The organism is Alkalihalobacillus deserti (genome assembly GCF_020734105.1).
GTDB classification, from domain to species: domain Bacteria; phylum Bacillota; class Bacilli; order Bacillales; family Bacillaceae_D; genus Halalkalibacter; species Halalkalibacter deserti.
This window is the reverse complement of sequence record NZ_JAJAFR010000019.1, coordinates 1-57,671: the sequence shown is the minus strand read 5'-3', so window position 1 is coordinate 57,671 and position 57,671 is coordinate 1. Positions and strand designations below refer to the sequence as shown.

The window sequence follows — 57,671 nt, the reverse complement described above, 5'->3', positions numbered from 1 at the left end:
TATGGAGTTAGTCTACCTGTACAATCTATTATAGAGTATGCAAAGCAAAATCAGTTACTTATATTAGCAGATGAAGCACATGCTGCTCATTATTGCATAGGGACGCCGTTTCCACCATCAACGTTAGAACTAGGAGCGGACGTGGCTGTACAATCGGCTCATAAGATGTTACCTGCATTAACGATGAGCTCTTTTTTACATATAAGTCATAAACTAAATTACGATATGCGACATAGTATAAAAGAGGCTCTAGCCATGTTTCAGTCCAGTAGCGCTTCTTATTTATTAATGGCTTCTTTAGATGGAGCACGAGCTTATATTGAATCCTTGGATGAAATGAAAATAACAAATATTCTTGCAGGAGTTGAGCAAGTAAAAAAAGAATTAGCTACAATCAAACAAATTCAAATAGTCAATTGGCAAGAAAACTATCTTTCCGATCCATTAAAAGTTACAATAAGGACAACAACAAAGTTAACCGGATTTGAATTACAATCGCTCTTTTATCAACATCATCTTTATACGGAACTAGCAGATGAAAAGCATGTCTTACTTGTTTTCGGTTTAGGTGAAAATACACTCCCACAAAATGTGTTGTACGAGTTAGCAGAAACACTTAATCAGTTTGACGTTGTCGAGGAAATGACTAATGAGACTGTTGTAGTTGGTCATAGCCGGATTAAGAAACTTGGGCTCTCTGCGAAGCAAATACGTTCTTTACCTAAAAAGAAAGTAGCGTTACCTGCAGCGATTGGTATGATTGCTGCAGAACCAATTATTCCTTATCCACCAGGCATACCTATTGTGATACCAGGTGAAAAAGTAGATGCACAAACTATAGCAGAAATAGAAATGTTAAAGCAGGCTGGTGCAAAGTTTCAGTCTGAACACGAACTAAAAGATGTATGGGTTGTTAATTCGGAGGATGAACATGAGTAAAGGGTTTTTTATTACGGTAGAAGGTGGAGAAGGAGCAGGGAAAACTACTGTTCTTGATCAAATAGAAGCACAATTAAAGCAAGATGGTTATGACACTATTCGTACACGTGAACCTGGTGGTATACGAATAGCTGAACAAATTAGAACGGTTATTTTAGATGTAACTCATACAGAAATGGACAGTCGTACAGAAGCATTGCTTTACGCAGCAGCTAGAAGGCAACATCTTGTTGAAAAAGTGATTCCCGCATTAGAGCAGGGGAAGATTGTTCTATGCGACCGTTTTATTGATAGTAGTCTTGCTTATCAAGGATATGCGAGAGAAATTGGTTTTGACGAGGTAAAAGCGATTAATGAGTTTGCAATAGAAGGGTATTTACCCGATTTAACATTATTTTTTGACGTCGACCCAGAGCTTGGGATTCAGAGGATTCATCAAGATCAAAACCGTGAAATAAACAGACTTGATCAAGAGAAAATGCAATTTCATGAACGAGTTCGCGAAGGGTATAGCAAAGTAATGGATGCATATCCAGAGCGAATCAAAAGAATTGATGCGAATCAATCTATTAATGAAGTTTTTTTTGAAGCAATGAAAGAAATTAATCACTTTGTAAGGTAGCATACTTTACTAATAAAGGAGCTGTCAAAGATGAAATTAATAATGGCTGTCATTCAAGACAAGGATAGTAATAGACTTTCGGATGCTTTAGTCAAAAAGGATTATCGAGCTACAAAATTGGCAAGTACAGGTGGATTTTTAAAGGCAGGGAATACGACTTTTTTAATTGGAACAGAGGATGAAAAGGTAGAAGATGTGATGTCCATTATCAAAGAGAATTGCCAAAGTCGTGAGCAACTAGTTGCGCCGATCTCTCCAATGGGAGGCAATGCAGACTCTTATGTCCCTTATCCAGTTGAGGTGCAGGTAGGAGGAGCTACCGTATTTGTATTACCAGTTGAGCAGTTTGAGCAATTTTAAAGGTGTTGAAGGCGATGGAAACATGGACAGAATTGAGAGAAATACAACCAAGGATTATCAATCTACTTGTTCGAACTCTTGAAAAAGATCGTCTTGCCCATGCTTATTTATTTGAGGGTACTCGTGGAACAGGTAAGAAAAAAGTGGCTCTTCACCTTGCGAAGAGCTTCTTTTGTGGAGCTAGACAAGGGACAGATCCATGCATGGAATGTCCAGATTGTAAGCGGATTGAACACGGAAATCACCCGGATGTCCATATGATTGACCCAGATGGACAATCAATTAAAAAGCACCAAGTTGAGCATCTACAAAAAGAGTTTGCGTATCGCGGTGTTGAATCAGCTAAAAAGGTGTATATTGTTAACCATGCTGATCTGATGACTGTTGGTGCTGCAAACAGTATTTTAAAATTTTTAGAGGAACCAGCAGCTGAAACATTGGCTATATTACTTACAGAGCAAGGCAGTAAAGTATTACCAACGATCCATTCTAGAAGTCAAAACTTAGCATTCGCTCCATTATTAAGGGAGAGATTTCTTGAAAAATTAATAGAAGATGGTAATTCCAGTACAATATCCAGTTTATTGGCTAGTTTAACAACAAGTTATGAAGGTGCACAACAGATGTTAGAAGGAGATTGGATTGCACAAGCACGAAGCGTAGTGATACAATTGATGGAAGAGGTATATTCTAGACCTAGCCAAGTATTGTTTACATTGCAAGAGAAATGGTTACCTCTTTTCAAAGAGCGTAGCGAACAAGAAATAGGTTTAGATATGATTCTCCTATGGTTACGAGATCTGATGTATTCAAAGGTTGGGAAAGTTAATTCTCTCACCTATGTTGATCAACAAAATAAATTAGAGCAGCAAGCTTTGGGTAGTTCGCAGGATGTATTAGGCCGTAAAATGTCTGCTGTCCTTCAGGCAAAAAGACATTTAACAGCAAATGTGAATCCTCAGTTATTGATGGAGAAGCTGTTACTTAATATACAGGAGGGATAGAAGATTGCATCAAGTTGTAGGTGTGCGTTTTAAAAAGGCTGGTAAAATCTATTATTTCTCCCCCAGTACTTTTCAATTAGAGAAGGGAGAAACTGTTATTGTCGAGACTTCTAGAGGCATTGAGTTCGGACGGGTCGTCATTGGAGTCAAAACAGTCGGTGAGAACGATGTGGTTCTTCCACTAAAACAAGTCATACGTACTGCCACAGATAAGGACAAGTTGATTGTAAAAGAGAATTTAGAGGCAGCGAAAAAGGCTTTTGAAGTCTGTTCAGAAAAGATCACGCAGCACAATCTTGATATGAAGCTTGTCGACGTTGAATATACATTTGACCGCAATAAAGTCTTGTTTTATTTTACAGCAGATGGACGGATTGATTTTAGAGAACTCGTTAAAGATTTAGCAGCTGTTTTTCGTACAAGAATTGAACTTCGTCAGATCGGTGTTCGTGATGAAGCGAAAATGCTTGGAGGAATTGGTCCATGTGGACGAGTTTTATGTTGTTCCTCGTTTCTAGGTGACTTTGAACCTGTTTCAATTAAAATGGCAAAAGATCAGAGTTTATCTCTTAATCCAGCGAAAATTTCAGGTCTTTGTGGTCGTTTAATGTGTTGTTTAAAATATGAAAATGATATGTATGAATCCGCTAAACAAGAACTTCCTGACATCGGTAAAAGAATTAGAACACCTGAAGGAAAAGGGAAAGTGGTGGGTCTAAACCTTTTAGAACGATTAATACAAGTAGAACTAGCTGAAGGGGACCGCGTAGTGGAGTACACAATGGAAGAATTAATGAACAAAGAAGTTGTGTCGACCAAGGCTACAGAATAAAGAGGTGGGAGCATCGTGGACAAAAAGGCGATTTTTACACAGGTGAGCCAACTAGAAGAAAGATTAGGTGAATTGCATCATGAATTAAGAGGGCTAAAAGAACAATTAGCTTACTTAATTGAAGAGAATCACTACCTTCATATTGAGAATAAAAATCTACGTGAGAGATTAGAAGCTCAAGAGGAAGTTCAAGAAGAAGGTCAAAAAAATAAAACAAACGAAAATAAGTCATTTGTCGGAGAAGGCTATGATAATTTAGCAAGACTTTACCAAGAAGGTTTTCATGTGTGTAATACCCATTATGGGAGTATACGTTCTGATGGAGACGACTGCTTATTCTGTTTGTCATTTCTACACCAAAAATAAATGCAAAAGATCTTTCGTTAATAGAGCGAAGGATCTTTTTTTAGAGATTTTTAAAAAAGGTTGAACTTCACCTTTTTTAAATCTCTAAGCAACGAGCGGAACCGCTGCCGTCTTTTAAGCCTTTTATGAGCGCTCTTCTCATAAAAGGCGCGCTAGCCGAGTGAAGCCGTTGCCAAGGCCGAAGCGAGATACTATTAGCAAGGCACACGCTAGCCAAGCAGAGCCGTTGCCACTTCCATAGAGATATTTTACAATCGAGGGTGAATCTTTCAAAACACTTAACCACAAATTCCCGATCCCGGATAAGAAAATAAAGAATGTTGACAATAATCAATCGTTATACTTTAAACCTAACACTAGAAGGAGCCAAACAAACGTGGAATTATTAGAAGGAGAACGACTAGATTACATCGCAGGTACGCCACTAAAAGTGATTCAAAGTCCGCAGGTATTCTCTTTTTCAATTGATGCAGTGCTGCTTGGGAGATTTGTTCAAGTCCCTATACAAAAAGGAAATATACTCGACCTCTGTTCAGGTAATGGAGTGATTCCTTTGCTTCTCACAATGCGGTCGAGAGCGAATCTAACTGGAGTGGAAATTCAACCGAAACTAGTGAATATGGCAAAGAGGAATACGGTATTAAATCAGGTAGAAAACCAGATCAAGATGATAGAAGCAGACTTAAATGAAATTCCTCCTCATATAAAAAAGTCATTTTTTGATGTCGTTACATGCAACCCTCCTTATTTTGAAACGGTCACAGAGGAGGAACGAAATCGCAATGAACATTTAGCGATTGCGAGACATGAAATTTACTGTTCATTACAGGATGTGATACGTGTTAGTAGTCAATACGTCAAGCAAAAAGGAAAGGTGGCCATCGTTCATCGTCCGGAAAGACTTACCGATATTATGACATACATGCGCTCCCACCGAATTGAGCCAAAGCGAATTCAATTTATCCACCCAAAGAACGAAAAAGAGGCCAATATGGTTTTAGTGGAAGGAATTAAAGATGGAAAGTCAGGTGTAGTTTGTCTTCCCCCATTAGTCGTGTACAATGAGGTAGGAGAATACACGAAACCGTTTAGTGAAGTGTATGAAGGAAAATGACCATTTTGATGTAGGAAAGGAATAATCATGAACCAACAATCTAGTTTTATAGGTGAAGGTACAGAAGGTCTTCTTTATTTGGTGCCAACACCAATAGGAAATCTTGAGGATATGACGTTTCGCGCCGTTCGAATTTTAAAAGAAGTTGATATAATTGCAGCAGAAGATACAAGACAAACGATGAAGCTATGTCGACACTTTGACATTGAAACATCCTTAGTTAGTTACCATGAGCATAATAAAAGAAAAGCAGGAGAAGCACTGATTGAAAAAATAAAAGCAGGAAAAAACATCGCACTTGTTAGCGATGCAGGAATGCCAGCGATTTCAGATCCAGGACAAGACTTAGCTCAAGAATGCATCAAAGAAGGGATTAAAGTCATATCTTTACCAGGTGCTAATGCCGCTTTAACTAGTTTAATCGCTTCTGGTTTATCAACAGAGCGATTTGAATTTATTGGTTTTCTTCCTAGGCAAAACAAACAAAGACAAATCTTTTTAGAAGAAATAAAAGAAGATCTAGCAACTCTTATTTTTTATGAATCACCACACCGTTTAAAGGAATCGTTGACAGCGATGTACAAGGTGCTTGGAAACCGACATATTTCAATTAGCCGTGAGCTGACAAAAAAGTTTGAGGAATATCAACGTGGTACGTTGGAACAAGCTGTAAGTTGGTGTGAAACAGGAACAATTAAAGGAGAGTTTTGTATTGTTGTTGAAGGATGTTCCACACAAGAAGAAAAAGAACAATGGTGGGATACCATTTCTATTAACCAGCATGTTGAACATTATCTAGGGCTTGGGATGACATCAAAAGAAGCCATTAAACAGGTTGCTCTTGAACGTACTATGCAAAAGAGACTTGTTTACGCTGAGTATCATCAGGAATAAATGGTCCATTAGAATACGAAATTGAAGTTGCAGAAAAATATCGCTTAATGATAAGAGATCTTGAGGAAGATACTGATTGGCGAACGTAAAAAAGGCACCTCAACAAGAACATACGCAATACTTAAATGTATTGACGTAGAACTTGATTGAGGTACCCCTTTTATAAAAGAAGAACCATTAAGCTTGAGTTGAACGTGAAAGGTAGTCTTGAAGATCTTTGATGATTTCCTCAGCACCTTGTGGGCTAAGAATGATTTTTCCATTAGCAATAGAAAGGTTATCATCTGAAACTTCACCAGTCACTTGACAAGTCATGTTTGGCTTGTACTTCTTTAAAATAATACGATCATTATCAACATAAATTTCAAGCGCGTCCTTCTCAGCAATATCTAAAGTACGGCGAAGCTCTATAGGGATAACCACACGTCCTAATTCATCAACTTTACGAACGATACCTGTAGATTTCATTCTACTTTCTCCTCTCAAACTAAAACCATTTATTTTGTTGTCATTATTCGACATTTTTCTATCTGTTTTTAGAGTACCAGTGTTTCCAAATCAAGTCAATTATTTTTTATACCTTCAGAACAAGAAAATTTTTACTTTTTTTATAGAAGTGTTGATAAAATGCAAGTTACAGAGTGAGGTGGAAAAGTTTCATGTTACAAATTTATCCTGAACTAGTAAAAAAATTAAAAATAGTAAATGAAAATTTGCAAAATATTTACCAACATTCAGATAATGACAAAACGATTATTCGACAAAAACTCCTTCATTCCACAGCTGAAATTCGACAAATTCAACGCTTTTCGACAGAGGCATTACAAAATTGGTTGAAAGGAAGAAATGTAGCGGCTGTAGATGGGTCTGTTAACCAAACAAAGGGTGACCCTCCGCATATTCTCTATTTATTCCAGGCATTAGCTAAGACGACATCTGGCCATACTGCTCAAGCAGCAGACATCTATTCGCCCTTATTAGCTGATAATATAGATGAAGAAAATCAAAAGAATTGGCGGTCTCATCTATTAGCAAAATTGGAATTATTGGTCGCAATCCAATTAATAGAAGAAACATCATTAACAATCATGTTAATGGATGGTGCTTTGTACCATTACCGAATTGATGCTCCGGATGAATGGGAACAGTTGAAGAGAAAAGCGATTGAACAAAATGTTTTACTAGTAGGTGTATCAGAGGAGATTACAACAGAAAACTTAGTGAAGTTAGGTGCTTTTGCTGATTATGGTAAGCAACCTCATACCTATGATCGTGATTTACTCTTTGGTGTTTTGGAAAGAGAAGAGATGCTTTATATTGAATCGATTCAAAGTAAGGCTGGTTTACAATCAGTTTGGGTTAGATTGAGTTCTGATCCTGCTATTACAGGCTTTGATGTCCTTGAAGAGCAAGCTTCCAAGAAAGAAGAGATTGCTAGTCTGTTATTAACCTTAACGCCTCGAGATGGTCGAGGCATTCCGCTTTGGCTCGACCATGTTGACCTAGAGGTTCGAGTCACCGACAAGCTAGTTGAAGCATTAGTGGAACAATATATTGATCCAGAAATGAAAAAGAGGTTTTTTGAAAAGAAACGAGGAACAAGACCATTCTAAAAAGTAGAGATTATAAAGGCTACTAAAAAAGGTGAAAATCGTACCTTTTTCAGTGGCCTTGAGATTATTTTCTATTTCAAACTGATTAAAGAGTGTTTCAATAGCTCCTATGTTATTGAAGTAGCAGCTTGTCATAGTTATTTAAATAAACAGGGGGGACAACCATGCAAATTGTTGGTGTAACTACGCAGCATGAAGTGTATGTGGCTTCTAAGACTCATAAATTTAGAATGAATGAAATGCTTGTGATAGAAGATGAATCACTGTATTTACCAAAGGGTGAAGTGGTTGAAACATTCTCCTATAATCGTTATATCCCTATGGGGTTTGATAAAGGCATTGCTGATGACCAAGTATTAAAGACACTTGAGCAGATTGGCTATGATATTGGAGCAGATGACATTCATCTTGCTAAAGTTCGTCTTTTTGAAGAAGCGATTCAACCGATTCAAACAGGAGCAGATGTCCGTCATCCAGCGTTTGACGAAATTTCATCTTTATTAGTAAAGACATCACCTGAAGATGGGCTTTTGCTTGGAGAAGTCAAATCAACGGACTTCATCCAACCAACTCTACCTGATACATTAAAAGGATTGTTACATATTCAAGATCATGATCAAGTACGTGAGCAAAATGGTGTGCCCTTTATCTTTGATATTAGAGCGATGCAGCAATATCCTCATATTGGTGTTTTTGGTGGGTCGGGTTCGGGGAAATCATTTGGTTTACGTGTCATGCTTGAAGAGATTATGAAACTACAAATTCCATCACTAGTCTTTGATCCTCATTTTGAAATGAATTTTGCGACTCAGGCAAAAGAAGTATCTGATGCTCCTTCTTATAGAGATCGGTATATTGTCGTGCAAATTGGTCAAGATGTCGGTGTTGACTTTTCAGCGCTCTCAACTAGAGACGTGGAGCGCTTGCTGTCTGCAGCTGGTTCGCTAACAGAATCAATGATTAATGTCATCCAAACGGTTCATAAGCGCAAAGATAGTTATCAGTCCTTCAGTGATCGAGTGGCTAACTTAGCAGAAGCATTAGAGCTTGGTAAACAAAAAGTGGAGGCAATGCTCCATGATGCTGGAATGACAAGAGATGAAATCAACCGTTTTGATACATTTAAAAAATTATTAGACCAGTATGGAAGCTTACCATTAGCCTCGATTAAGGGGATACAGTGGCGTGTCAACCGTCTTTATCAAGCTGGTTTATTTCAGCAAAATATTCGTGCGATTGAGCAAGGCATTCATGCAGGAAAGCTCGTTGTTATCCAAGGAGCGGTGTGGCTTCTGCAAGTCTTCTCGAGCTATGTCATTGGCGCGTTATATGGAAAGCGGCGCTCGTATCGAGATGCCAAGTTGCAACAAAAGCAAGGAGAATTCTTTCCGCCTTTTATAGTCGTGACGGATGAAGCCCATAACTTTGCTCCAAAAGGTTTTGATGCACCGGCGAAATCCGTTTTAAAGGAAATTGCTCAAGAAGGAAGGAAATACGGGGTCTTTCTCATTTTTGCAACGCAGCGCCCTACCCTTCTAGATGAAACGATTACAGCTCAATTAAATTCGAAATTTGTTTTTCGAACCGTGAGAGGGACTGATATACAGACGATTAAAGAAGAAACGGATTTAACGCATGATGAAGGAAAGCGGTTACCCTATTTACGATCAGGAGATGTTTTTATTTCTTCTGCGATTATGGGCAGAACGATGGCCGTCCGAATCAGGTTTGCTCATTCAGCGAGTCCACACACGCTAAATCCATTTGATGAATTAAAGAAAATAAAGGAACAAGATTCAGAGCAACTTTTAAAAACTCTAGATTCCTATTTACCTTTAGCTGAAATGAGCATCATGAATCACTTAACGAACTTAAATCGGGAGGCAGAAAAAAGCTGGGACGTGCAAACGTGGAAGCAAGAACTTGAACGATTAAGTACCGAGGGTGTCATCAAAAAAGAAAAGACACCATTTGCTACTTTGTATACACGACCTTGACTAGTATGCATGGATTAGGTATATTTTGGGTAGAATCTTTATAGATGAATATGGTAACATCCGATGAAGGGATGAGTAAGATCGATTATCTATAGGTAGTGCTAGCTATGTAGAGAGCCGGGGTAGCTGAAAACCGGTATAGATGATGGTTTGAAGATGGTCCTGTGAGGAATTTACTCTCGAGTGTTTTACATACATAAGAGTGTGACGTAACTGGCGTTAACAGAGGAAGTCTTGTTGACTTCGTGAGCCTTTTTGTTGTGAGACAGAAAGGGAATTTGGGTGGTACCACGTGAGAGGAGCTCTCGTCCCTAGGATGAGGGCTTTTTGTATGCAGAAAATGAGGAGGAAAGATTGTGACTGAAAAAAAGACGTTCTATTTAACAACACCAATTTATTACCCGAGTGATAAGCTCCATATCGGCCATGCTTATACGACTGTGGCTGGGGATGCGATGGCTCGTTACAAACGTTTACGTGGCTATGAGGTCCGGTTTTTAACGGGAACGGATGAGCATGGACAAAAGATTGAAACAAAGGCAGCTGAAAAAGGACAAACCCCACAGGAGTTTACCGATCAGATCGTTGCTGGTATTCAAGAGCTCTGGAAGAAGTTAGATGTCTCGTATGACGATTTTATTCGTACGACAGAAGATCGTCACAAAAAAGTCGTTGAGCAAATCTTTGAGCATTTGCTTGAAAAGGGCGATATTTACTTGGATGAATACGAGGGTTGGTATTCGATACCTGATGAGACCTTCTATACAGAGCGTCAACTTGTCGATCCGACTAAAAATGAAGCTGGGGAAGTGATTGGTGGAAAAAGCCCAGATAGCGGACATCCAGTTGAAAAGGTACGTGAGCAATCCTACTTTTTCAAAATGAGCAACTATGCTGACCGCCTATTGAAGTTTTACGAAGAGAATCCAACATTTATTCAGCCTGAGTCTCGGAAAAATGAAATGATTAATAATTTTATTAAACCAGGTCTAGAGGACCTAGCTGTATCTCGTACTTCGTTTAAATGGGGCGTGCAAGTTCCAAGTAATCCTAAGCATGTTGTGTACGTTTGGATTGATGCGTTATCTAATTATATTACTGCGCTTGGGTATGGCAGCGAGAATGAAGAGCTTTATAATAAATATTGGCCAGCTGATGTTCACTTAGTAGGAAAAGAAATTGTTCGTTTCCATACGATTTATTGGCCAATAATGCTGATGGCACTTGACTTACCATTGCCGAAAAAAGTGTTTGGACATGGTTGGCTTCTAATGAAAGATGGAAAAATGTCAAAGTCAAAAGGCAATGTTGTAGATCCGGTGCCACTTATTGATCGTTACGGTTTAGATGCATTGCGTTATTATCTCCTTCGTGAAGTTCCTTTTGGTTCGGATGGCGTGTTTACACCAGAAGGTTTTGTTGAACGTGTGAATTACGATTTAGCTAACGATTTAGGCAATTTATTAAATCGCACAGTGGCGATGATTAATAAGTATTTTGATGGTGAAATTCCAGTTTATGTGAAGGATGCAACACCTTTTGATGCGGGCCTTGTTGATTTAGTTCAGTCAACGGTTGTCAAAGTAGAAAAAGCAATGGAAGAGATGGAATTCTCAGTTGCTTTAACGGCCATTTGGCAATTAATTAGTCGTACAAATAAATACATTGATGAAACACAGCCATGGGTTCTAGCTAAGGATGAGACGAAGAAGTCAGAACTTGGCTCCGTTATGTACCATTTAGCTGAATCATTGCGTCAAGTTTCGATTATGGTGCAACCATTTATGACGGCAACACCAAAGCGTATTTGGGCACAATTAGGTCTTAAAGCAGAGGTCACGACATGGTCGAGTCTCGCATCATTTGCGCAAATACCAGTTGGCACAAATGTCGAAAAAGGAGAGCCGATCTTCCCACGTCTAGATATGGAAGAAGAAGTTGCCCATATCGTTAGTCTGATGGGTGGTACAAAGACGGAAGCACCTACAAATCAAGAAGTACCTGAAGTAAATGAAAATGAAATTACCATTGAAGATTTTACGAAAGTAGAACTGCATGTAGCAGAAGTATTAAAAGCGGAACCAGTATCAGGAGCAGATCGTTTGCTAAAAATACAATTAGATCTTGGATTTGAGCAACGACAGGTTGTATCTGGTATAGCAAAATACTATTCTCCAGAGGATCTCGTTGGTAAAAAAGTAATCTGTGTGACGAACTTAAAGCCTGTCAAACTTCGCGGCGAACTGTCTCAAGGAATGATTTTAGCTGGGTCAAAAGGAAAGAAACTACAACTGGCTACAATTGATGGAAGTTTACCAAATGGAGCAAAAGTAAAATAATACAAGTGAAGGAGAGAGTAATTATTCTCTCCTTTATTATATTAGTAAAATAATAAAGGGGCTAAAACAATGTTATTTGATACACATGTACACTTAAATGCAGATCAATTTGATGAAGACCTAGAAGAAGTTATCACTCGTGCCAAAGAAGCAGGAGTTGAAACGATGGTTGTCGTTGGCTTTGATGAAAAAACAATTAATCGTGCGTTAAAATTGATCGATACATATGATTTTTTATATGCAGCAGTTGGTTGGCACCCAGTAGATGCAATCGATATGGAAGACAAGCATTTAGATTGGTTAGAGGAATTAAGCTCAAACCCTAAAGTGGTAGCATTAGGTGAAATGGGTCTTGATTATCACTGGGACAAATCACCAAAGGACATTCAAAAAGTCGTGTTTCGTAAACAAATTCGCTTAGCTAAAAAGGTCAAATTGCCAATTGTTATTCATAATCGGGATGCCGATCAAGATATTGTAAATATATTAAAAGAAGAAGAAGCCCATGAAGTGGGGGGCATCATGCACTGTTTTGGTGGCAGTGTTGAGATTGCACAGGAATGTTTGCGTATGAACTTTCATATATCTCTTGGGGGCCCGGTTACATTTAAAAATGCAAAACGTCCAAAACAAGTGGCCCAGGAAATTCCGTTAGACCGTTTACTTATTGAGACAGATTGTCCTTATTTAGCTCCCCATCCTTTTCGAGGAAAAAGAAATGAACCAGCGTTAGTAAAGCTTGTGGCAGAACAAATTGCAGAATTACGCGAAATGGAATATGAGCAAATCGCAGAGCAAACAACTGCCAATGCAAAAAAACTTTTTGGCCTATCTTGATAGCGAATGGTGAAGAGTAATGACGAGGCTTGTCTAAGTTTCGTCTGATTCGAACTAGTTCTACAAAGTAACTTGTCATCATACAGTGGACGTGTCGATAAGTTTTTGTTTTCTTTGCACTTGTTTTCATAGATAATGAGAACAATGCGGAATTCACTAAAATTAGAGCATTGACAAAAGGGGGAACAGTGTTTATAATTTTTGACGTTAGAAGGAGGAATGCTTTGAGATGGAAACAAACAGGAGCCAGTTCCTTTCCGCAATGAGTTTTGGAAGGAAGTTGGTAATCTCCGTTGTCAGTCTCATTCTCTTCGCAGGCGTGATTACTTACGCTGCATATGAGGCGACAAAGGCAACTGTAACAATCTCTATTGATGGAGAAGAAGTTAAGGTGCAAACGCATGCATCGACAGTTGCTGAGTTGATGAAGGAGCAGGAATGGAACGTCCAAGAATATGATCAAGTGGAGCCCGGGTTAGATGCTGAGATTTCGGGTAATATGAATATTGCCTGGGAGCAAGCAAAAGAAGTATTTGTCACGATGCATAATCATGAAGAACCGGTATGGACAACCGCAGATAATGTTGAAGAATTTATAAAAGAATTAAATATTGAAGTAAAAGAACATGATTTTATTGCACCAGCATTGAGTGAAGAAATAACTGATAGAATGAATCTAATCTATGAATCTGCCTTTCAAGTTGAGCTTACTAGTGACGGTGAACAACATGAATTATGGACAACTTCGACGACTGTCGCTGACTTTTTAGAGAGAGAAAGTGTTACATTAGGTGAGCTTGATCGTGTTGAGCCAGGTTTAGCAGCTAGGCTTAACCAGGAATCAGAGATTAAAGTAATACGTGTAGAAAAAGTCACCGATGTGGTGGAAGAGTCTGTTGCTTTTGGAACGGTTACTCGCAAAGATGAAAAATTGCGTAGTGGGAAAGAAAAGGTCGTTCAATCAGGAGAAAACGGAAAAGTTACTAAGCATTATGAAGTGGTTCTTGAAGATGGAAATGAAGTTTCAAGAAAGCTGTTAAAAACAGACACAGTAATAGAAAGCAAGGATCGTATTGTAGCGATTGGTACACAACCAGCACCGGCTGTATCACGTGGGTCGACTCCAAGCTCAAGTTCAAGTAATACAACATCAAGTAATGGTCGGACATTCACAGTAAAAGCTACAGCCTATACAGCTGGATGTAGTGGATGTAGCGGAATCACAGCAACGGGCATTAATTTGAATAAGAACCGTAATATGAAAGTGATTGCTGTAGATCCAAATGTCATTCCTCTTGGTTCACGTGTTCATGTAGAAGGATACGGCGAAGCGATTGCAGGAGATACAGGTGGAGCAATTAAAGGGAACAAGATTGATGTTCACGTCCCTACGAAGTCAGACGCTTACCGTTGGGGAACGCGTACAGTAAAGGTTACCATTATAAAATAACCTATATTCGGGCACAGAGTGGCTAACCACCCTGTGCTTTTCTTGTTGTTTAAACTGATTTCGCTTATATTTATGTAAACAGGTGGTAAAGGCTAAACTAAAAGAGAAGCCTATTTTGTTGTGGCTACTGAAGAAGGCTGATTTTATCTTTTTCAGTTGCTACATCTTGTTAGGGGTAAAAAGATGAAAATAAGAGAAGTGATTGTCGTTGAAGGCAAAGATGATACAGTGGCTGTAAAAAGAGCGGTAGAAGCAGATACGATTGAAACAAATGGCTCTGCTGTTAGTGAAAGTACACTTAAGCAAATTGAATTAGCACAAGAACGTCGCGGTGTGATCATTTTTACAGACCCTGATTATCCGGGCGATCGGATTCGGCATATCATTAGCAAACGCATCCCAGCATGCAAACATGCATTTTTGCCAAAGAAAGAAGCCATTTCTAAGAATCTTGACGATCTAGGTGTAGAAAATGCATCATCAAAAGCGATTCAAGAAGCGTTGCTGCATGCAAAAGAAGAAAATGAACAGTATCTGGAAGTGATTACGTGGCAAGATCTTCATGATGCGGGTCTAATTGCAGGACCTACCTCGAGAAAAAGACGTGAGCGAATAGGGGACTTGCTACGAATTGGCTATGCCAATGGAAAACAACTACATAAAAGACTACAAAAGTTTCGGATTACAGCTGCCGAGTTTTCACAAGCGATGGAGTGCGTGTTTGAGGAGGAAAAGGAATCATGATGAAAGACATTGCAACACCACAAAGAACAAAAGAAATTTTAAATAAATATGGGTTTAACTTTAAGAAAAGTTTAGGTCAAAACTTCTTAATTGATACGAATGTGCTTCGAAACATTGTTGCTGCGGCCAACATCACAGAAGCAACAGGTGTCATTGAGATAGGTCCTGGGATTGGTGCTTTAACAGAACAGTTAGCGAAGAAAGCTAAAAAGGTTGTTTCTTTTGAAATTGATCAAAGATTGTTACCAGTACTCGATGATACGTTGCAACCCTATGATAACGTTGAAATTATTCATTCAGATGTTTTGAAAGCAGATATAGAGGGAACTATTGAACAACAGTTTCAAGGTGTAGATGACTTAATGGTGGTCGCGAATCTACCCTACTATGTCACAACCCCTATTTTGATGAAGCTACTCGAGGAGCATTTGCCGATCCGTGGAGTCGTTGTGATGATTCAAGCTGAAGTAGCAGATCGAATAGCTGCAAAACCAGGAACGAAAGAATATGGAGCGCTATCGATTGCTGCTCAGTATTATGCAATAGCTGAAAAAGTTATGACTGTTCCAGCGACTGTATTTGTCCCACAACCACGAGTGGACTCAGCCGTTTTACGTTTGACGATCAGGGAAGAGCCGGCTGTAGCTGTACAAGATGAGGCTTATTTTTTCAAAGTGTTTCATGCTTGTTTTGCTAATAGACGTAAAACAATTCTTAATAACTTAGTTCATAACTTAGGAACAAAAGAGAAAAAAACGGCGATAGAAGAAGCACTAGAAGAAGCTGGAATTGACCCGAGAAGACGAGGAGAAACTCTTTCATTGGACGAGTTTGCTAAATTAAGCGACGCTCTTTTAAAAAGATTATAAGGTTCTTCGCACATTAGCCCGCCTCCCCACATATTTTAATTGGAGAGGAGGCGTGACAATGAAACTGAAAAAAGGGGATATCGTCGCTCGCCCTTCGTATCAGTGCGATCTGTTATTTAGGGTAATAGAGGTATATCCAGACTATGTGGTACTCGCTGGTGAGGATATGCGTCTACTTGCCGATGCCCCACTAGATGATGTCGTAATCGTTTCTGAAAAAGATCGATCTGAACACGAGAAAAAATTTAAGGAGATTGAAGAGCATTCATATCTGCTTTTTAGACAAGACGCAAAGCTCATGAAACAGCGAGGAGAGTATGAAGTAACATCTGGCTATCAAAGAGAACCAAATTATTTTGAGTTGCGAGGACGTGTCCTGCATATAGATGGAGATCCTTTGTATTTACGTAAATGTACAGATCTTTACAATAAGTTAGGTGTACCTGTTTATGGTGTTCATCTTCATGAAAAGGAAATGCCTGAACAAATTAGTTCTTTGCTTGAGATGGTTCAGCCAGATATTGTGGTTGTCACAGGACATGATGCTTATTTAAAGGGAAAAGGGTCTGAAGACGATTCTAGGTCCTATCGCCATACTAAGTATTTTGCTAAGTGTGTAAGAGCCGCCAGAAAGCATGCTAGGCATCGCGATGAACTGGTGGTTTTTGCTGGTGCCTGTCAGTCTCATTTTGAAACATTAATTAAAGCAGGCGCTAATTTTGCTAGCTCACCTGAGCGGATCAATATACACGCCCTAGATCCTGTTTATATTGCCGCAAGAGTTAGTCTTACGTCCTTTATGGACCGTATTAGTCTCACTGATGTATTGCGCAATACAATAAGTGGCGAACAAGGGCTAGGTGGGATAGAGACAAAGGGAGTTATGAGACGCGGGATGCCAATTAAATATGATTAAATTAAGATGACTCAGGAAGGTCTTTATTTACTGTTTTTGAAACTAGTCGTAATAAAGATCTCGAGTCATCTTTTTTCATAAATTAAACCAGTAGCATTTGACTGGAATAGTCTTCAAAGAAGTTTCACTTTTTTTCTATACATAAAATTTTTCCCTTTCTGCCATACTAATCTTGAATTAGTAGTAATACTTTTTATTTTTTATCGTCAAAATCATTGACAAAAATCTTGTTCACTTGTTATAATTTTAAATTTATTTGACGAAAAATGTAGATTGTGGTATACTACATATACAGTGAGGTGGGGTGTAGTAATGGCAAAAACGTTAATAGACATTAAGCGCGCATTAGATGCTAATGTTGGTAAGAGAATCACGATTAAAGCAAATGGTGGTCGTCGGAAAACGTCAGAACGTTCTGGTCTCCTTGAAGAAACTTACCCTTCTGTGTTTATCGTGAAATTGGATGAACAACAAAATGCGTTTGAACGAGTTTCTTACAGTTATGCAGATATCCTAACGGAAACTGTAGAATTAATGCTTTGTGAAGAAGGCATCGATTCAACTGTTATAAAAGCATAATGTATGACTAGATATACACACAAACATAACCCACTGAAGGTAAATTCTTCAGTGGGTTATATTTGTGTGATGACAAATACTAATACCGTCTCGGTACGAGCAACGTGCCAAGGCGCTAACACTTTTCTGATTAGCTGATAAAGGAGTTGTTGTGACATGAGTAGAAGAAGAGGAATCATGTCTGACCAATTCAAAGAAGAACTAGCGAAAGAGCTTGGCTTTTATGACACCGTTCAAAAAGAGGGGTGGGGAGGCATTCGCGCAAGGGATGCTGGTAACATGGTTAAAAGAGCCATAGAAATAGCTGAGCAACAGTTAGTAAATGAACAGAGCCAGAAAAGATAGTGATTTGATAACCAGGTGTAAAACCTGGTTTTTTTGATCTTTAAAATCATTTCATGTTTGTTTTATTTATAGTCGGTGAAACTGATGAAAGACTAATGAAATTCCGTTTTATAAAAAAATGACCTCATTTTATTACCGACATGATAGAAAAATGATCAGATTGTGGTATGTTAAGTGGACAAATGATAAAATAGCTTAAGCAAATGGATATAGAAGGTGACTAGTGTGAAATGTTCTGTGAAAGCACCGGCGAAAATTAATTTGTCGCTTGATGCGATAAATAAGCGAGATGATGGATTTCATGAAGTTGAAATGATTATGACAATGGTTGACTTAGCTGATCGAATTGATTTAACCGACACCGATGATGGGCTCATCACAGTCGATGTTTCCGAAGGGTTTGTTCCTAATGATCATCGGAATTTAGCTTATCAAGCTGCTTCTTTGTTGCGCAAACATTGCCAAATAAAAAGGGGAGTATCGATTTATATTACCAAAAGAATTCCAGTTGCTGCTGGTTTGGCAGGCGGCAGTAGTGATGCTGCAGCCACATTAAAAGGGTTAAATCAGTTGTGGAATTTAGGTTTAAGTTTGGACGAGCTTGCCGTGATGGGAGCAGAGATTGGTTCAGACGTATCATTTTGTGTGTATGGAGGGACGGCTTTGGCAACAGGGCGAGGGGAAATGATAAAAGCGATTCCTTCTCCACCACCATGTTGGGTGATTTTAGCCAAGCCACCAATTGGTGTGTCAACTGCCGAAGTATACAAACGTTTAAAGGTAAATGAGGTTGAGCATGCGAACACATCAGCTATGATTAAGGCAATTGAAGAGCAAAGTTTTTCTGGAATCTGCAACAACTTACATAATGTTCTTGAATCGGTTACATTGGATTTATACCCAGAAGTAAAAAACATAAAAGAACAAATGATTCGCTTTGGAGCGGATGGTGTTCTTATGAGTGGTAGCGGACCTACTGTATTTGGACTTGTTGAACATGAATCACGCTTGCACCGAGTTTACAATGGTTTGAGGGGGTTTTGTCAGGATGTCTTTGCCGTTCGGATCATACGTTCAACAGACTCTTGATAGAAACCGAACAAACGTGGTATATTAAATGAAAATATTCGGTTTTTGGAGGTAGCATGAAAAAGCTAAAACGTAGTGGTCGTCTTGTAGATATGACCCATTTTTTACTTCAGCATCCTCATGAAGTGATCTCACTTACTCGTTTTTCAGAACGTTACCAATCAGCAAAATCTTCTATTAGTGAGGATCTTGTAATTGTAAAAGAAATTTTTGAAGATGAAGGGTATGGTTCCCTTTTAACGATTTCCGGAGCAAGCGGTGGGGTTAAGTACATCCCGCGAATTCATCAAGAACAAGTTGAGGAATTTGTAAATGAAGTCATTGAGCAACTAGCTGTACCTGAACGTATTCTTCCTGGTGGTTACTTATATATGATGGATTTATTAGGGAATCCTAAATTCATTCAAAAACTCGGTCAAGTATTTGCCTCGGTTCTAGCAAATCAAAAAATTGACGCGGTTCTAACGGTTGCAACAAAAGGAATTCCGTTAGCATATGCAGTTGGCCAGTATTTAAATGTACCTGTCAGTATTGTGCGAAGAGACCATTTAGTTACAGAAGGCTCGATGGTGAGTATTAATTATGTGTCAGGGTCTTCTAAACGAATTCAAACGATGACATTAGCAAGAAGAAGTTTGGCTCCAGGTTCACGGGTTTTTATTATTGATGACTTTATGAAGGCCGGTGGAACGATTAGAGGAATGATGGACTTGCTTGAAGAATTTCAAGCAGAGTTAGTAGGAATTGGTGTACTAGTCGAGACAATTGGAGTAGAAGAGCGATTAATTGACGAGTATATGTCTATTACAAGGCTTACTGAAGTTGATGTAAGAAATAGAACCATTAAAGTAGAACCAGGAAATGTATTAGATTTATTAAAAACGATCGAATTGAGGGATGAAAAATGAAAACTGTTTACACTAAATTAGCACCAGACGCAATTGGACCTTATTCTCAAGGGATGATTGTTAATAACCTTTTTTATAGCTCTGGTCAGATTCCATTAACAGCTGAGGGCGATTTAGTACAAGGGACGGTAGAAGAACAAACACACCAAGTTTTTAAGAATCTTCAAGCTGTCTTGACGGAAGCCGGTGCGTCATTCGAGACCGTTATAAAAGCTACAGTTTTTATTAAAGACATGGATGACTTTCCACGAATTAATGAAGTCTATGGTCAATATTTCAGCGAGCACAAACCAGCGAGATCTTGTGTAGAGGTAGCGCGCTTACCTAAAGATGTTCAAATTGAAATTGAAGTTATTGCGTTAGTTAAATAAGTAGCCTTCTTTTCTTAGAAGCAATGAGCGTAACCGCTGCCTTCTTTAAATTTTAAAAAAGAGACTTTTAGCCTAGTTAATTCCAATTGGATTAGCATGGTTAAAGGTTTTTTTATTTTTTTCTAAATTTGGTAGATGTGCCAGCTTTTTTAGTGAAGTAGCTAATAAATACGATTTCACTAATAGATCTTAAAGTTCTTAATTAACGTATGAGAAAATTCATTTAAAAAAGTATAAAATATTTTTTGACTAAAGAAGGATTTATCAGTTTTGTAGAGAATTGATTAAGTATGACAAACACAAATATAGGTGGTGACCAGCATGCAGGTAACAGATGTGAGATTGCGTCGTGTTAATACAGAAGGAAGAATGAGAGCGATTGCTTCAATTACAATTGACCATGAATTTGTAGTGCATGATATTCGCGTAATCGATGGTAATAACGGTTTATTTGTTGCAATGCCAAGTAAAAGAACTCCAGATGGTGAATTCCGTGATATTGCTCATCCAATTTCTTCTTCAACTAGAGAAAAAATACAAAATGCGGTCTTAACGGAGTATGAGAAGGCAGGAGAATACGAAGAAGTTGAATTTGAAGAAGCTGGAGCTTCTTAAACGTTACTGAAGATGTTTCTCAAGGTGAATTTCTGACCTTTTGAGTCATCTTCTTTTTTTATTTACTGGTCTCTTATTGTTTAAAATGTTGTGTCAAAAATTTGTCAATGTAATAAGAAGCGATATTTCCTTGAAATACCTGCTGTTTTAAGATATATTCGTAAGGGAAAACGGAACAGCTGGAGGGGAAATATGAGCAATCGTTATGCGATCATACTAGCAGCAGGTCAAGGAACAAGAATGAAATCTAAATTATATAAAGTATTACACCCGGTTTGCGGAAAACCAATGGTTCAACATGTCGTGGATCAAGTTACTAGTTTAGGTTTTGAGGAAAAAGTAGCAGTCGTTGGCTTCGGGGCTGAAATCGTTCAAGAGCAGTTAGGGAATCAAGTTTCTTATGTCATTCAGAAAGAACAATTAGGTACGGGACACGCTGTTATGCAAGCCGCAGATATTTTACAAAATAAAAGTGGTACAACAGTCGTTCTTTGTGGAGACACTCCACTATTAACAGCCGAGACGATTGACCGTTTGCTTACTTGCCATGCCGAGGAAAAAGCTAAGGCAACAATTTTAACAGCAGTGGCTGAAGACCCAACAGGATATGGTAGAATTATTCGGGACAACGACGGACTTGTTGCACGAATTGTTGAACATAAAGACGCATCAGAAGAAGAGCGTAGCGTTCAAGAAATCAATACAGGAACATACTGCTTTGATAATGCTGCTTTATTTGCTGCTTTAGAGAAGGTTGGAAATAACAATGCTCAAGGTGAATATTATCTCCCAGATGTTATTGAAATTTTAAAAAATAATGGTGAGACAATTTCTGCTTATCAAACGCCATCATTTGATGAAACGATTGGTGTAAACGATCGCGTGGCACTAGCTGAAGCAGAAACGATCATGAAACGCCGGATTAATGAACATTGGATGAAACAAGGTGTCACCATTATCGACCCTGTTAATACTTATATTTCAACGGAAGCAGAAATTGGTCAGGATACGGTTATTATGCCTGGAACTGTGATTTTAGGAGCTACCACAATTGGAGCAGATTGTTTGGTGGGTCCTCATTCTGAAATAAAAGACAGTACCATTGGTGATAAAACGGTTATCAAACAATCAGTAGTGTATAATAGCATAGTTGGAGACAATGTAACTATTGGACCTTTTGCACATATTCGACCACAATCAGTCATTTCTGATGACGTGAGAATTGGTAATTTTGTCGAAACAAAGAAAGCTACATTAGGAAAAGGTAGCAAAGCATCTCATTTAAGCTATATTGGCGATGCTGAGATTGGTGAAAATGTAAACTTCAGTTGTGGTGCTGTGACAGTTAACTATGACGGTGAAAATAAGTTTAAAACGGTTATTGATGACGGTGCCTTTATTGGTTGTAATGCCAATTTAATAGCACCAGTAAAAGTTGGTAAAAACGCATTAGTAGCGGCAGGTTCAACAATTACTGATGATGTACCTGGTGAATCACTTTCGATTGCGCGTGCAAGACAAACAAATAAACCTGATTATTTAAAGAAGAAATAAAGAGCTAATTAGAATAGCGGAGGGAAAAAAGTGGCTAAATACGGCGATCCAAGTTTAAAGGTTTTTACACTGAATTCAAATAAAGGGCTAGCACAGGAAATTTCAGATCATATTGGAGTTACATTGGGTAAAAGCTCAGTTACTCGTTTTAGTGATGGCGAAGTACAAATTAATATTGAAGAAAGTATCCGGGGTTGTGATGTTTATTTAATTCAATCGACTTCTGCTCCTGCAAATGAGCATATCATGGAGCTTTTAATTATGATTGATGCCTTAAAACGTGCATCTGCTAGAACGATTAATGTTGTTATGCCTTACTATGGCTATGCGCGCCAAGATCGCAAAGCACGAGCTCGTGAGCCTATTACGGCTAAACTTGTTGCAAACTTAATTACAACAGCGGGTGCAACAAGAGTACTAACTCTTGATCTTCATGCAACGCAGATTCAAGGTTTCTTTGATATTCCAGTTGACCAATTAATGGGTGTGCCGATCTTAGCTGAATATTTCTCTCAAAAGGAATTAGACGATATTGTTATTGTATCTCCTGACCATGGTGGAGTTGTACGTGCGCGTAAAATGGCTGATCGATTAAAAGCTCCTATTGCCATCATTGATAAGCGCCGACCTAAGCCTAACGTTTCTGAAGTAATGAACATCGTTGGAAACATTGAAGGAAAAACAGCGATCATCATTGATGATATTATCGATACGGCTGGAACAATTACGTTAGCAGCTAATGCACTCGTTGAACATGGGGCAAAAGAAGTATATGCATGTTGTACGCATCCAGTATTATCTGGACCTGCAATGGAGCGCATTAACAATTCAAAAATAGAAGAACTTGTTGTAACCAATTCGATTGTCTTAGATGATGAAAAGAAAAGCGAAAAAGTAACAGAACTTTCAGTAGCATCACTCATGGGAGAAGCGATTATACGCGTACATGAGAATCAATCAGTAAGTACACTCTTTGATTGAGATTTAAAGCAAAAATCAGCGTGCGGAGCCATTGCATCTTCAAATCTGCTTAAGCTTCCTTGAAAATTTTAAAAAAGCGTTTAAAAATTTATAAACCATCTACTCGAGCAAGCTAAAAAACAAGCCTTACCCTTTTATTCACCCTAAAAAACGTTTAAATTTTCTCTAGAAGGGAACATATGTATAGAGAGAGTTTTAAAACTATTATGAGGTGATAAAGTCATGGCTACAGTTTTAAAAGCAAACCCTAGAGAAGATTTAAGAGGTTCAGCAACAAGGAAGATTCGAAAACAAGGGCTTGTTCCTGCAATCCTTTATGGAAATAAAATTGACAGTCAACCAGTGTCAGTTGAAGGCGTCGAGTTTCTCAAAACCGTGCGCTCTGTTGGAAAAAATGGATTATTCTCTCTTGATGTAGCAGGAAAGAAAAACCATCAGGTAATGATTCATGATATGCAAATCGATCCTTTAAAGAATGAATATACACATGTTGATTTTTTTGAAGTCGATATGACTTCAGAAATTGATGCGAGTGTTCCTGTTCGGTTAGAAGGGGAAGTACCTGGGGAAAAGGAAGGTGGTATGGTATCCCATCTTATGTATGAGGTTACGGTGAGATGTTTACCATCAGATATCCCAGAAGAGATTACAGTTGATGTCTCCAATTTAAATATCGGCGATTCGATTCAAGTAGCTGATATTCGTTCATCTGTTTCTGTTCCAATCACAAGTGCCGACGATGAAACAATTGTTACGGTACAGGTACAAGCAGCTGAGCAAGAGGACGGCCAAGCTGGTGATAAGGAAGTAAGCGGTACGGAAGAAGTAGAAGAAAAACCGGCAGAAGAATAGGTTTAAGAGAGGGTGACCCAGTCGCCCTCTCTTTAAAAGTGTGAGGAGAGGTTTAGTTGAAGCTAGTTGTCGGGCTTGGTAATCCAGGTCAAAAATATGCGGGTACGCGGCATAATGTCGGTTTTGATTGTATTGACTATTGCGCCGAAGAAATGCAAATTGAATTAAGTCAAACTAAATTTAAAGGATTATATGGGCAGGGAATGGTAAATGGGGAAAAGGTTTTTTTGTTGAAACCCCTTACATACATGAATTTATCAGGTGAATCGGTTCGGCCACTTGCGGACTATTTTAATATTGGGATTAAGGATATTGTTGTCATCTATGACGATATGGACTTACCAGTAGGAAAAATCAGACTAAGACAAAAGGGCAGTGCTGGAGGACATAACGGTATTAAGTCGTTGATTCAACATTTGGGTACAGCAGAGTTTAACCGAATTAGGATTGGAATTGACCGTCCTCAAAATGGAGAACCAATTGTAAATTATGTGCTTGGAACGTATCATCCTGATCAGCGCGGACCCGTCAAGGATTCCATTACTCAAGCTGCAAAAGCCGTTCGAGCATGGACGTCAAAGTCTTTTCTTGAAGTTATGAACGAATTTAATTAGAATCGTATAGAGAGCTTCTTTGCTGTTAAGAATAAGAGTAGTACTATCAGCAAAAAGGGGGCTTTATCTTGGCTATTCACTATCAATGTCGCCATTGTAAGGTTAAGTTAGGTGAGATCGAGCAACAGATCAATTCAGATACTTTAGGATTTAATCAGCTAACGAGTCAAGAACGAACGGATATGGTAAAATACCATTCAAGTGGGGATATTCATGTAGATACCATTTGTGAAGACTGTCATGAAGCCTTATTACGAAATCCAGACTTGTATGAATTAGATAACGTTATACAATAATTTCCACACTGAGGATTAGCTTTGGTTCATAACCAAAGCGTTTTTCTGTTCTAACTATCTTTGAATTAAAATCGTTAAGCTAAATCGGCAAGTAGGGAATCCATCTAGTGCTTTAAGGTTGTTCAAGAAGTTGATTATTTTCCCTTTTGGAATAACCCTTGAGCAGGATTCTAGTTCTTGAGCAAGAATAGAGAGAAGAGTGATTGAATAAATATAGGTGGCAAGAGGATGAACATACATAGATGGGTAGTGAAACCCATTGTAGGTAAAGAAATAACAGGGGGAACATCATGTTAGGATTGCAACAGTACTTACGATCAAACGAAGAGGTAAAAGCGGTTTCAGACGGTTTGGAAACCAATATGAAAGAACAACTTATTTCTGGGTTAACTGGATCTGCGAGGACATTATTTATATCTTCTTTATACCGTGAATCAAGAAGACCTATGCTTGTCATCACACATAATTTATATCAAGCACAAAAATTATACGATGACTTAGTTAGTTTCTTAAATGAAGAGAATGTTCTTTTATATCCTGTCAATGAATTGATCTCAGCTGAAATTGCGATTGCAAGTCCTGAGATGAAGGCACAAAGAATCGATGTTTTAAATAAATTAGTGCAATCATTTAAAGGAATTGTTATTGCGCCATTAGCAGGAGTAAGAAGGCAGCTTCCACCTGTTCAGGTTTGGAACGACTCTCAAATTACATTAGAAGTTGGAACTGATATTGGTGATATTAATACCTTGCTAGAAAAACTAATCATTATGGGCTTCCAACGCGTTGATATGGTGGCATCACCAGGGGAAGTAAGTGTTCGAGGAGGTATTATTGATCTCTATCCATTAACGGAAAAGAACCCAATTCGAATTGAACTGTTCGATACGGAAATTGATTCGATTCGTACATTTGAGGTAGACAACCAAAGGTCTAAAGAAGAACGAAAAACCGTTGTCATTGGTCCAGCTCAAGAGATCATTTTGCAAAAGAGCCACTATCATAGAGCATCACAATTGCTATCAGAGGGTTTGACCGTTTCCTTAAAAAAAATCAAAGCAAAGGAATCAAAAGAAAAACTATCTCAGCATATATCTTATGAAATTGGACAATTAAAACAACAATCGACCTTTCAAGGCATGTACAAATACATGTCACTTTATTATGAAGGCGACCATTGCCTTCTTTCGTATCTTCCCGAAGATACCGTAATTACAATCGATGAGATCTCACGGGTGAAAGAGATTTCAGATAACTTAGAAAAAGAAGAGGCGGAATGGAATACAGCGTTACTGGAACAAGGAGAAATCATTCATGATGTCACAATGTCTGTTCCAGTAATTGAGCAATTTAAAAAAATGCCTAATTCTATTCTTTATCTCTCTCTTTTCTTAAAACATGTTGCATCGACTAATCCAGAAAATGTAATAAGTGTAACCTGCAAATCAATGCAGCAATTTCACGGTCAAATGCAACTGCTTCAATCGGAAATCGAAAGATGGAAAAAGGCCAACCAAGCCGTTGTATTCATGGCTGAATCAATGGAGCGTGCTAAACGACTTTCTCTCAACTTAGAGGATGAAGGAATTGATACGAGAATTGTTGAACAAGCTACGGAATTAGTAACTGGACAGGTTCAAATTATGATTGGTGACATGCAATCAGGTTTTGAATTGCCAGCAAGTAAATTAGTTGTTGTGACAGAAGAGGAAGTGTTTGCTAAGAAAAAGGCGAAAAGACCTCAGCGAAAGCAAGCCATCTCAAATGCGGAGCGAATCAAAAGTTACTCCGAGCTTAAAGTTGGCGATTTAATTGTGCATACGAACCATGGTATTGGGAAATATTTAGGTGTTGAAACATTAGAGATTAATGGACTTCATAAAGATTATTTGCATTTACGTTATGCAGGTAATGATAAACTTTACGTCCCAGTTGAACAGATTGATCAAGTTCAAAAATATGTAGGGTCTGAAGAGAAGGATCCCAAAATATACGCACTTGGCGGTAATGATTGGAAGAAGGTTAAGAAGAAAGTTCAATCATCGGTTGAGGATATCGCTGATGATCTCATTAAACTTTATGCCGAGCGCGAAGCAAGTAAAGGGTATGCCTTTTCAAAAGATGGTTTGGAACAAGCAGGGTTTGAATCATCATTTCAGTACCAAGAAACAGAAGATCAAATTCGAACGGTTACAGAAATTAAAGCTGACATGGAAAATATTCGACCAATGGATCGACTTTTATGTGGAGATGTTGGCTATGGGAAAACCGAAGTAGCGATTCGAGCTGCTTTTAAAGCAATTATGGATGGAAAGCAAGTCGCTATTTTAGTTCCAACGACGATCTTAGCTCAACAGCACTATGAAACGATTAAAGAACGTTTTTCTGATTATCCGATTAATATAGGGGTTTTAAGTCGCTTTCGTTCAAGAAAAGAGCAAACGGAAACATTAAAAGGAGTAAAAGCAGGTTCAGTCGATCTTATCGTTGGTACACATCGACTTCTGTCAAAAGATGTTCTCTTTAAAGATTTAGGCTTACTTATTGTTGATGAAGAGCAGCGGTTTGGTGTGACACATAAAGAAAAAATCAAGCAACTCAAATCAAATATTGATGTTCTCACATTAACAGCTACGCCAATCCCAAGGACGTTGCACATGTCAATGCTTGGTGTTCGTGATCTATCGGTTATTGAGACTCCACCGGAAAATCGTTTTCCGGTTCAGACGTATGTGGTTGAGTATAATGCTGCTCTCGTCCGAGAAGCAATTGAGCGTGAAATGACTCGTGGTGGTCAAGTGTACTTCCTCTATAATCGAGTGGAAGATATTGAACGAATGACGGAACAACTGTCGATGCTTGTGCCTGACGCACGGATCAGTTATGCTCATGGACAGATGAATGAGCGTGAATTAGAAACAATTATGCTCGAATTCTTAGAAGGAAATAGCGATGTTCTAGTAACAACTACGATTATAGAGACGGGTGTTGATATCCCGAATGTAAACACGTTGATTATTTACAATGCGGACCGGATGGGGCTCTCCCAACTCTACCAAATTCGAGGACGTGTAGGCCGTTCAAACCGAGTTGCCTATGCCTATTTTACGTATCAACGTGATAAAGTCTTAACAGAGGTCGCAGAAAAACGGCTACAAGCCATTAAAGAGTTCACTGAGCTTGGATCTGGTTTTAAAATTGCGATGCGTGATTTGACCATTAGAGGTGCTGGTAATCTCTTAGGAGCACAGCAGCACGGCTTTATCGAGTCGGTCGGTTTTGATTTATATTCACAAATGTTGAAGGAAGCAATTGAGGAAAGAAAAGGCGATAAACCAAAGGAGCCTCCGTTCCTAGTGGAAATGGATGTGAAAATTGATGCCTATATTCCTGAGAGTTATATTCAAGATGCAAAACAAAAAATTGAAATGTATAAAAGGTTTAAGGGGGCAGAATCTGTAGAAGATATTACGGATCTAAAGGATGAAATGTTTGACCGATTTGGTGAATATCCAAAACAGGTTGATTTTCTCCTTCGCTTGACCCAAATTAAATTGTTTGCCAATCAAGAGCGAATTGAGCAAATAACGGAAGCGAAAGATCAAGTTGACATTCTCTTGTCAGCAGAATCCTCGAAGTTAATGGATGGATCGAAACTGTTTGAATTAACTCATGAAATGGGTCGAGAGGTTGCTTTAGGTACAGCAGGAGAAAAGATTAAATTTGTTATTAAAACAAAAACGTTGAGTGATGAACAAGTTTTATCTTTTATTGAAAAGATTGTTGAAGGGATTCTGAAGGGAAAAAAATAACAATATAAATTGAAAGTTCCTTGCCTTTTCTAAATGATGGGTTTCAAACAAATTCATGGATTGGTGAATAGTTCTTTTTTTAAGAAAGATACTATAGTTAAGAAAAGAAATGGTTATTTTCTTACCACTTACCATCAAGTGAATACATCATTAGAAAGTGAGGCAATACAGTATGAAAGCTACAGGAATCGTACGACGTATTGATGATTTAGGACGGGTTGTTATCCCGAAAGAAATCAGAAGAACACTTCGAATTCGTGAAGGAGATCCTCTTGAGATTTTTGTCGATCGTGATGGCGAAGTGATTTTAAAGAAATATTCGCCTATCTCTGAGTTAGGTGATTTTGCAAAAGAGTATGCGGAGGCACTTTATGATAGTTTAAATCACTATGTATTGATTGCTGACCGTGACACATTTATAGCTGTTGCTGGTGCACCAAAGAAGGAATTTGCTAATAAGGCTATCGGTGAAATTGTTGAAAAATGTATGGATGATCGTAAGACAATGGTGGAAACAAGTGCAGGTGAGCACAACCTTGTCGGTGACCATACAGATGAGTTAAAAGGCTATGTTATTACACCAATTATTGCGAATGGAGATCCAATTGGCGCTGTCGTCATTTTTAGTAAGGAAGTCGAGCTTTCTGGGATGGTTGAACAAAAGCTAGCGGAAACAGCAGCAAGCTTTTTAGCAAAGCAAATGGAGCAATAACAATACTTAATCAAAAAAAGCTTGTCTCTCATTATAGGAGGACGAGCTTTTTTGTAATGGGAAAAATGTCGATTATCCTTCAACTGTTTTACTTAAGTGAATCCCTGACCATCTGTTATAAATGGCATCATCTATGATAAGATGGTTCAAAGAAAGTTAAGGAGAAAAGGAAACGTGCAGGGAACTAATTCAAACAATAGAAGTGTTTTAAAAGGGATAGCCCTTTTATCTGGAGTTGCACTACTTGCAAAAATATTAAGTGCAGCTTACCGAATTCCCTATCAAAATTTATCAGGCGACCTCGGTTTTTATGTGTACCAACAAGTTTATCCTCTTTATGGAATCATCATGGTTCTAGCGATGTATGGGTTTCCAGTTGTTCTTTCAAAGCAACGTGCAGAATTGCTAGCAAGTGGGAAAGAAGAAGAAGCAAGAAAAATAATGAGTTTGTTCTTTTATGGGCTCCTATTGTTTTCGGCTGTGGCTTGGTTCAGTTTGTTCACATTTGCTAAGGGCATTGCTTTTATGATGGGTGACATCAGACTAGCTACCCCGATTCGAGCGATGAGTTATGTGGTGTTACTGCTCCCGTTTTTAAGTGTAGGAAGGGGTTTCCATCAAGGAGAAGGTGACTTAATTCCGACCGCGGTTTCACATATAGCGGAACAATTTATGCGTGTATTATTCATATTAGGTTTTACCTATGTGTTTGTGCAATTAAGATTTGATGCATATACAATTGGAACAGGAGCAGCTTATGGATCTGTCTTTGGGGGAATAGCAGGAGTTTTACTTTTACTTTTTCTGACAAAAGCACGCTGGGTGAGGCAATTGGTCCATCCTTTTGATCTGAACTTCCTAAGTATGATGAAGAGAAACTTTGCACTGATGAAGCAAAGTATATTTATTTGCATAACAGCGTTAATATTAGTCTTATTTCAACTGATCGATGCCTTTACCGTTGTCAGGTTGTTACAAAAGAGTAGCACTATAGAAATAATAGCTTTTGAAGCAAAAGGGGTGTTTGACCGGAGTCAACCCCTCCTTCAACTTGGTACGATTCTAACAACTACTTTGACATTGGCTTTAGTCCCGATGTTGTCAAAAGCGGTTATGGAAGGACATATGGCTCTAGCTCGAAAATATCAGAACCTGTCCTATCGTTTGACTATTTTAGTTGGGGGAGCTGCTACAGTTGGGTTATTTGTTATTATTGAACCGACTAATTATCTACTATTTACCGATACAACTGGTACAAATGTGTTAAGAGTAATGAGTCTAGCGATTTTATTTTCTTCGCTTTTTACTACGATTTCAGCTGTATTACAAGGGTATAACTATACATATTTACCAGCTATAGCTGTTGTACTTGGAGTTTTCATAAAATTCAGCAGTAATTTCATTCTCATTCCTATTTACGGTACATTAGGAGCAGCATGGTCTACCGTTTTAGCAGTAATTTTAATGGTTGCCTTTTTATTGCTAGCATTCAAAAAGAAAAAAAGTCTATATTTAGGCTTTTTCAGCTCTTATGTACCGATCATCTGCGTTTTAGGTGGAATGGGATTGTTGACGTTTCTTTGGAAAAATGGATTAACGTCGCTCTTTTCTGGTGATTCTAGAGAACTAAGTGCCATAATCGCGTTGTCATCGGCTGGATTTGGAGGAGCAATTGTAGCAATATGTTTGTTTACGATGCCGATTTTTACAGAGGAAGAATGGGGAAATATTCCGAAGTTAAATAAGGTAAGAGTGAGATTAAAGAAGTTGTTACACTGAAGAAAAATGGAGGATGAATATGAAAAAAATTACCGTTTTAGGATTAGGGGCAGGCGACTTGGAACAAATGCCACTCGGTATCTACCGCCATTTACTAAAACAAAAAAACGTATATATTCGAACAGAAGATCATCCAGCAGTCCAAGAATTAAAAGAAGAAGGCGTATCGTTTCGTTCCTTTGACTCTACCTATGAAGAGCATGATGAATTCGAATCTGTCTATCAGTCCATTGTTAATCAGTTGTTAGAAGAGGCAACGGAAAAAGACGTGACCTATGCTGTCCCAGGTCATCCCTTTGTGGCTGAACGAACGATTCAACTGTTAGTGGAGGCAAGTCAAAAAGATGAAGTACAATTGAATTTTTTAGGTGGACAAAGTTTTCTGGATGCGATGTACACCGCCCTTCGTATTGATCCGATCGAAGGCTGTCAAATTGTTGATGGCACGGCTTTTAGGAGAGACGAAATTGAACTAAAACACCATCTTATTATTGTCCAAGTGTATGATTCGATGATTGCTTCTGAAGTGAAATTAACGTTAATGGAACGTCTCCCTGATGATTATGAAGTAATCATTGCCACTGCAGTTGGTTCAAAAGAAGAGCAATTGACGAAAGTTCCTCTTTATGAACTCGATCGTGCGATCACTTTAAACAACTTAACAGCTGTTTATGTTCCACCTATTCGAGAAGATAAGCTTCTTTATGGTGAGTTTGACAAATTAAAAGAGGTCATCGCCATTCTCCGTGGGCCAAATGGCTGTCCTTGGGATCAAAAGCAAACCCACCAATCGTTAAAAAAGTATTTTATTGAAGAAGTCTATGAAGTTCTTGAAGCGATAGATGATGAAGATGATGAGCATTTAATTGAAGAACTAGGAGATGTTCTTCTGCAAATTATGTTACATGCCCAAATAGGAGAAGATGATGGATACTTTTCGATCCGTGATGTGATTCATGGGATTACAGAGAAAATGGTCAGGAGACACCCTCACGTATTTGGCGAAGTAACCGTCAACGATGCCGATGAAGTGGTATCAAACTGGGATGAGATTAAAAAACAAGAAAAAGGGCATACAGAAGAGGAATCGATCCTTGCTTCAATCCCAAAAGGGCTACCTGCATTAATCGAAGCCACTAAATTACAGCAGCAAGCGGCAAAAGTAGGATTTGACTGGGATGATGTTGCACCAATGTGGATGAAAATGCAGGAGGAGCTGGCTGAGTTTTTAGTAGAAGTTAAAGCAGGAAATAAGGCAAACATGCAGAAAGAACTAGGAGATATTCTGTTTGTGGTCGTCAATTTGGCTCGCTTCTATAAAGTCGATGCCGAAGAAGCCCTTTTAAGTACAAACCGTAAGTTTCAGAGACGCTTCCGTTTCATAGAAGATGCGGTAAGAAAAGAAGGAAATGTTATAACCGAGCTTACTCTTGAAGAGTTAGATCAAAAATGGGAAGAAGCAAAACGATTAGAAAAAGAAGAATGAGGTGTTCTTAGTGCGTTTAGATAAATTTTTAAAAGTATCTCGTTTAATTAAACGTCGTACTTTAGCTAAAGAAGTGTGTGACCAAGGTCGAATTAAGATTAATGGTCAAGTAGCAAAAGCCGGATCGGCGGTAAAAGCGGGCGATGAATTAGTCGTTCGCTTTGGACAAAAACTTGTGACTGTCAGAATTGATGCGATTCGGGAAATCGTTAGGAAAGATGAAGCGGGTACGATGTATACCATTATTAGTGAAACCCCTGTTTCGGAGTCTTAAATAATAGAGCTTGTTCTATTTTAAGTCTCAAACTCATACACTGCTATGAAAGCATATGGAGGAGGGACTTATGAATGGATCAGCATTATGAATTTGGAACACCCATGGGCCGAGATAGACCAACCAACGACCACGATGTGATTTTAAAAGCTAGAAGACAATTAGATATCACGGGTGTTAAACAAGTAGAGAGCTTTGATAATGAAGAATTTCTTTTAGAGACAGTCATGGGGTTTTTATCTGTACGCGGACAAAATCTGCATATGAAAAACTTGAATGTCGAGCAAGGAATTGTGTCAATTGAAGGTAAGGTGTATGACCTCATTTATCTTGATCAGAATCAACAAGATAAAACTAAAGGCTTCTTTGGGAAGTTATTTAAGTGACGTTAACAATCCAACTCTATACTATGTTATCAATGGCTGCAATGGGAATTTATATCGGTGCAGCTATTGATACGTATGGGCGATTCACTCGTAAGAGACCTTCATTCAATTGGCTCGTTGCATGCAATGATGTACTATTTTGGCTCGTACAGGCTCTGGTTGTTTTTTATGTGTTGCTACAAGCTAACAATGGTGAAATTCGTCTTTATATATTCTTAGCGCTAGTATGTGGGTTTGCTGCTTATCGGGGTCTGTTTCAAACTTTTTATCAAAATCTTTTAGAACGAGTGATCACGATAATCATACAAACGTATCGAATGACAATCAAGTTGATTACAATATTATTGATCAACCCGATTAAGTACTTATTGAAAGTCTTGTATTCCTTATGTATTATGGTATTAACAGCTTGTTTAACCGTTCTAGTATTCTTACTGAACCTCATTTGGAAACCGTTAAGATGGATGCTCCTTCTTTTATATAAATGGACAGGACTAAACAAGCAATTAAATAAATTTAAACCCATTTTACGGAAAATGAAGGAATTTATCCAATCGATGAGGAAAAAGAAAGAATAAGGGGTGATAACATGGTCTCAAATCAGACGTCTAGAGTAAGAGAAATGGATAAAGCTTATATTCAGCAGCGTGAACAAGAACTCGAGCTTGAAGAAAGAAAACGTCGAGGGCTTTTTCGTAGGTTAACTGCATTAGCAATTATTATCATTGCTCTAGGAACAGTGGGGTTTGTGACGATTTATGCCCAAGCTCATTCGCTTGAAGAAAAAAGGGAAGAAAAATTAGCTCTAGACCAGCGTTTAGAACAATTAAAAGCAGAAGAGCAACGTTTGAATCAAGACATTGCTAACTATAATGATCTTGATTATATTGCTGAAATTGCTAGAAGAGATTACTATTTATCTAAGCCAGGCGAAACTTTGTTTAAATTACCTGACTCCTCGTCAAATTGACACTTTTTTTTAGATTCAGGTATAATATAAAAAAAATGAACATTTTCAGATTTCTTAAGGAGGATCTATTTTTTCATGTCAATCGAAGTAGGCAGCAAGTTACAGGGTAAGGTTACAGGAATCACTCATTTTGGTGCATTTGTGGAGCTGCCGGGTGGTTCTACAGGCCTTGTACACATTAGTGAAGTCGCTGATAATTATGTTAAGGACATTAACGAAATCTTAAAAGTTGGGGACGAGGTGCTTGTAAAGGTAGTAAATGTTGAGACTGATGGAAAAATCGGACTTTCTATTCGTAAGGCAGTCGATCGTCCGGCTGCTCCTGAACGACCAGCACGTCCAAGCCGCCCAGATCGCCCATTCAACTCACAAGGCCCAAGCCGTCCGCAAGGTGGAGGTGGACGCCCGCAAGGTGGCCGTCCACAAGGCGGCGGTGGTCGTGGACCAAGGCCAAATCAAGCACGTCCGACAGTTACTTTCGAAGACAAAATGAGCCGTTTCTTAAAAGACAGTGAAGAGCGGATCTCTACATTGAAGCGTCAAACAGAATCTAAACGCGGGGGTCGAGGCGCCCGTCGAGGATAACTTGCTGCTCTAGTGCGAGGACATTTATTTGAGGAGTTAGGCAATGAAATTGCCTAACTCCTTTTTTTGAAAGATAGGAATTTATAAAATTTCTAATCAAAGCCTTTTTGGTTACTCAAGGAAGGGCAATGGCTCCACACGTTGTACGCCTTTTATGAGGGAGCATGCCTAAAAGGGTTAAAATATAGTAACGGCTCCGTTAAATGCTAATAAAAAAATACGGTTAACGTATTTTTTTGTTGACATTATGATCTGAAAATAGTATATTAATACATGTCGCAATTGTTGTTTTGGCGGTGTAGCTCAGCTGGCTAGAGCGTACGGTTCATACCCGTGAGGTCGTGGGTTCGACTCCCTCCGCCGCTACCAATACATAACTAATTTTCAAACCTGTATCCATTGGATGCAGGTTTTTTAATCTTGATTTCGTCATAATTCAAATCTTGCTCTTAAAAAACTCCTTTTCCCTCATCAAAATCCAAGTAAACGAACATCGTGAATTTTATTCGAACTTTCCTTCCTCAACTTTCACCATAGTCTGCAATAATCCCCTATAAAAATAACTATAATCTCTATTTATTTCTAAATTCTATAGCTATTGCTACCTATTTGAGACGAAACAAGTCGAACATTTCTTTTATGGCACTTTGTGATTTTGACAAAAACTGAACCCCAGCTCTGTTTATAATGAACATACGAATAAAACTAGGGTGGTGGATGTTGATGATTCAAAAGTTTGCAAAGGAATGGACGGAACCCGTTGAAGAAGGAACAGTGATTCAAAACAAATGGACAACCTTCACAAAAGGCGTAACTGAGAAAGTCTCAACATGGGTACGGGTTGCATTTATTCAGTACGGACTGATGATCGCCATCATTGGATTTTTGCTAGGAAGAGCAATGATCTTATCAGAACTGGCTCCTTTTGTGTTACCTTATTTGGCAGCTATTTATATGCTTAAGCGGGAGCGAGCAGGTTTAGCAGCTCTTTCCTTACTAGCAGGTGCTGCTACTGGCTTTCATGGCCAAGTCACTTTTGTGTTTTTAGCAATAATCGCTTATGTGCTCTTGCAAAAGGTCGTGACCAAGTTCGCAACTGATGCGACAAAAGCTTTACCATACACAGTCTTTGGAGCAAGCATTGTGACAAGATTAGCAGTGGTCTTTTTTACGGAAGGTATGCTCTCAAATTATGCATTAATGATGGCTTCGGTTGAAGCGGGATTAAGTTTTATTTTAACGATGATTTTTGTACAAAGTGTTCCTATTGTAACATCACGTAAATTAAAACAACCACTTCGGAATGAAGAAATCGTTTGTCTTATTATTCTACTCGCCTCGGTCATGACGGGAACAATTGGTTGGATGATCTATGATATGAACGTTGAGCATGTCCTAGCGCGCTACTTAGTGCTTACTTTTGCTTTTGTTGGTGGAGCAGCAATCGGGTCGACAGTTGGAGTTGTAACGGGTTTAATCTTAAGTTTAGCGAGTGTAGCAAGTCTTTATCAAATGAGTTTACTTGCTTTTGCTGGTCTTTTAGGTGGTCTTCTTAAAGAAGGGAAGAAAGTGGGAGTAGGTATTGGACTGCTCGTAGGAACACTTTTAATTGGTTTATATGGTGAAGGAGCTACAGAAGTATCTATTACATTAATGGAATCGATGTTAGCGATTTTAATTTTCTTCATCACCCCGAAGAATGTTTTTAGTAACCTTGCCAGATATATTCCAGGAACAGTAGAGCATTCAAAAGAGCAGCAACAGTACTTGAGAAAAATACGAGATTTAACAGCTGGTCGGGTAGAACAGTTCTCAACATTGTTTCAAACTTTATCAAATAGTTTTCAAACCATTCCGCAACCCGTAAATGCAGATGATGAAGAAAGGGAGGTTGATTATTTTTTAAGTAACGTCACAGAAAAAACATGTCAAACTTGTTTCAAAAAGGAACGTTGCTGGGTTCAAGACTTCTCTAAAACATATGATTCGATGCAACGGATTATGACTGAAACAGAGGAACATGGCGGAATAAAAGATCAAGTGTTACTAGCTGAGTGGAAAAAGCATTGCATCAAGCCAGAGAAAGTAATTAAAGCCATTGAATCTGAGCAGAATCAACATCAAGCCAATCAAAAATTAAAAAGGCAAGTCATTGAAAGTAGAAGGCTAGTAGCCGATCAATTGTTAGGTGTTTCACGTGTTATGGGTGATTTTGCTAAAGAAATCCAAAAAGAGAAAGAAGCCCATCATTACCAAGAGGAGCAAATGCTAGAAGCGTTGCGTGGTGCCGGTCTTGAAATAGGACATATAGATATATATAGTTTGGAAAAAGGAAACCTTGAGATCGAAATGAGCATTTCCTCTGACAATCAACATGGACAATCAGAAAAGATCATTGCACCGATGTTATCAGATTTGTTAAAAGAAACAGTAACTGTTAAAAAGGAGGAGAATGCCTTTTATCCAAACGGATTCAGTCATGTATCGTTTGGGTCGGCCAAACAGTTTGTCGTTGATACCGGTGTAGCTCATGTGGCAAAAGGTGGAGCTTATGTTTCTGGTGATTGCTACTCCACGATCGAGTTAGGGTCAGGGAAATTTGCAATTGCGATAAGTGATGGAATGGGAAATGGCGAGCGTGCTCATCTTGAAAGCAATGAGACGTTGCAGCTTTTACAAAAAGTATTGCAATCAGGAATAGAAGAGACAGTCGCCATTAAATCAGTTAATTCCGTTTTGTCCTTGAGAACGACTGATGAGATTTTCTCAACGCTTGATTTAGCAATGATTGATCTCCAAGATGCGACGACGAGATTCTTGAAAATTGGTTCAATCCCAAGCTTTATTAAAAGAGGCAATCAAGTAATAAAAATAGAAGCAAGTAATCTTCCAATGGGGATGATTCAAGAGTTTGATGTCGACGTTGTGAGTGAACAACTTAAAGCAGGCGATCTCCTCATTATGATGAGTGACGGAATTTATGATGCACCGAAGCATGTTGAAAATAAAGATGCGTGGATGAAGCGTTTGTTAAGCGAAATAGAAACAGATGATCCGCAAGAAGTTGCAGATGTCATTCTCGAAAAAATCATCAGGTCGGAACATGGGTCAATTGATGACGATATGACCGTTGTTGTTTCTAAAATAAAACGCAATACACCAAAGTGGTCAGCCATTCCACTTTATAATACTCCTAAAATGGTTAGGAAAAGAGCGAAGAAAAAAGTAAGTTCTTAAGAAGTTAGTTCTCCTAAACGTTTTTGAGTGAAATTGTTTTTAGCTGAGACGAAACGAAAAAGAACATTTCGTCTCGTCTTCTGTCAATTAAGCTAGCAAAGAAAGGGTCATCCTCTGTGAGTAGCGAGCTTTAGTTGGCGATCTTAGTATCGGGAGAGTTTAATTTTTCAGATACGTCTTGTGAGTCATTGATTTTTTTTAAAATCGTTCGACAAATCCCTTCATTACGTATAAAACCTCTGAGGCTAGTGAATGATGGTAACATTTAGACTACTTGGAGGGGACACGAGATGAGTAAAGGTACGTTAAAGCAAATTTTATTATTAACAGATGGGCATTCGAACCAAGGTGAAGACCCTATAGCAATTGCTGCTTTGGCTAGAGAGCAAGGGATTATTGTAAATGTAATTGGTGTTGTAGATGGTAATCATTTAAATGAACAAGGAATAGAAGAGGTTGAAGCTATTGCCATGGCAGGAGGAGGAGTGAGCCAAGTTGTTTATGCAAAGCAGCTAGCTCAAACCGTACAAATGGTCACAAGAAAGGCGATGACTCAAACGATTCATGGTGTTATAAACAAAGAATTAACACAAATTTTAGGCAAGCATCAAGAGATGGAAGATCTCTCGCCGGCCAAAAGAGGACAAGTGATGGAAGTCGTCGATGAGTTGGGTGAAACAATGAACTTAGATGTACTTATTCTCGTCGATACAAGTGCAAGTATGAGAAATAAATTGCCGATGGTTCAAGAAGCGTTAACCGATTTATCTATTAGTCTGACATCAAGAATGGGAGCCAATCGTTTCGCTCTTTATTCATTCCCAGGTAAGAAAAAAGATATTGATAAATTACTTGATTGGTCCCCCAAACTTAATTCGTTAACTGGCATTTTTCAGAAACTATCATCTGGTGGAATTACTCCGACGGGACCTGCCCTGCAAGTGGCCCTTCAGAAATTTTCGAAGTCTGGTTCAAGAAGGAGTTTGATGGCTGGTGATGAAGAACAGCTATTCGAAGATTCCGGTATGTAAGTTAGCATCAGGGAGTAAAATCCTTGGGAAATGGCATAACAAGCCTTATAAAATTGTAAGAATACTTGGTGCAGGGGCAACGGGAACGGTTTATTTAGCTGAGTCAGCAAGCGGTCTTGTTGCGTTAAAAGTAGGTTCAGATAGCATGTCTATTACGTCAGAAGTGAACGTTCTAAAGCATTTCTCTAAGGTTCAAGGACAAGTTCTTGGACCTTCTTTGCTAGATGTCGATGATTTGGTTTCATCAGAAGGAACATTCCCATTTTATGCGATGGAATATTTAAAAGGAGACCCACTGATCGATTACATGCAAAACCGCGGAATAGAGTGGTTAGGGATTTTGATGATTCAGCTTCTTGGAGACTTAAATCGGCTTCATTCAGCCGGTTGGGTATTTGGTGATTTAAAACCAGATAATGTGCTTGTTGTCGGTCCTCCAGCTAAAATTAGATGGATTGATGTTGGGGGAACAACGCTGATCGGGCGTTCAATCAAAGAATATACAGAGTTTTTTGATCGCGGATATTGGGGACTTGGATCCAGGAAAGCAGAACCTAGTTATGATTTGTTTGCTGTCGCTATGATTATGCTCAATTGTGCGTACCCTGAACGTTTTGATAAGCAAGGGGAAAAGCCTATTGTATTTCTTAAACAACAAATAGAGCAACAAAGACTTCTTTTGCCGTATCGAGACGTTTTGAGTCAAGCGTTACAGGGGAAATATGAGAATGCGCTTCAAATGAGGCAAGATATGATAAAGGCAGTATCAAAAAGCTCTACTTATAAGCATGTGCCAACAAAAGATAAGATAAGACAAGGCACAACGAAGAAGGTGAAAGCCAACAAAAAACAACAAGTGAAGAAAAGAGAAAAGAAATCTTCCTACTTTGTTGAAATCTTCCTTCTTTCCTCTTTTCTTCTACTAGCATATATCCTATACTTATTTGGAGAAATGATGTAGGCAGAATAGTTTTGGTTAAATGTATAAATGGGGTTGTTGGAATGAATGCAGATCGTATGATGGATATTTGCCTTCTTGCAGGCGAAATTATGCTGACATATGGGGCCGAGACATATCGTGTGGAAGAAACGTTAGAACGGATGGCAAAATCAGCTCAGTTTAAAAATGTACATAGTTTCGTAACGACTACAGGCATTTTCCTTTCATTTGAGGAAGAAGGTAAAGGCGATGTCATGCAAATGATCCGCGTTGATGATCGGTTGCAGGATCTTAATAAGGTTACGCTTGTGAACCAAGTATCAAGAGAGTTTGTAAGTGGTGAACTAGATGGTGCTCAAGCCTTTGAAAAACTCGAGGAAATTGCCAAAGCACCAGCGAACTATTCATCGCTTTTACTACACTTCTCCTCCGGCATTGCTGGAGGGGCCTTCTCTTATTTATTTGGTGGGAATATATACGACACGATACCCGCTTTTTTGGCTGGGTTTGTTGCAAGTTGGTGTATTGTTTTTCTTCAAGACTATACGAAAGTAAAATTTTTTGCAGAATTCATGTCAGCGTTCTTAGGTGGAACGGTTGCAATTGGACTCGTACTTTTAGGTCTTGGAGAAAATCTAGATCAAGTCATCATTGGAACCTTAATGCCCCTTGTACCTGGCATACCATTAACGAATGCTGTCCGTGATTTAATGTCCGGAGATTTAGTCGCCGGAGTAAGTAGAGGAGCCGAAGCTGTAATCACAGCCCTATCAATAGCAACTGGTATCGCCTTGGCAATAGCATTATTTTTATAGCGTTCTTTAAGAACGTGCTCTATTTGAACAGACTAAGAAGCAATAAGCGTAGTCGCTACATCTTTAAAAGTCTCACTATGAGTGGGTTTCTCATAGTAAGACGAGTAGCGAACGGAGCTATTGCAAGTCTTATAGAGTACCTTTTTGAACACGCTCTTAAAGGGGCTTTTATTTTTGCCGCTTTGTATAAATAAAGTTCAACGAATAAGAATAGTAGTTTTTATGTTTGAAGGGAAATAGTAAGAATGAGAATATCATTTTTTGATAACGTATAGGTATCGTTAATCTTTTTTAGTGCTAGGACATTTAATGGGATAATCAATTTTTAGATAGTGTTTGGTTACTTATTGTCATTTCAGTTATAATTATTTATTACATAGAGCAAAATAATGAAGCAAAGTTTATAAAGAACAAATAGAAAAGTATTTTATGGAAGAGATATGGACTATCGGCAATTTATAGATTTGGCCTTGGTTGATTAGCTGTTATGTTTTTGATATTTGTTTATGCGCTTAAAGTAGCAGGCTAGCTGAGCCATTGTCTCTTATTAGACAGAGACATTTAGGAGGATCTAGTATGATATTGGAGCTTATCTTTTGTTTTGCTGCAACGGTAGCATTTGGCGTTATATTTAATGTGCCAAACCGTGTGTTATGGATTGGCGGGGTTATTGGATCTCTTGCTTGGTTTATTTATTCCACTTTACCTACATATGGGATGTCTGATGTATTTGCAACAGCCGTTGCCTCACTCGTTTGTGCGACATTTTCGCATCTGCTTGCTAAAAAATACCGTGTTCCAGTTACGACGTTTAGTATTCCAGCAATCATTCCATTGGTGCCAGGTAGTAAAGCCTACTTTACGATGCTTGCCTTTGTTGAAGGTGATTACTTAAATGGAATTCAACTAGGAGTGGAGACGATGCTCCGTGCGGGTGCAATTGCAGCAGGACTTGTGTTTGCATTATCCATATTCTCAATTGGTAAAGGGGGGATTGGACAGCGCTATGAAAGCAGACGTACATAATTTCATTCAAAACCATCAGTTAATTGAAAAAGGAGATACTCTGTTTGTTGCTGTGTCAGGAGGACCTGACTCCATGGCCCTTCTTCATTATCTGTGGTCAAGAAAAGATCTAGATCAAATTGAGCTCGTTGCTTGTCATGTTCACCATCAACTAAGAGGGGAAGAGGCAGATACCGATGCTACCTATGTCAAGCAGTTTTGCCTGGATCACAAAATTCAATTTCTTGAAAAACGAGTTGATGTAAAAGGATATGCAAAGGATAAAAATATAGGAACTCAATTTGCAGCAAGAGAGCTACGCTACCTTTGGTTTGCTGAACTTCTTCAGTGTTCTAATAATAAGCTGGTGACAGGTCATCATGGTGATGATCAAATCGAAACAATGTTGATGAAAATGGTTCGAGGAACTGTGCCACTCCATACATTTGGAATTCCAGCTAAGCGTAAGTTAGGAAATGGATTTATAATTCGCCCGTTTTTAGGAATAACGAAAGAGAAAATAGAGCAATATTGTAGAGAAGCTTCTATAAGCCCACGACAAGATTTAAGCAATTATTCTTCTACGTATACAAGGAATCGCTTTCGTAAAGAGGTCTTGCCCTTCTTAAAGAAGGAAAACCCAAATATCCATCTTCACATGCAGAGGCAAAATGAATGGGCTAGTGATGACCACGACTACTTGATGGCAGAGGCTGAAAATAAAATACCTGCAATTATTATCCGAAAAAGTGAACGAAACGTTACAATTTCGCGTATAACCTTTCTACGTATAGGCGTCGCTTTACAAAGAAGAGTGATTCATCTAATATTAAGTTATCTTTACGGGAAAAATTCCCCATTTATTACGTCTATACATATTGAACAAGTGCTAAACGTGCTGCAACGCCAGAAAACAACAGCCGAGCTTCACTTGTCCAACACGTTATTAGTAAGAAGAGAATATGATCTTTGTCATTTTTCACTGGGTTTAATGAATAGGATGGAAGAACAAGCTCAAATTCTTACAATTCCAGGCAGGATAAAGCTGGCAAGATGGGAAATAGATACATATGTAACCGAAAACGTTCATTTAGTGGAAAGTCGTCATCAAATTGTTTTAGATTATAAAAAAATTGTTGAACCTCTTCTTGTTCGTTTTAAACAACCACAGGATCGAATGGCTTGTAGAGGAATGGAAGGAACAAAAAAAATAGGACGACTATTTATTGACCGCAAGATCTCTAAACAAGAACGTGAGTCTTGGCCTCTCCTTGTTGATAGCAAGGGAGAAGTGTTATGGGTACCTTTCTTACACAGATCGAAGCTCGCTAACATTGATCATCGCACGGAAAAAGTCTTAGTGATATCATGTGAACGTCGTGATGGTTGACCGAAAAAGTAGGAGGTTAATTTAATTGATAAAGGAAGAAATTAAAGAAGTACTTATTTCTGAAGAAGAAATTCAGGCTAAATGTAGAGAACTAGGAAAACAAATTACAAAAGAGTATGAAGGGAAGTTCCCTCTAATAATAGGTGTGCTAAAAGGTGCAATGCCTTTTATGGGCGATCTTATAAAACGCATTGATACGCATATTGAAATGGATTTTATGGATGTATCAAGCTATGGATCCGAAACGGTTTCTTCTGGAGAAGTTAAGATTGTAAAGGATTTAGATACATCCGTCGAAGGTAGAGATGTTGTCATCTTAGAGGATATAATTGATAGTGGTCTAACGCTTAGCTACCTCGTGAAACTTTTCCATTATCGTAAAGCGAAGTCTGTGAAGATTGTTACCCTCTTAGATAAACCTAAAGGTCGTAAAGTTGATTTAGTACCAGATATTACTGGTTTTACGGTACCAGATGCTTTTGTTGTAGGATATGGCTTAGACTATGCTGAACGATATCGCAATTTGCCTTACATTGGCATTTTAAAACCTGAGATCTATGAGAGTTAATATTTGTTAACAAAACAAAAGTTTGATACGATAAACAAAGCTGTATTGTCGTGGGAGGAGGTCAAGGATGAATCGTATATTCCGTAACACCATTTTTTATTTACTTATCTTTCTTGTAATTATTGGGATTGTAAATGTATTTAGTTCTGATCAAACTGAGACAGAAAGTGTGACGTATACACAACTGACAGAAAGACTTGAGCGTGGGGAGGTTCGTGAACTTGCCGTTAAACCAGACCGTCAAGTTTACTTAGTACGTGGACAATTTACTGACCAAGCTGAAGATGAGTTTTTTGAGACATATGTGTTAAGAAGTGAACAAACGGCTGATTTACTAGCTAATGCACAAGGACCAGATGGAGTGCCACTGGCTGTAGATGTTCAACCAGCTGACGAAACAAGTGGCTGGGTTACATTCTTTACATCTATTATACCTTTCATTATTATCTTTATTTTATTCTTCTTCTTGTTGAGTCAAGCTCAAGGCGGCGGTGGCCGTGTGATGAACTTTGGTAAAAGTAAAGCCAAGTTGGTGAGTGATGATAAGAAGAAAGCTAAGTTTAAAGATGTAGCTGGGGCCGATGAAGAGAAACAAGAGCTTGTTGAAGTAGTAGAATTTCTAAAAGATCCGCGAAAATTCTCTGCCATTGGTGCTCGTATTCCAAAGGGTGTTCTATTAGTAGGACCTCCTGGTACTGGTAAGACATTACTTGCACGTGCTGTTGCAGGTGAATCTGGAGTGCCGTTCTTCTCGATAAGTGGTTCAGATTTCGTTGAGATGTTTGTCGGTGTCGGGGCATCCCGTGTTCGTGATTTATTTGAAAATGCAAAGAAAAATGCACCATGTATCATATTCATTGATGAAATTGATGCCGTCGGCCGTCAACGTGGAGCAGGTCTTGGTGGTGGGCATGATGAACGTGAACAGACATTAAACCAGTTATTAGTTGAGATGGATGGTTTCAGTGCAAATGAAGGAATCATTATCATCGCTGCGACTAACCGTGCTGACGTTCTAGACCCAGCTCTTTTACGTCCAGGTCGTTTTGACCGTCAAATTCAAGTTAATCGTCCAGATGTGAATGGACGTGAAGATGTCTTAAAGGTACATGCTAGTAATAAACCACTAGACGAAGATGTAAATTTAAGAGCAATTGCAGAACGTACACCAGGCTTTTCAGGTGCCGACCTTGAGAATTTATTAAATGAAGCAGCTTTAATTGCAGCAAGAAACGATAAAACAAAAGTTAATATGATTCATGTTGAAGAAGCAATTGACCGTGTTATTGCCGGTCCTGCGAAAAAGAGCCGTGTTATATCTCCAAAAGAAAAGAAAATTGTGGCTTGGCATGAAGCTGGGCATACAGTTGTAGGTGTGAAACTCGAGAGTGCTGATATGGTGCATAAAGTAACGATTGTTCCAAGGGGAATGGCTGGTGGTTATGCCGTTATGCTACCTAAAGAAGATCGTTACTTTATGACCAAGCCTGAACTACTTGATAAAATTATTGGATTGCTTGGTGGTCGTGTAGCTGAGGAAGTCCAGTTCGGTGAAGTAAGTACAGGGGCTCACAATGACTTCCAACGTGCTACTAGTATCGCTCGTAAAATGGTAATGGAATATGGAATGAGTGATAAAATCGGCCCAATGCAGTTTGGCTCTGGAAATTCAGGCGGTCAAGTTTTCTTAGGTCGAGATATTCAAAATGAACAGAACTATAGTGAAGCGTTTGCTCATGAAATTGACTTAGAAGTACAACATATCATTAAAGAATGTTATGAGCGTTGTAAGCAAATTCTAATTGAGAACAAAGCAAGCTTAGATCTTGTTGCAGAGACGTTAATGAAGATTGAAACACTTGATGCTGAACAAATCAAGTCGTTAATCAATGAAGGAAAGCTTCCTGAAAATCATCACACAACCAAACACCACCTAGAAGGAAATAATTCAACTTCAGATGCAGATCTTAAGGTGAACATCCATTCTAAAAAGGATGATGTGAATGCTGATGATTCAACTGAAAAAAAGGATGAGCAACCTTCAACGGATGAAAAGAAAAAAGATGAATAATACCTATGGGGATGTCGTTTTTCGACATCCCTTTTGGTTGCAACAAAAAGCAAATATCAATCGTTTTTATTTGAGTTGATTTATAATGGAGAAGTAAAAAACCTTTGGAAGAAAAATAAAAAAGGTTTAAACCAACCTTTTTCATTTCCAATAGAGAGGGGGGGTTGCATATGATATTGGTAGTGGATGTAGGAAATTCAAACATTTCCTTAGGTGTATATGAAGAAAAAGAGTTGAAATATCACTGGAGAATGGCTACGAGCAGACAAAAAACCGAAGATGAATGGGCTATGTCGATCAAGAGTTTATTTGCATATGAGGATTTATCCTTTGATGCAATAGAAGGAATTATTATATCATCTGTTGTTCCGCCCATTATGTTTGTGTTAGAGCAAATGTGTAAAATATACTTTAATATAAAGCCGATGGTCATTGGTCCTGGTATAAAGACAGGGCTTAATGTGAAATATGATAATCCACGGGAAGTCGGAGCTGATCGTATTGTCAATGCAGTAGCGGCGATTCAACTCTACGGAGCGCCCCTCATTATCGTCGATTTTGGAACAGCCACGACTTACTGTTACGTAAACGAAAACAGACAATATATGGGTGGTGCTATTGCTCCAGGTATCTCAATTTCAACAGAAGCCTTGTACACAAAAGCATCGAAATTACCTAGGATTGAAATTGCTAAGCCGAAAAATATTTTGGGGACCAACACGGTTCATGCGATGCAAGCGGGCATTTATTACGGTTATGTTGGTCAAGTTGATGGAATCGTAAAACGAATGAAATCTCTATCCGATGAAAATCCTACCGTTATCGCAACAGGTGGACTTGCTACGTTAATTGCCTCTGAGTCAGAGACAATTGATGTCATTGAGCCATTTTTAACATTAAAAGGTTTACAGATGATTTACGAAAAAAACTCGTTAGGACGTGAATAAAAAATGGAAGATTATTTAGTGAAAGCAACGGCATTTGAGGGTAGTGTCAGAGCCTATTCCTTGGTAGCGACCAATATGGTTAATGAGGCGGTTAGACGTCAAGGCACATGGCCAACTGCGTCGGCAGCATTAGGTCGAGCGATGATGGCTAGTACAATGATGGCGATGATGTTAAAAGGTGATTCAAAATTAACCGTAAAAATTGAAGGACAAGGCCCGATTGGGGCGATTATTGTCGATGCGAATACGAAAGGTGAAACAAGAGGGTATGTGAGTAATCCCCAAACTCATTTTGATTTAAATAGCCAAGGAAAATTAGATGTCGCTCGTGCAGTCGGGACAACTGGCTACTTATCTGTGGCAAAAGATCTAGGTTTAAAGGAGAACTTTACGGGAAGTGTACCGCTCGTTTCAGGGGAATTAGGAGAAGACTTCACGTATTATTTTGCTTCTTCTGAACAAACACCTTCATCTGTTGGTGTCGGAGTCTTAGTCAATCCAGATAACTCCATTCTAGCGGCGGGAGGGTTTATAATTCAATTGATGCCGGGTGCTGATGATGCTGTTATTGATAAAATTGAAAAACGTCTTTCTACCATTCCTCCGATTTCAAAATTAGTAGAAGCTGGAATGCCACCTGAAGAAATGCTACAAGCTCTACTTGGGGATGACAATGTGAAATTTCTTGATAAGCTACCAGTGAGCTTTTCATGCAGATGTTCAAAAGAGAGAATTGAAAATGCGATTATCAGTTTAGGTAAGAAAGAGATTCAAGCGATGATTGATGAGGATGGTGGGGCAGAAACGACTTGCTCTTTCTGTAACGAACAATATAATTTGACAGCAGAGGAATTAGAAGTTCTCCTAGAACAAGGAAAGTAATTTTTGGTAAATTATTGAGCTTAACTAATTGACTAATCATAAAACGTCTGATAATATAAATTTAATAAAACCAATAAACTTACTTGGGATTTAGGGGGCATTTTTTGTGAAAGTTGTAAATTCAATTACAGAGCTTATCGGACAAACGCCATTAGTGAAATTAAATCGTCTTGTAACAGAGAAACACGCGGATGTTTACTTGAAATTAGAATACATGAATCCAGGTAGCAGTGTAAAAGATCGTATTGGTCTTGCGATGATCGAAGCTGCTGAAAAAGCTGGGAAATTAAAACCGGGAGTAACAATTGTTGAACCTACAAGTGGTAACACTGGAATTGGTCTTGCGATGGTTGCAGCCGCAAAAGGCTATAAAGCTACATTAGTCATGCCTGAAACAATGAGTATGGAGCGTCGTAACCTTTTACGTGCGTACGGAGCTGAATTAGTTCTTACACCAGGTCCAGAAGGAATGGGTGGAGCGATCCGCAAAGCGACAGAGCTTTCAAAAGAAGAAGGCTACTTCATGCCACAACAATTCGAAAACGAAGCAAATCCAGAAATTCATCGCCTTACAACAGGCAAGGAACTTCTTGAGCAAGCCGATGGCCAATTAGATGGTTTCGTATCTGGCATTGGTACGGGTGGAACGATTACAGGTGCAGGTAGTTTCCTAAAAGAACACTTCCCTAATCTTCACATTGCAGCGGTTGAGCCAAAGGATTCTCCAGTCCTTTCTGGTGGGAACCCTGGACCACATAAAATTCAAGGGATTGGTGCAGGCTTCGTACCTCAAATTTTAGATACAGAAATTTATGATGAAGTCATCCAAGTTTCAAACGAAGAAGCATTTGAATATGCTCGTCGTGCGGCTAAAGAAGAAGGGATCTTAGGTGGTATTTCTTCAGGCGCTGCGATTTCAGCTGCTCTTAAGCTTGCTGAGAAGCTTGGACCAGGTAAAAAAGTTGTAGCCATCATCCCATCAAATGGTGAACGTTACTTAAGTACACCACTTTACCAATTTGAAGATTAATTTTAACTCATAGATTACCCTTGAGAAGATAACTTATAAAGGTCTAAAACGACCTTCCTGAGTTATCTTCTTTTTTGTATGTATTTAGAAGCAAAGGGAAAGATAATAGGTGATTAGAAGATGAAAGGAGCATGCTTGAAGTGAGTGAAATTGTGACTATTTTACTTCGGACGATCGTAGTGTTTATCATCATTCTAATGTTTTTTAGATTCATGGGTAAGAAAGAGCTAGGTGAATTAAGTCTACTAGATATTATTGTTTCATTAATGATTGCCGAATTAGCCGTTATTGCGATTGAGGATCCTAATGTATCGATGGCGCGAGGGCTTGCTCCAATTTTTTTACTGATTTTTATACAGGTTACACTAACATTTATTAGTTTGAAAAATCAAAAGTTCCGAGATATGATCGAAGGTAGGCCGATTATGATAATTGAAAATGGGAAAATGAACCAAATGAACATGAGGAAACAAAGATATAACATAGATGATGTTTTATTCCAATTACGTGAGAAAGGAATATCGGATATTAGAGAAGTCGATTATGCGATGCTAGAGAGATCAGGTAATCTATCCATTTTTAAAAAAGATGAAACAACTTCTTTATTTACATTACCTTTAATTCAAGATGGGGAAATTCAAGATGAACACCTCCTCATCATCAAAAAAACAAAAGAGTGGCTTTTAAGTGAGTTAAGTAAGATGGGATATCAATGTACTAAAAATATTTTTTACTGCAGTTATATGAAAGGGCAATTTTTCATCGAAGAAAGAGACCAAAAGCAGACAAAAGCGTAAACATTTGGTTTTGATAACATTTAGCAGAGCAGTCACTGTTGTTTTTCTCTCGAGTTCTCATGTAGAATAGATAAAAAGAACGGAAACGGAAGTGGACGCGGTGCAACAGAAGAATGAAAAACAATCTAATCGGACGAGTGTAGTAAGGTCGTTTCCGCTTGAGGAAAATGATTGGTTTTCCCGATATGTAAAATTAGCAGCTGATCATGTGCAGCATGTTCTTTTAGAAAGTGGTAGAGATGGGCGTTATAGTATTATGGGGTTGGAGCCGTTTGCTATTGTCAAAGGAAAAGCAGATCGATTAACAGTAGAAATGGATGGGGAAACCGAAATAAAAAACGGGCCTCTGCTAGATAGCTTAAAAGAAATACTTGCTCCTTACTATCTGCCAACTATTAAAGAATTACCTCCTTTCCAAGGCGGTGCTATTGGTTATTTCTCTTATGATATTGTCAGGGAAATTGAAAAATTACCTAATGAAGCCTCAGACGATCTTGAACTTCCAGAGCTTTATTTTATGCTTTTTAATGACGTTTTTGTTTATGACCACTTGGAAAAAGAGATGTGGGTCATCAGTCATGGACAGCAAGATGCCTATGAAGTCCTTGAAAAGAGAGTGGCTCATTATGTAGAGGAATGGAAAAAGGTAGTTCATTCTTCACCCATTCAAAGAAAACCCTCTAGAAAGCCGGCAGAGAAAACTGCTTCATTATCCGAAGAAGCATTTTGTGATGCGGTAGAAAAGATCAAAAGCTATATTGCAGCAGGAGATGTGTTTCAAGTGAACTTGTCAGTAAGGCAGTCACAAGAGCTAACAGCAGATCCATTACATGTATATGAGATTTTAAGAGAGTTAAATCCATCTCCGTATATGAGTTATTTTCATACACCTGATTTTCAATTTGTCAGTGCCTCTCCTGAATTACTCGTTAAAAAGAATGGCGAAGAACTAAGTACAAGACCGATTGCAGGAACACGTTCTCGTGGTAAGAACGAAAAAGAAGATCAACAACTTGCTGATTCTTTAATTCATAACGAAAAGGAACGCGCTGAACATGTTATGCTCGTTGACTTAGAGCGAAATGATCTAGGAAGAGTTTCAATATATGGAAGTGTAGAAGTAGATGAATTAATGGTCATTGAAAAATACTCTCATGTCATGCATATCGTTTCAAACGTAAAAGGAACTCTCGCAAAAGGAAATGATCTTTATGATGTCATTCGAGCGACATTTCCTGGTGGAACGATTACCGGTGCACCGAAAGTAAGGACGATGGAAATTATAGAAGAGCTTGAACCAGTTAGAAGAGGGATTTATACTGGATCTATAGGATGGATCGGCTTTGATGATAATATGGAATTAAATATTGCCATTCGAACAATGGTTTGTAAGGATGGACAAGCCCACGTGCAGGCCGGAGCGGGAATTGTGATTGATTCGATTCCATCTAATGAATATAAAGAATCATTGAAAAAAGCAAGAGCGCTTTGGCACGCACTAGAGCAAAGTGAAGTAGAGATGAGAAAAAGAACAGTGAGTATGAGCTGAGGAGGAGAAAAAAATGATTTTAATGATTGATAACTATGATTCATTTACGTATAATCTCGTTCAATATTTAGGAGAAATGGGACAAGAGCTTGTTGTTCGTCGTAACGATCAAATTTCGATTGAAGAAATTGAGCAGATGAACCCGGATTTTCTTATGATTTCTCCAGGGCCTTGTAGTCCGAATGAAGCGGGAATTAGTTTAGAAGCTATTGAATATTTTGCTAGGAAATTACCGATCTTTGGGGTTTGTTTAGGACATCAATCAATTGCGCAAGTGTTTGGTGGAGATGTTATTCGTGCTGATCGACTGATGCACGGGAAAACATCTGAGATCATCCATAATGGAGAATCAATTTTTTCAGGATTACCATCTCCGTTAACAGCAACTAGATATCATTCATTAATCGTCAAAAAAGAAACATTACCTGATTGCCTTGAAATAACGGCTGAAACAGATGAAGGGGAGATTATGGCTTTGCGCCATCGTGATCTGCCGATAGAGGGTGTTCAATTCCATCCAGAATCAATTATGACTTCAGATGGAAAGAAACTGCTTCGTAATTTTATTGAAAAGTATGGTAAGGAGAAATCAACGTGTACGTCTATATAAATGGTTCCATTGTTCCCAAAGAACAGGCGATGGTTTCTGCTTTTGATCATGGTTATTTGTATGGTCTAGGGCTTTTTGAGACATTTCGTGTTGAAAATGGTCATCCCTTTTTATTGGATGACCATTTTCAGCGTTTACAAGAAGGACTTCATATGATGGGGATCACTTGGTCGATGTCTAAATCTGAAGTCTTAATGATCATTCAAGAGCTTTTGGCCGCCAATCAATTGAGTAGTGCTTATGTGAGATGGAATGTTGCCGCTGGATCTGAGGAGTTAGGCCTTTACACAGGCGAATATACAAAACCTACTTTAATTGTTTATATGAAGCCGCTCCCAAGTGTAGGGACGGAAAAGGAAGCTAGAATTCTTTCAACAAGACGAAACACACCAGAAGGCTCTTATCGATTAAAATCACATCACTATCTAAATAATGTGTTGGCAAAGCGTGAAATAGGCGATGCTGTAAAGAGTGAGGGAATCTTCTTAACAGAATCAGGATTTGTAGCAGAAGGCATTGTTTCTAATGTGTTTTGGGCAAAGAAAGGTGTTGTTTATACACCGGCTGTTAAAACAGGTATTTTAGACGGAATTACGAGAAGATTTGTATTAGCTCTATTAGATAAAAAGGCGATCCCTTACGAGGTCGGTTTTTATCATGAGGAAGAACTGCTTGAAGCAGATGAAGCTTTTATTACGAACTCCATTCAAGAAATCATTCCTCTTTGTTCAATTAATGGTGAATTATTGAAAGGGAAACGATTTGTTGCATGTGAACTTAAGCGTGAATTTGATCGTTATCGAGGTCATTTGTGGAGTCGGTCAGAAATTATGGAGGTTTGTGATGAATGAACAACGAAAACAGAATGATCAGTTGCTTCAAAAATTAAAAGAGAAAACACTAATAATGGGAATTTTAAATATCACCCCAGACTCGTTCTCAGATGGGGGAAAGTTTGACGAATTAAACACCGCTGTTTCTAGAGCGAAGCAATTAGTGGAAGATGGAGCAGATATTATTGATGTTGGTGGCGAATCAACGCGCCCAGGATCAACACAGGTGGAAGCTGATGAAGAGATTCGTCGTGTTATACCTGTTATAAAAGCGATAGCTAGTGAAATCGATGTTCCAATTTCAATTGATACGTATAAAGCAGAAGTAGCGAAACAGGCATTAGAAGCAGGTGCTAGCATTCTTAATGACGTATGGGGAGCTAAGTGGGACCCGGAGATGGCAAAGATAGCCGCTAAGTATCAGGTTCCAATCATTCTTACACACAATCGTAAAAAGTCAATATACACTGATTTGATGATTGATGTAATTGTAGATCTGGAAGAAAGCGTATCTATCTGTTTGAATGCAGGTGTCCCTAAAGAACATATTTTGTTAGATCCAGGTATTGGTTTTGCGAAAAGCTATGAAGAGAATATGGAAGTTATGAGGCATCTCGATCGCATCGTTGAAATGGGATATCCTGTCCTTCTTGGCACGTCGCGGAAATCAGTTGTCGCTAAAACTCTCAATTTACCTGTTGACGAACGGATGGAAGGGACTGGTGCAACCGTTTGTTATGGAATTATGAAAGGGTGTCAATTGATGAGAGTTCATGACGTGAAGGAAATATCCCGTATGGCTAAAATGATCGATGCCTTAGAGAGAAAAGGAGATTCATTAAATGGATAAAATTTATATGAATCAATTAGCGTTTTATGGATATCATGGTGTGTTTGCAGAAGAAAAAAAATTAGGTCAGCGTTTTATTGTTGATTTAGTGTTACAAGTAGAATTGGCTCGAGCTGGAACAACGGATCATTTGGATGATACGATTAACTATGGTGAGGTATATGAAAAAGTAAAAGAAATCGTAGAAGGACAATCTTTTAGACTTGTTGAATCGGTTGCAGAGAGGATAGCAAATGATTTATTGAATTCTTTTCCTCTTTTGCAAGAATGTACGGTTAAAGTCATTAAGCCAGATCCGCCCATTCCTGGTCATTATCAGTCGGTTGCAGTAGAATTGACGAGGGCACGCAAATGAGCCATGACGTCTATATTGCATTAGGATCTAATATAGGTGATCGATACGAGCACTTAATGAGCGCGATACAGCTTTTGAGGGAGCATCCTCATATCGAATTTATTGTTAGTTCTTCCATCTATGAAACAGAACCTGTTGGCTATGTGAATCAGCAGTCATTTTTGAATATGGTTGTAGTTGTGAATACAAGTTTAAGCCCGAGGGTATTATTGGAGGCAACACAATTAATTGAAGAGCGGTGTGGCCGCACGAGAGATGTGAGATGGGGGCCTCGAACAATAGACCTTGACATTTTGCTCTTTGACCAAGAAAATATAGTGATGGAGAACCTTTTGATCCCTCATCCGAGAATGTGGGAGCGGGCGTTTGTGATCACCCCGTTAATGGAAGTGTACCCGGATCTTTATGCCACACATTTAAAGCAGTCGATTAAAGAGATATATAGAGCATTACCAGATAAAGAAGGGGTACGAATATGGAGTCCAGAACCAGCGGAAGAAGAATTCGAGCCTACCGCAAACTCAAAGGATACACTCAAGAAGGATTTGCCAAGCAAATAGGAATATCTGTGTCTGTGTTAGGAGAAGTAGAAAGAGGAACCCGCCTACCTAGTGAATCTATTGTTGAACGGATGGTGTCGGTTTTAAATATAAGCAAACAGGAATTAAGTTAAGTTGAAATTTTTGGAGGTGAAAGGTATGTTAAAGATCGGGAATATTGAAATGAAAAACCAAGTGGTATTAGCACCAATGGCAGGTGTGTGTAATCCAGCTTTTCGCCTTATCGCTAAGGAGTTTGGTGCGGGTCTAGTTTGTGCTGAGATGGTAAGTGATAAAGCGATTCTTCATAAAAATGAAAAATCATTAAGTATGCTTTATGTCGATGAACGTGAAAAGCCATTGAGCTTGCAAATTTTTGGCGGTGAAAGAGAAACATTAGTAGAAGCTGCTAAATTCGTTGATAAAAATACGAATGCGGACATCATCGACATTAATATGGGTTGCCCAGTTCCGAAAATTACAAAATGTGATGCGGGAGCGAAGTGGTTATTAGATCCTAATAAAATTTATGAGATGGTGGCAGCAACAGTTGATGCTGTTGATAAGCCTGTAACGGTCAAGATGCGTATTGGCTGGGATTCAGATCATGTTTATGCGGTTGAGAATGCTCGTGCAGTTGAACGTGCAGGTGGTAGTGCAGTAGCTGTACACGGTCGTACACGTGTACAAATGTACGAAGGAAAAGCCGATTGGAACATTATTAAAGAAGTAAAAGAAGCGGTGAATATTCCTGTAATCGGTAATGGGGATGTAACGACCCCTCAAGATGCCCGTCGTATGGTAGATGAGACAGGTGTTGATGGTGTTATGATTGGAAGAGCGGCACTTGGAAACCCTTGGATGCTCTATCAAACGATTCAATACCTTGAGCATGGGGTGACTCCGAATGAGCCAACTCCGCGTGAAAAAATCGATGTGTGTATGATTCATATGGACCGTTTGATTAAATTAAAAGGTGAAAATGTAGCTGTTCGTGAGATGCGTAAGCATGCAGCGTGGTATTTAAAAGGAATGCGTGGAAATGGACGCGTACGTGATAAAATTAATGGCTTTGAGACAAGAGATGATGTTGCTAGTACATTATATGCATTTATTGAGGAAGTAGAGGCTCGTCAGGTCGAACAATTAAGCGCAGTTTGACTTTTTTGATTGACTTCACTATAATGCGTGTGTGATTAATATGCTGCCAGTGTGCCTCACTGGCAGTTTTTCTACATAGAAGAACCAACTGAGATGAATTTGAACTGAATATAGAGGAGATGGTGATCCAAATGACTCAAGAACTCGAGTTAAATGATTTATTAGCGGTACGTAGAGAAAAGTTAAACCTGTTACAAGAAAAAGAGAATGACCCATTTGGTGCTCGCTTTGAGCGATCTCATACAGCAAGCTCAATGAATGAAGCGTTTGGCAATAAAACAAAAGAATCTCTAGATGAAGCAAACCACCAGATTACATTTGCTGGTCGTATTATGACAAAGCGTGGCAAAGGAAAAGCAGGTTTTGCTCATGTGCAAGATTTAACGGGACAAGTTCAAATATATGTTCGACAAGATGCAGTAGGGGAAGAGCAATATCAATTATTTAATACCATTGATATCGGGGATATTGTTGGTATCACAGGTGTGGCGTTTAAAACGAAGGTCGGCGAGTTATCGATTAAAGTGACTGAGTTTCTATTGTTGTCCAAATCACTTCGCCCTTTACCTGATAAGTTTCATGGCTTAAAAGATATCGAGCAGCGTTACCGTCAACGGTATGTTGATCTAATTATGAATCCAGAGGTTCGTGATACATTCGTTTTGCGTAGTAAAATTCTACAGTCAATGCGCCGTTATCTTGATTCTAAAGGATATTTAGAAGTAGAAACACCAATGATGCATTCGATCGCAGGTGGAGCGTCTGCGCGTCCGTTCATCACTCATCATAACGCCCTTGATATGACGCTTTATATGCGTATTGCGATTGAGTTGCATTTAAAGAGATTAATTGTCGGCGGATTAGAAAAAGTATATGAAATCGGCCGTGTTTTTCGTAATGAGGGTGTATCAACGAGACATAATCCTGAATTTACAATGATTGAGTTATATGAAGCGTATGCAGATTATCAAGACATTATGGCGTTAACAGAAGAGTTAGTAGCACATATTGCTAAAGAAGTACTTGGCACTACTACGGTAACGTATGGCGACTATCAAATTGAATTAGAGCCGAAATGGAAAAGGGTCCATATGGTAGATGCGATTAAAGAGAAAACAGGTGTAGACTTCTGGAAAGAGATTTCTGACGAAGAAGCTCGTGCCATTGCAAAAGAACATAAGGTTCCTGTTAAAGAAACAATGACATATGGTCATGTGGTTAATGAATTCTTTGAGCATTTTGTGGAAGAAGAATTAATTCAACCTACGTTTATTTATGGTCATCCACTCGCAATCTCACCATTAGCGAAAAAGAATCCAGATGATCCACGTTTCACTGATCGTTTTGAATTATTCATCGTAGGTCGTGAACATGCCAATGCGTTCACAGAATTAAACGATCCTATCGATCAACGTGGTCGTTTTGAGCAACAACTTGTTGAACGTGAACAGGGGGATGACGAAGCACATATGATGGATGAAGATTTTGTAGAGGCACTTGAATACGGTATGCCTCCAACAGGTGGACTTGGAATTGGGATTGATCGTTTAGTTATGTTACTAACGAATTCACCTTCTATTAGAGATGTGCTTTTATTTCCGCAAATGCGTCATCGTGAGCAAGGGGAATAAAGAGAGTCATTAGGTGGGACTAGCAAGGTTTTGCTGGCCCCACTCTTTTTTTAACTTTTTTCAAAAAGATCTTGCAATATTTTTTTAATAATGGTATATTATTTCTTGTCGCCAAGAACGACATAAACACTTTCGGAAAAACATATTGACAAACCTAACAAGGTTTGATAAGATATGAAAGTCGCCATAAAGCGACAAAATAGTTCTTTGAAAACTGAACAAAAGCCAAGCGAAAAGAGAAAACATGATTTTCTCGTCAATTTTAAGTGATTTAGTAAAATCACAACGTATCGTTAGCGATACAGTTTGAGCACAAATCAAGCACT

Annotated in this window: 58 protein-coding genes and 1 tRNA gene (1 of these 59 running past the window's edge); 58 read left to right on the top strand and 1 reads right to left on the bottom strand. The window is 38.6% G+C overall.

All coding sequences use genetic code 11. The features are described from left to right. The 8 genes from LDX58_RS21220 to rsmI all read left to right on the top strand — a co-directional run. Positions 1-939: the 3' portion of an aminotransferase class I/II-fold pyridoxal phosphate-dependent enzyme gene (locus tag LDX58_RS21220; RefSeq protein ID WP_227939171.1), read on the top strand. Its footprint begins 498 nt before the window's first position; 939 of the gene's 1,437 nt are visible here — the last part of the coding sequence; the start codon falls outside the window, past its left edge; the stop codon is at positions 937-939. Beyond that, positions 932-1,561 carry a dTMP kinase gene (gene tmk / locus LDX58_RS21215; RefSeq protein ID WP_227939170.1) on the top strand — a complete coding sequence of 210 codons (630 nt, stop codon included), beginning with the start codon at positions 932-934 and terminating at the stop codon, positions 1,559-1,561. The genes LDX58_RS21220 and tmk overlap by 8 nt, the downstream gene beginning before the upstream one ends. Positions 1,562-1,591: 30 nt before the next feature. Next, entirely contained in the window at positions 1,592-1,921 is a 330-nt protein-coding gene (gene darA, locus LDX58_RS21210) for a cyclic di-AMP receptor DarA (RefSeq protein ID WP_227939164.1), read from the top strand. A gap of 14 nt (positions 1,922-1,935) precedes the next feature. Beyond that, a complete protein-coding gene (gene holB / locus LDX58_RS21205; RefSeq protein WP_227939163.1) occupies positions 1,936-2,925 on the top strand; it encodes a DNA polymerase III subunit delta' in 990 nt (329 codons plus the stop codon). 4 nt (positions 2,926-2,929) lie between these two features. Next, complete coding sequence (locus tag LDX58_RS21200) at positions 2,930-3,757, top strand: PSP1 domain-containing protein (protein ID WP_227939162.1); 828 nt, start codon at positions 2,930-2,932, stop codon at positions 3,755-3,757. 15 nt (positions 3,758-3,772) lie between these two features. After that, positions 3,773-4,123: a DNA replication initiation control protein YabA gene (gene yabA / locus LDX58_RS21195; RefSeq protein ID WP_227939161.1), complete on the top strand. Its 351-nt coding sequence runs from the start codon at positions 3,773-3,775 to the stop codon at positions 4,121-4,123. A 376-nt stretch (positions 4,124-4,499) separates the two neighbouring features. Further along, on the top strand, positions 4,500-5,237 hold the full coding sequence (locus LDX58_RS21190; RefSeq protein WP_227939160.1) for a tRNA1(Val) (adenine(37)-N6)-methyltransferase: 738 nt from the start codon (positions 4,500-4,502) through the stop codon (positions 5,235-5,237). Between the two features lie 27 nt (positions 5,238-5,264). Beyond that, complete coding sequence (rsmI, locus tag LDX58_RS21185) at positions 5,265-6,131, top strand: 16S rRNA (cytidine(1402)-2'-O)-methyltransferase (RefSeq protein WP_227939158.1); 867 nt, start codon at positions 5,265-5,267, stop codon at positions 6,129-6,131. A 177-nt stretch (positions 6,132-6,308) separates the two neighbouring features. Here the strand turns inward: rsmI and abrB are convergent, their stop codons facing one another. Next, the gene (gene abrB / locus LDX58_RS21180; RefSeq protein ID WP_227939156.1) at positions 6,309-6,599 is read right to left on the bottom strand and encodes a transition state genes transcriptional regulator AbrB; all 291 of its coding nucleotides are present in this window, start codon (positions 6,597-6,599) and stop codon (positions 6,309-6,311) included. A gap of 191 nt (positions 6,600-6,790) precedes the next feature. Between abrB and LDX58_RS21175 the strand changes: the two genes are divergently transcribed. The 50 genes from LDX58_RS21175 to lysS all read left to right on the top strand — a co-directional run bounded on the left by LDX58_RS21175 (position 6,791) and on the right by lysS (position 57,345). Beyond that, complete coding sequence (locus LDX58_RS21175) at positions 6,791-7,744, top strand: DNA double-strand break repair nuclease NurA (protein WP_227939154.1); 954 nt, start codon at positions 6,791-6,793, stop codon at positions 7,742-7,744. 164 nt (positions 7,745-7,908) lie between these two features. Next, positions 7,909-9,741, top strand: coding sequence for an ATP-binding protein (locus LDX58_RS21170; protein WP_227939152.1), 1,833 nt, complete (start codon positions 7,909-7,911; stop codon positions 9,739-9,741). A gap of 353 nt (positions 9,742-10,094) precedes the next feature. Beyond that, complete coding sequence (metG, locus tag LDX58_RS21165; RefSeq protein WP_227939184.1) at positions 10,095-12,080, top strand: methionine--tRNA ligase; 1,986 nt, start codon at positions 10,095-10,097, stop codon at positions 12,078-12,080. A 69-nt stretch (positions 12,081-12,149) separates the two neighbouring features. Beyond that, positions 12,150-12,917, top strand: coding sequence for a TatD family hydrolase (locus LDX58_RS21160; RefSeq protein WP_227939150.1), 768 nt, complete (start codon positions 12,150-12,152; stop codon positions 12,915-12,917). Positions 12,918-13,146: 229 nt separating this feature from the next. Next, positions 13,147-14,367 carry a resuscitation-promoting factor gene (locus LDX58_RS21155; protein ID WP_227939148.1) on the top strand — a complete coding sequence of 407 codons (1,221 nt, stop codon included), beginning with the start codon at positions 13,147-13,149 and terminating at the stop codon, positions 14,365-14,367. A gap of 183 nt (positions 14,368-14,550) precedes the next feature. Beyond that, positions 14,551-15,111: a ribonuclease M5 gene (gene rnmV / locus LDX58_RS21150; protein WP_227939146.1), complete on the top strand. Its 561-nt coding sequence runs from the start codon at positions 14,551-14,553 to the stop codon at positions 15,109-15,111. After that, positions 15,108-15,980, top strand: coding sequence for a 16S rRNA (adenine(1518)-N(6)/adenine(1519)-N(6))-dimethyltransferase RsmA (gene rsmA, locus LDX58_RS21145; protein ID WP_289623531.1), 873 nt, complete (start codon positions 15,108-15,110; stop codon positions 15,978-15,980). The genes rnmV and rsmA overlap by 4 nt, the downstream gene beginning before the upstream one ends. A 58-nt stretch (positions 15,981-16,038) precedes the next feature. Further along, positions 16,039-16,896, top strand: coding sequence for a sporulation peptidase YabG (gene yabG / locus LDX58_RS21140; protein ID WP_227939144.1), 858 nt, complete (start codon positions 16,039-16,041; stop codon positions 16,894-16,896). A 312-nt stretch (positions 16,897-17,208) separates the two neighbouring features. Continuing rightward, positions 17,209-17,475, top strand: a complete 267-nt coding sequence (gene veg / locus LDX58_RS21135; RefSeq protein WP_210599344.1) for a biofilm formation stimulator Veg — start codon at positions 17,209-17,211, stop codon at positions 17,473-17,475. A gap of 156 nt (positions 17,476-17,631) precedes the next feature. Beyond that, on the top strand, positions 17,632-17,820 hold the full coding sequence (locus LDX58_RS21130; RefSeq protein ID WP_227939143.1) for a small, acid-soluble spore protein, alpha/beta type: 189 nt from the start codon (positions 17,632-17,634) through the stop codon (positions 17,818-17,820). Positions 17,821-18,045: 225 nt separating this feature from the next. After that, the gene (ispE, locus tag LDX58_RS21125) at positions 18,046-18,909 is read left to right on the top strand and encodes a 4-(cytidine 5'-diphospho)-2-C-methyl-D-erythritol kinase (RefSeq protein WP_227939141.1); all 864 of its coding nucleotides are present in this window, start codon (positions 18,046-18,048) and stop codon (positions 18,907-18,909) included. A gap of 56 nt (positions 18,910-18,965) precedes the next feature. Then, positions 18,966-19,817 carry a pur operon repressor gene (gene purR / locus LDX58_RS21120; RefSeq protein ID WP_227939139.1) on the top strand — a complete coding sequence of 284 codons (852 nt, stop codon included), beginning with the start codon at positions 18,966-18,968 and terminating at the stop codon, positions 19,815-19,817. Continuing rightward, positions 19,814-20,188 (top strand): RidA family protein, encoded by a 375-nt coding sequence (locus LDX58_RS21115; protein ID WP_227939137.1) that lies wholly within the window; start codon positions 19,814-19,816, stop codon positions 20,186-20,188. Before purR ends, LDX58_RS21115 begins: the two co-directional genes overlap by 4 nt. A 321-nt stretch (positions 20,189-20,509) precedes the next feature. After that, positions 20,510-20,803 carry a septation regulator SpoVG gene (spoVG, locus tag LDX58_RS21110; RefSeq protein ID WP_227939134.1) on the top strand — a complete coding sequence of 98 codons (294 nt, stop codon included), beginning with the start codon at positions 20,510-20,512 and terminating at the stop codon, positions 20,801-20,803. 192 nt (positions 20,804-20,995) lie between these two features. Beyond that, positions 20,996-22,357: a bifunctional UDP-N-acetylglucosamine diphosphorylase/glucosamine-1-phosphate N-acetyltransferase GlmU gene (gene glmU, locus LDX58_RS21105; protein ID WP_227939133.1), complete on the top strand. Its 1,362-nt coding sequence runs from the start codon at positions 20,996-20,998 to the stop codon at positions 22,355-22,357. A 30-nt stretch (positions 22,358-22,387) separates the two neighbouring features. After that, positions 22,388-23,338: a ribose-phosphate diphosphokinase gene (locus tag LDX58_RS21100; RefSeq protein ID WP_227939131.1), complete on the top strand. Its 951-nt coding sequence runs from the start codon at positions 22,388-22,390 to the stop codon at positions 23,336-23,338. Between the two features lie 222 nt (positions 23,339-23,560). Continuing rightward, on the top strand, positions 23,561-24,190 hold the full coding sequence (locus LDX58_RS21095) for a 50S ribosomal protein L25/general stress protein Ctc (protein WP_227939129.1): 630 nt from the start codon (positions 23,561-23,563) through the stop codon (positions 24,188-24,190). 56 nt (positions 24,191-24,246) lie between these two features. After that, complete coding sequence (gene pth, locus LDX58_RS21090) at positions 24,247-24,804, top strand: aminoacyl-tRNA hydrolase (protein WP_227939127.1); 558 nt, start codon at positions 24,247-24,249, stop codon at positions 24,802-24,804. 68 nt (positions 24,805-24,872) lie between these two features. Further along, a complete protein-coding gene (gene fin / locus LDX58_RS21085) occupies positions 24,873-25,100 on the top strand; it encodes an anti-sigma-F factor Fin (protein ID WP_227939126.1) in 228 nt (75 codons plus the stop codon). A gap of 290 nt (positions 25,101-25,390) precedes the next feature. Further along, positions 25,391-28,912, top strand: a complete 3,522-nt coding sequence (gene mfd, locus LDX58_RS21080) for a transcription-repair coupling factor (protein ID WP_227939125.1) — start codon at positions 25,391-25,393, stop codon at positions 28,910-28,912. 172 nt (positions 28,913-29,084) lie between these two features. Further along, a complete protein-coding gene (gene spoVT, locus LDX58_RS21075) occupies positions 29,085-29,624 on the top strand; it encodes a stage V sporulation protein T (protein WP_227939124.1) in 540 nt (179 codons plus the stop codon). Positions 29,625-29,798: 174 nt separating this feature from the next. After that, positions 29,799-31,403, top strand: a complete 1,605-nt coding sequence (locus LDX58_RS21070; RefSeq protein ID WP_227939123.1) for a putative polysaccharide biosynthesis protein — start codon at positions 29,799-29,801, stop codon at positions 31,401-31,403. Positions 31,404-31,422: 19 nt separating this feature from the next. Continuing rightward, a complete protein-coding gene (gene yabN / locus LDX58_RS21065; RefSeq protein ID WP_227939122.1) occupies positions 31,423-32,889 on the top strand; it encodes a bifunctional methyltransferase/pyrophosphohydrolase YabN in 1,467 nt (488 codons plus the stop codon). 10 nt (positions 32,890-32,899) lie between these two features. Continuing rightward, entirely contained in the window at positions 32,900-33,163 is a 264-nt protein-coding gene (locus LDX58_RS21060) for an RNA-binding S4 domain-containing protein (RefSeq protein WP_227939121.1), read from the top strand. A 74-nt stretch (positions 33,164-33,237) separates the two neighbouring features. Next, positions 33,238-33,549: a sporulation protein YabP gene (gene yabP / locus LDX58_RS21055; protein ID WP_227939119.1), complete on the top strand. Its 312-nt coding sequence runs from the start codon at positions 33,238-33,240 to the stop codon at positions 33,547-33,549. Further along, complete coding sequence (yabQ, locus tag LDX58_RS21050; protein WP_227939117.1) at positions 33,546-34,127, top strand: spore cortex biosynthesis protein YabQ; 582 nt, start codon at positions 33,546-33,548, stop codon at positions 34,125-34,127. The genes yabP and yabQ overlap by 4 nt, the downstream gene beginning before the upstream one ends. A gap of 11 nt (positions 34,128-34,138) precedes the next feature. Continuing rightward, entirely contained in the window at positions 34,139-34,519 is a 381-nt protein-coding gene (locus tag LDX58_RS21045; protein WP_227939114.1) for an FtsB family cell division protein, read from the top strand. Between the two features lie 75 nt (positions 34,520-34,594). Then, positions 34,595-35,104 carry a S1 domain-containing RNA-binding protein gene (locus tag LDX58_RS21040; RefSeq protein WP_227939112.1) on the top strand — a complete coding sequence of 170 codons (510 nt, stop codon included), beginning with the start codon at positions 34,595-34,597 and terminating at the stop codon, positions 35,102-35,104. 292 nt (positions 35,105-35,396) lie between these two features. Beyond that, positions 35,397-35,473: transfer RNA gene (locus LDX58_RS21035), tRNA-Met, on the top strand. A 354-nt stretch (positions 35,474-35,827) separates the two neighbouring features. Continuing rightward, positions 35,828-38,341 (top strand): stage II sporulation protein E, encoded by a 2,514-nt coding sequence (spoIIE, locus tag LDX58_RS21030; RefSeq protein ID WP_227939110.1) that lies wholly within the window; start codon positions 35,828-35,830, stop codon positions 38,339-38,341. 290 nt (positions 38,342-38,631) lie between these two features. Then, positions 38,632-39,372, top strand: a complete 741-nt coding sequence (locus tag LDX58_RS21025; protein WP_227939108.1) for a VWA domain-containing protein — start codon at positions 38,632-38,634, stop codon at positions 39,370-39,372. After that, the gene (prkT, locus tag LDX58_RS21020; protein WP_227939179.1) at positions 39,338-40,333 is read left to right on the top strand and encodes a serine/threonine protein kinase PrkT; all 996 of its coding nucleotides are present in this window, start codon (positions 39,338-39,340) and stop codon (positions 40,331-40,333) included. The genes LDX58_RS21025 and prkT overlap by 35 nt, the downstream gene beginning before the upstream one ends. Before the next feature lie 41 nt (positions 40,334-40,374). Beyond that, the gene (locus LDX58_RS21015; protein ID WP_227939107.1) at positions 40,375-41,127 is read left to right on the top strand and encodes a threonine/serine exporter family protein; all 753 of its coding nucleotides are present in this window, start codon (positions 40,375-40,377) and stop codon (positions 41,125-41,127) included. A 576-nt stretch (positions 41,128-41,703) separates the two neighbouring features. Further along, on the top strand, positions 41,704-42,153 hold the full coding sequence (locus LDX58_RS21010; RefSeq protein ID WP_227939106.1) for a threonine/serine exporter family protein: 450 nt from the start codon (positions 41,704-41,706) through the stop codon (positions 42,151-42,153). Next, positions 42,134-43,522 (top strand): tRNA lysidine(34) synthetase TilS, encoded by a 1,389-nt coding sequence (tilS, locus tag LDX58_RS21005; protein WP_227939105.1) that lies wholly within the window; start codon positions 42,134-42,136, stop codon positions 43,520-43,522. Before LDX58_RS21010 ends, tilS begins: the two co-directional genes overlap by 20 nt. A gap of 28 nt (positions 43,523-43,550) precedes the next feature. Next, positions 43,551-44,090: a hypoxanthine phosphoribosyltransferase gene (hpt, locus tag LDX58_RS21000; RefSeq protein WP_308017591.1), complete on the top strand. Its 540-nt coding sequence runs from the start codon at positions 43,551-43,553 to the stop codon at positions 44,088-44,090. A gap of 67 nt (positions 44,091-44,157) precedes the next feature. Then, the gene (gene ftsH, locus LDX58_RS20995) at positions 44,158-46,161 is read left to right on the top strand and encodes an ATP-dependent zinc metalloprotease FtsH (RefSeq protein ID WP_227939103.1); all 2,004 of its coding nucleotides are present in this window, start codon (positions 44,158-44,160) and stop codon (positions 46,159-46,161) included. A 170-nt stretch (positions 46,162-46,331) separates the two neighbouring features. Then, the gene (locus LDX58_RS20990) at positions 46,332-47,108 is read left to right on the top strand and encodes a type III pantothenate kinase (RefSeq protein WP_227939100.1); all 777 of its coding nucleotides are present in this window, start codon (positions 46,332-46,334) and stop codon (positions 47,106-47,108) included. A gap of 3 nt (positions 47,109-47,111) precedes the next feature. After that, the gene (hslO, locus tag LDX58_RS20985) at positions 47,112-47,990 is read left to right on the top strand and encodes an Hsp33 family molecular chaperone HslO (RefSeq protein ID WP_227939099.1); all 879 of its coding nucleotides are present in this window, start codon (positions 47,112-47,114) and stop codon (positions 47,988-47,990) included. 106 nt (positions 47,991-48,096) lie between these two features. Continuing rightward, positions 48,097-49,020 (top strand): cysteine synthase A, encoded by a 924-nt coding sequence (gene cysK, locus LDX58_RS20980; protein WP_227939097.1) that lies wholly within the window; start codon positions 48,097-48,099, stop codon positions 49,018-49,020. A gap of 197 nt (positions 49,021-49,217) precedes the next feature. Beyond that, the gene (locus LDX58_RS20975) at positions 49,218-49,817 is read left to right on the top strand and encodes a DUF421 domain-containing protein (RefSeq protein WP_265416802.1); all 600 of its coding nucleotides are present in this window, start codon (positions 49,218-49,220) and stop codon (positions 49,815-49,817) included. A 100-nt stretch (positions 49,818-49,917) separates the two neighbouring features. Then, positions 49,918-51,366 (top strand): aminodeoxychorismate synthase, component I, encoded by a 1,449-nt coding sequence (gene pabB, locus LDX58_RS20970; RefSeq protein WP_227939091.1) that lies wholly within the window; start codon positions 49,918-49,920, stop codon positions 51,364-51,366. A gap of 13 nt (positions 51,367-51,379) precedes the next feature. Beyond that, positions 51,380-51,976: an aminodeoxychorismate/anthranilate synthase component II gene (gene pabA / locus LDX58_RS20965; protein WP_227939089.1), complete on the top strand. Its 597-nt coding sequence runs from the start codon at positions 51,380-51,382 to the stop codon at positions 51,974-51,976. Beyond that, positions 51,961-52,827, top strand: coding sequence for an aminodeoxychorismate lyase (pabC, locus tag LDX58_RS20960; protein WP_227939087.1), 867 nt, complete (start codon positions 51,961-51,963; stop codon positions 52,825-52,827). Before pabA ends, pabC begins: the two co-directional genes overlap by 16 nt. Next, positions 52,820-53,659, top strand: coding sequence for a dihydropteroate synthase (gene folP, locus LDX58_RS20955; RefSeq protein ID WP_227939085.1), 840 nt, complete (start codon positions 52,820-52,822; stop codon positions 53,657-53,659). The genes pabC and folP overlap by 8 nt, the downstream gene beginning before the upstream one ends. After that, positions 53,652-54,014 carry a dihydroneopterin aldolase gene (gene folB / locus LDX58_RS20950; RefSeq protein WP_227939082.1) on the top strand — a complete coding sequence of 121 codons (363 nt, stop codon included), beginning with the start codon at positions 53,652-53,654 and terminating at the stop codon, positions 54,012-54,014. The genes folP and folB overlap by 8 nt, the downstream gene beginning before the upstream one ends. Next, positions 54,011-54,574, top strand: coding sequence for a 2-amino-4-hydroxy-6-hydroxymethyldihydropteridine diphosphokinase (gene folK, locus LDX58_RS20945; RefSeq protein ID WP_227939081.1), 564 nt, complete (start codon positions 54,011-54,013; stop codon positions 54,572-54,574). The genes folB and folK overlap by 4 nt, the downstream gene beginning before the upstream one ends. Then, entirely contained in the window at positions 54,490-54,687 is a 198-nt protein-coding gene (locus LDX58_RS20940; RefSeq protein WP_227939077.1) for a helix-turn-helix domain-containing protein, read from the top strand. Before folK ends, LDX58_RS20940 begins: the two co-directional genes overlap by 85 nt. A 25-nt stretch (positions 54,688-54,712) precedes the next feature. After that, positions 54,713-55,714, top strand: a complete 1,002-nt coding sequence (gene dusB / locus LDX58_RS20935) for a tRNA dihydrouridine synthase DusB (protein ID WP_227939075.1) — start codon at positions 54,713-54,715, stop codon at positions 55,712-55,714. 131 nt (positions 55,715-55,845) lie between these two features. Beyond that, positions 55,846-57,345 carry a lysine--tRNA ligase gene (gene lysS / locus LDX58_RS20930; RefSeq protein ID WP_227939073.1) on the top strand — a complete coding sequence of 500 codons (1,500 nt, stop codon included), beginning with the start codon at positions 55,846-55,848 and terminating at the stop codon, positions 57,343-57,345. Positions 57,346-57,671: the final 326 nt, after the last annotated feature.

Bases quoted from the DNA above. Each gene is read 5' to 3' on its own strand.
- LDX58_RS21095 (WP_227939129.1), top strand. From the start codon at position 23,561: ATGGCTACAGTTTTAAAAGCAAACCCTAGAGAAGATTTAAGAGGTTCA.
- LDX58_RS21025 (WP_227939108.1), top strand. From the start codon at position 38,632: ATGAGTAAAGGTACGTTAAAGCAAATTTTATTATTAACAGATGGGCAT.
- veg (WP_210599344.1), top strand. From the start codon at position 17,209: ATGGCAAAAACGTTAATAGACATTAAGCGCGCATTAGATGCTAATGTT.
- yabG (WP_227939144.1), top strand. From the start codon at position 16,039: ATGAAACTGAAAAAAGGGGATATCGTCGCTCGCCCTTCGTATCAGTGC.
- darA (WP_227939164.1), top strand. From the start codon at position 1,592: ATGAAATTAATAATGGCTGTCATTCAAGACAAGGATAGTAATAGACTT.
- hslO (WP_227939099.1), top strand. From the start codon at position 47,112: ATGGAAGATTATTTAGTGAAAGCAACGGCATTTGAGGGTAGTGTCAGA.
- spoVT (WP_227939124.1), top strand. From the start codon at position 29,085: ATGAAAGCTACAGGAATCGTACGACGTATTGATGATTTAGGACGGGTT.
- folB (WP_227939082.1), top strand. From the start codon at position 53,652: ATGGATAAAATTTATATGAATCAATTAGCGTTTTATGGATATCATGGT.
- spoVG (WP_227939134.1), top strand. From the start codon at position 20,510: ATGCAGGTAACAGATGTGAGATTGCGTCGTGTTAATACAGAAGGAAGA.
- folP (WP_227939085.1), top strand. From the start codon at position 52,820: ATGAATGAACAACGAAAACAGAATGATCAGTTGCTTCAAAAATTAAAA.
- abrB (WP_227939156.1), bottom strand. From the start codon at position 6,599: ATGAAATCTACAGGTATCGTTCGTAAAGTTGATGAATTAGGACGTGTG.
- LDX58_RS20975 (WP_265416802.1), top strand. From the start codon at position 49,218: ATGTTTTTTAGATTCATGGGTAAGAAAGAGCTAGGTGAATTAAGTCTA.
- lysS (WP_227939073.1), top strand. From the start codon at position 55,846: ATGACTCAAGAACTCGAGTTAAATGATTTATTAGCGGTACGTAGAGAA.
- rnmV (WP_227939146.1), top strand. From the start codon at position 14,551: ATGAAAATAAGAGAAGTGATTGTCGTTGAAGGCAAAGATGATACAGTG.
- yabP (WP_227939119.1), top strand. From the start codon at position 33,238: ATGGATCAGCATTATGAATTTGGAACACCCATGGGCCGAGATAGACCA.
- yabN (WP_227939122.1), top strand. From the start codon at position 31,423: ATGAAAAAAATTACCGTTTTAGGATTAGGGGCAGGCGACTTGGAACAA.
- LDX58_RS20940 (WP_227939077.1), top strand. From the start codon at position 54,490: ATGGAGTCCAGAACCAGCGGAAGAAGAATTCGAGCCTACCGCAAACTC.
- purR (WP_227939139.1), top strand. From the start codon at position 18,966: ATGAAAAAGCTAAAACGTAGTGGTCGTCTTGTAGATATGACCCATTTT.
- LDX58_RS20990 (WP_227939100.1), top strand. From the start codon at position 46,332: ATGATATTGGTAGTGGATGTAGGAAATTCAAACATTTCCTTAGGTGTA.
- folK (WP_227939081.1), top strand. From the start codon at position 54,011: ATGAGCCATGACGTCTATATTGCATTAGGATCTAATATAGGTGATCGA.
- LDX58_RS21130 (WP_227939143.1), top strand. From the start codon at position 17,632: ATGAGTAGAAGAAGAGGAATCATGTCTGACCAATTCAAAGAAGAACTA.
- mfd (WP_227939125.1), top strand. From the start codon at position 25,391: ATGTTAGGATTGCAACAGTACTTACGATCAAACGAAGAGGTAAAAGCG.
- LDX58_RS21175 (WP_227939154.1), top strand. From the start codon at position 6,791: ATGTTACAAATTTATCCTGAACTAGTAAAAAAATTAAAAATAGTAAAT.
- LDX58_RS21155 (WP_227939148.1), top strand. From the start codon at position 13,147: ATGGAAACAAACAGGAGCCAGTTCCTTTCCGCAATGAGTTTTGGAAGG.
- rsmA (WP_289623531.1), top strand. From the start codon at position 15,108: ATGATGAAAGACATTGCAACACCACAAAGAACAAAAGAAATTTTAAAT.
- LDX58_RS21040 (WP_227939112.1), top strand. From the start codon at position 34,595: ATGTCAATCGAAGTAGGCAGCAAGTTACAGGGTAAGGTTACAGGAATC.
- LDX58_RS21015 (WP_227939107.1), top strand. From the start codon at position 40,375: ATGAATGCAGATCGTATGATGGATATTTGCCTTCTTGCAGGCGAAATT.
- tmk (WP_227939170.1), top strand. From the start codon at position 932: ATGAGTAAAGGGTTTTTTATTACGGTAGAAGGTGGAGAAGGAGCAGGG.
- prkT (WP_227939179.1), top strand. From the start codon at position 39,338: ATGAAGAACAGCTATTCGAAGATTCCGGTATGTAAGTTAGCATCAGGG.
- ftsH (WP_227939103.1), top strand. From the start codon at position 44,158: ATGAATCGTATATTCCGTAACACCATTTTTTATTTACTTATCTTTCTT.
- LDX58_RS21160 (WP_227939150.1), top strand. From the start codon at position 12,150: ATGTTATTTGATACACATGTACACTTAAATGCAGATCAATTTGATGAA.
- tilS (WP_227939105.1), top strand. From the start codon at position 42,134: ATGAAAGCAGACGTACATAATTTCATTCAAAACCATCAGTTAATTGAA.
- LDX58_RS21170 (WP_227939152.1), top strand. From the start codon at position 7,909: ATGCAAATTGTTGGTGTAACTACGCAGCATGAAGTGTATGTGGCTTCT.
- spoIIE (WP_227939110.1), top strand. From the start codon at position 35,828: ATGATTCAAAAGTTTGCAAAGGAATGGACGGAACCCGTTGAAGAAGGA.
- LDX58_RS21010 (WP_227939106.1), top strand. From the start codon at position 41,704: ATGATATTGGAGCTTATCTTTTGTTTTGCTGCAACGGTAGCATTTGGC.
- LDX58_RS21115 (WP_227939137.1), top strand. From the start codon at position 19,814: ATGAAAACTGTTTACACTAAATTAGCACCAGACGCAATTGGACCTTAT.
- rsmI (WP_227939158.1), top strand. From the start codon at position 5,265: ATGAACCAACAATCTAGTTTTATAGGTGAAGGTACAGAAGGTCTTCTT.
- LDX58_RS21045 (WP_227939114.1), top strand. From the start codon at position 34,139: ATGGTCTCAAATCAGACGTCTAGAGTAAGAGAAATGGATAAAGCTTAT.
- pabA (WP_227939089.1), top strand. From the start codon at position 51,380: ATGATTTTAATGATTGATAACTATGATTCATTTACGTATAATCTCGTT.
- glmU (WP_227939133.1), top strand. From the start codon at position 20,996: ATGAGCAATCGTTATGCGATCATACTAGCAGCAGGTCAAGGAACAAGA.
- holB (WP_227939163.1), top strand. From the start codon at position 1,936: ATGGAAACATGGACAGAATTGAGAGAAATACAACCAAGGATTATCAAT.
- dusB (WP_227939075.1), top strand. From the start codon at position 54,713: ATGTTAAAGATCGGGAATATTGAAATGAAAAACCAAGTGGTATTAGCA.